Here is a 42,152-nt window from a genome sequence, read left to right on the forward strand (position 1 = left end):
CGATCGCGAGGTTCGCGCCGGGGCCGCTGAACCGTGCGAAGACCGGGGCGGGACGCTCGGCCTGCTGGCCCGTGACCCGCTCGTAGAAGGCGACGAGACCGTCGAGGTCATCGGTGACGATGCGGATGGATGCGAAGGACACGGGGGCTCCTGCGGTGACGCTGACGGGATGGAAGCCCCCAGTGTGGTCGGGGGTCGCGACACCGTCCTGTCGGTGTTTCGCGGAAGCGCTCGGATGCGTGTCAGTCGTCGACGACGGACCGGAGTCGCCCGTACTGGATCGCCAGGTCCTCGGCGCGGAGCGCGCGCGCCGGAGGCCGTTCGTCCGTCACGGTGACCGAGAGCATCCGATCACCTCGGAACGCCCGCACGCCTGCTCGGAGTCGGCACCAGGCGACGAGGTACCACTGCCCGTCCTTCTCGATCGACCCGAGCGGCTCGACGTCCCGCGTCGACTCCGCACCGCCGGCGTCCTGGTAGCGCAGCTGCACGACACGGTCCGCACGGAGCGCCTCGGCGAACTCGAGTGGCACGACCGGGGTCTCGTCGCCCTCCAGGAAGTGCACTCGCGACGCGAAGGCGTTCGCGCGGGCAGCATCACCGTCCGGCATGACCGCGAGCATCTTCCGGGCGGCGGTCCGAGCGGACTGCCGGAACGGACTGTGCCGGAGCGATCCGAGCCCGATCAACACCGCGAGCGCCTCGTCCGGCGTGAACCCGGCTGGGCCGAGCGTCGCCGATGCGTCGATGACGTACCCGCCGGTCCGCCCGGGCTCCGCCCAGATCGGCACCCCGGACTGTTGCAGTGCGGCGAGGTCCCGCTCGATGGTCCGCACCGACACCTCGAAGCGTTCCGCGAGACGACGGGCACTCCGGGGACGCGGTGACACGGCCCGGAGTTCCTCCACGAGGCCGTAGAGACGATCGGTCCGGTTCACCGACCCATCATCCGACACGTCGAGGCTTCGGTACCGTGCGTGCGTCGCTCAGCTGCTTCCATCGCGTCGCACTGCCGGTCGGGGTGCGACTAGCTCTGCTTCCAGCCGAACTGCGCGCCGATGACGATGATGGCCACAGCCACGATCGGAGTGGTGATCCACACAGCCCACTTGAAGATCCGTCGGCCGCGTTCACTGTCGGGCAGCCACTTGCCGTCGTCGGTCCTCATGGTCATGACGCTACGCGAGACAGACTCGTCCTGATCCACGGAGCGGTCGCCGAGCAGGAGCGCGACTCGTCCGCTCACCCATCGGCTGTCGAGAGGCTGCTCGGACTGCAGCCCGGTGGGATGGACCGCGTTGTCGGGTAGACGTCGCCTAGCTGTCGGGCCGCTGTCGTGCGTCCGGGGAGCGGTTGCTCCTACTGTGGCAAACATGAGCCAGACGCGAATCGTCGAACTTCGGACGCAGCGAGGGTGGACTCAGCAACGATTGGCGGAAGCCAGCGGAGTGACCATCCGAACTCTTCAACGCCTCGAAGCAGGCAACGACGTCAGCCTCGACACACTGTCTCGTCTGGGGCAGGCGCTCGGAGTGCCCGTGCGGGATCTGTTCGTCCATGCCCCGGAAACCGACTTCGGCAGAACGGCTTCCGCGGTGAGTCGGGATGAGGTACGCCGCTTTTCTACGGCAGCGCGGGGCGCGTGGCGCTCCATCGCTCGCGGCGTGGCATTGTTCGTCGTTTCCCCCATCCCGGTCGTCCTGCTCATCGCCGGAGCAGACGAGGGCGTCATCCCCGCGAGCGCGGAAGTCGCGATCGCAGCTGGTCTCGGTCTGCTCCTGCTGGTCACCGCAGTCGGCGCGCTCCAGCTACTGCAGGCGTCAACCGCCCTGGCACCGTTCCGGTTCGTCCGACAGAAGCAGGTGCCTGCCGGAGGCGACGCAGCAGGCTGGGCGGAGCGCATCGCGAGAACGCAGCGTGAACACAGAGCGGTGACCGTCAGATTCGCAGTGGGGCTTTGGATCTCGTCACCCCTGCCACTCATCATCGTGGCCTTGTCTGACCCCTCGACCTTCCCTGGGATCTGGACGGCTGCCGCGACGACCTTCCTTCTCGTCATCATCGCCTGTGGCGTTTTCGCCGTACTTCGAACCGCATGGCCCTCGTACGTCGCCGGGAAACTGACGACCGGCGTCGAAGGCGACACCGTCCGGTAGCCGATCGGCCATCGAGACGGCCGATTGCCCGCGCCAGCCGCGTCGTCGCCGAAGACCGCCCTCGCTTGGGAGTCCATCGATTCGCCTCTCCGACGATCGGTCAGGAAAGGGTGGCGCACCTCGATCGCGGGGTAGCTGCGAACCCTTCATCACGCAAGGATCGATAGGTGTCACCCACGAAGCTCCGCTTGGCCGCCACCCTTGCCGCCACGCTGCTCGGAGCACTGCTGCTCTCTGGCTGCACCGGTGGCGATGGCGACGATGCCGCTTCCGAGGACTACGCCGCGTGGATGAGTCAGAGCTCCGCGCAGCTGAAGAGCATCAGCACGGGGAATGAAGGCGGAGCCGGCGGCCGTCTCACAGTCGAGGACGGCGGTGAGAAAGCCCAAGCGAAGGTGTTCCTTGAGTACGACTTTGCCGGCCCGTACGACGTCGTCGCAGCTTGCCGCTCGTCGAAGCCCGTGCACCTCGTCACCAGCGGCTTCACCACGAGCGGGGGCGCATCGGACGTACAGAGCGTCTTGGCGAGGGCCGACATCGCCTGTGGGGGCACGTCTCGTATCCACATCGATGTTCCAGAAGATCAATCCGGCATCGCGCTCGACGCTTCAACGCTTGATCGTTCCGGGCAGGCCCTGTTCAACACCCACATCGTCGCGCGCCAGGAGGGGTAGAAGTACCGGGCGTCCCGGTAGCCGATCGGCTACCGGTCGATGCGTGCGAGCCAGTCGCGGATCAGGGCGGCGGTGATCCCAGGTTGCTCGAGGTGCACGTTGTGTCCAGCACCGTCGAGGACGACAAAGCTCCCTCGCGGGTAGTGGTCCCGGAGCGCGAGCCCGTCCTCGTAGCCGACGACGTCGTCCTGCCGACCGAACAGGTGCAGCGCCGGCGCGGTGAACGGTTCCGGGTGGCGCTCCTCCGGCACGGCATTCAACGCGTAGTCGGCGGCGATACGGTCCATCACAGCAGGGTCGGCGCCACGGAGGCCGGGCAGAACGTACCGCTCGAACGCTGTGAACGCGGCGGCGTCCTGGACGACGCTGACTTCCTCGAACGCTTCTCGCGCGTCGCCGGCGGCTTCGAGGACGGACGGTTCGCTGTGCAGCACGGTGCGCTCGGGGACGGCGCGGTCTGCGTGTGCCGGATGCACGACACCCGCCAGGGTCGCCACGCCGAGGACGTGGTCTCGGCGTTCGTGGGCGACGTGTCGGGCGATCATGCCGCCGAAGGAGTTCCCGATGACGGCGAAGGGCTCGTCGCCGAGGTGGTCGTCGATCTCGGCGAGTACCTCGTCGGCCACGTCGACCGCGCTCTTCGCGGTCGCGGTCACCGCGGCGGCTTCAGCCCACGGCAGGTCGAGGAACACCAGCCGCCAAGGCAGACCCTGCACCGCGTCCGCCAGCGGCAGCATGATGCGGTGGTCCACTCCGAAGCCGTGAAGGGCGACAAGCGGACGACCAGAACCAAGAACTCGCGCGATCACCCAGCAAGCCTACGAGTAGCCCGCACCGACAGTTGATCGGCTATCGATACGAGTCGTCACCCTTCGTGCTTCGGGCTTTCGCGAGCCCTTCCACGACCCAGCAGCCGACGCCGATCGCGATCAGGACGATGACGATCCACACCGGTATCGGTTGATCAGTCGCCGCAGTGCCGGCGAACAGTCTGCTTCCGAGCAGCACGAGGAACAGGCCCACCCCGCCGACGAGTGCAGCTCGCACCTTCGAGCGGCCTGCACCTTCTGCTCGGGGAAGGCCGAGGGAGTTGAATCTGCGCCGCACGCCCCGGAGCAAACGGCTCGCCCGTTGCTCAAAGACCCGTGGCCGCCGGGACCGATGGACAAGGAGCTACGGCGAGCGAAGGTCGGCCCGTGCAAGCGGCGTCCCAACAGCCGATCGATGTACGGACGCGCGAGCGCATCGCGACCTCCTCATGAATCGTCGTCGCGCTCCGCGCGAAGTGCACGCCGGCCAGCGAGCCGCTGGACAATGGCTCCCGGAGAACGAGAACGCCCCGCCGGCCGAAGCCAGCGGGGCGCCCCTCACGAGTCACACCAGACTCAGAAGTCCCAGTCCTCGTCCTCCGTCACGACGGCCTTGCCGATGACGTAGGACGAGCCCGACCCCGAGAAGAAGTCGTGGTTCTCGTCCGCGTTCGGGGACAGCGCCGACAGGATCGCCGGGTTCACGTCCGTCGTCTCCTTGGGGAACATCGGCTCGTAGCCCAGGTTCATCAGCGCCTTGTTGGCGTTGTAGTGCAGGAACTTCTTGACGTCCTCGGTCAGCCCGACACCGTCGTAGAGGTCCTGCGTGTACTGCACCTCGTTCTCGTAGAGCTCGAAGAGCAGGTTGAACGTGTAGTCCTTGATCTCCTGCTTGCGCTCCTCGGAAGCGCCCTCGAGGCCCTTCTGGAACTTGTACCCGATGTAGTACCCGTGCACGGCCTCGTCGCGGATGATCAGGCGGATCAGGTCGGCGGTGTTGGTGAGCTTTGCCCGGCTGGACCAGTACATCGGCAGGTAGAAGCCGGAGTAGAACAGGAACGACTCGAGCAGCGTCGAGGCGACCTTGCGCTTCAGGGGGTCGTCGCCGGTGTAGTAGTCGAGGACGATCTGGGCCTTCTTCTGCAGGTTCACGTTCTCGGTGGACCAGCGGAAGGCGTCGTCGATCTCGGGCGTCGAGGCGAGCGTCGAGAAGATCGACGAGTAGCTCTTCGCGTGCACCGACTCCATGAACGCGATGTTCGTGTAGACGGCCTCTTCGTGCGGGGTGATCGCGTCGGGGATCAGGCTGATCGCGCCGACGGTGCCCTGGATGGTGTCGAGCAGCGTCAGGCCGGTGAAGACCCGCATGGTGAGCTGCTGCTCCTCCGGCGTGAGCGTGTTCCACGACTGCACGTCGTTCGACAGCGGCACCTTCTCGGGCAGCCAGAAGTTGTTGACCAGCCGGTTCCAGACCTCGACGTCCTTGTCGTCCTGGATGCGGTTCCAGTTGATGGCACTGACCGCGCTGATCAGCGGGATGGACTTGCCCGTGGCGTGGACCGGGTCGGTGAGGGTCATGGCTTTCTTCCGGGTGGTGGTGGACGGAACGATCAGATGGACTGGAGGCGCGGGGCGGGGCCCGCCCCGCGCCTCCAGGAAGAGAGCAACAGTCCTACAGCATGCAGCTGACGCAGCCCTCGACCTCGGTGCCCTCGAGGGCGAGCTGGCGCAGACGGATGTAGTAGATCGTCTTGATGCCCTTGCGCCATGCGTAGATCTGGGCCTTGTTGATGTCGCGCGTGGTCGCGGTGTCCTTGAAGAACAGCGTGAGCGACAGACCCTGGTCGACGTGCTGGGTGGCAGCCGCGTAGGTGTCGATGATCTTCTCGGGGCCGATCTCGTACGCGTCCTGGTAGTAGTCCAGGTTGTCGTTCGTCATGAACGGCGCCGGGTAGTAGACGCGGCCGAGCTTGCCTTCCTTGCGGATCTCGATCTTCGACGCGATCGGGTGGATCGACGACGTCGAGTGGTTGATGTACGAGATCGAACCGGTCGGCGGGACGGCCTGCAGGTTCTGGTTGTAGATGCCGTGCTCCTGGATGGACGCCTTCAGCGCCTTCCAGTCGTCCTGCGTCGGGATCGCGATGTCCGCGTCGGCGAACAGCGATGCGACGCGGGCGGTCGCCGGCACCCAGGCCTGCTCGGTGTACTTGTCGAAGAACTCACCCGACGCGTACTTCGAGTCGCGGAAGCCGTCGAAGGTCTCCCCCGTCTCGATCGCGATGTTGTTCGAGGCACGCAGGGCGTGGAACAGCACCGTGTAGAAGTAGATGTTCGTGAAGTCGATGCCCTCTTCGGAGCCGTAGAAGACGCGCTCACGAGCAAGGTAGCCGTGCAGGTTCATCTGGCCGAGGCCGATGGCGTGCGACTTGTCGTTGCCGTCCTCGACCGAGCGCACCGACGAGATGTGCGACATCTGCGACACCGAGGTGAGGCCGCGGATCGCGGTCTCGATGGTCTTGCCGAAGTCCGGCGAGTCCATCGTCAGCGCGATGTTCAGCGACCCGAGGTTGCAGGAGATGTCCTTGCCGATCTCCTTGTAGGACAGGTCCTCGTTGAAGGTGGTCGGGGTGTTGACCTGCAGGATCTCCGAGCACAGGTTGGACATGTTGATCCGACCCTTGATCGGGTTGGCCTTGTTCACCGTGTCCTCGAACACGATGTACGGGTAGCCCGACTCGAATTGGATCTCGGCGATGGTCGTGAAGAAGTCACGCGCCTTGATCTTCGTCTTCTTGATGCGCGAGTCGTCGACCATCGCGCGGTAGTTCTCGGAGATCGGGACGTCACCGAAGGGCATCCCGTAGACCTTCTCGACGTCGTACGGCGAGAACAGGTACATGTCCTCGTTGTTCTTCGCGAGCTCGAACGTGATGTCCGGCACGACGACACCGAGCGACAGCGTCTTGATGCGGATCTTCTCGTCGGCGTTCTCGCGCTTGGTGTCGAGGAACTTCATGATGTCGGGGTGGTGCGCCGACAGGTACACGGCTCCGGCACCCTGACGCGCACCGAGCTGGTTCGCGTACGAGAAGGAGTCTTCCAGCAGCTTCATCACGGGGATGATGCCCGAGGACTGGTTCTCGATCTGCTTGATCGGGGCGCCGGCCTCGCGGATGTTCGACAGGAGCAGGGCCACGCCGCCGCCGCGCTTCGAGAGCTGCAGCGAGGAGTTGATGCCGCGCGAGATCGACTCCATGTTGTCCTCGATGCGGAGGAGGAAGCAGGAGACGAGCTCGCCGCGCTGGGCCTTCGCGGTGTTGAGGAACGTCGGGGTCGCGGGCTGGAAGCGGCCGGCGATGATCTCCTCGACGAGGTCGATCGCGAGCTGCTCGTTGCCCTGCGCCAGACCGAGGGCGGTCATCACGACGCGGTCCTCGAAGCGCTCGAGGTAGCGCTTGCCGTCGAACGTCTTGAGCGTGTAGCTCGTGTAGTACTTGAACGCACCGAGGAAGGTCTGGAACCGGAACTTCTTCGAGTACGCCAGATCGTTGAGCTGCTGGATGAACTCGAGCGAGTACTGCTCGATCGTCGCGGCTTCGTAGTACTCGTTCTCGACCAGGTAGTCGAGCCGCTCCTTCAGGTTGTGGAAGAAGACGGTGTTCTGGTTGACGTGCTGCAGGAAGAACTGCTTGGCAGCCTCACGGTCCTTGTCGAACTGGATGTTCCCGTCCGCGTCGTAGAGGTTGAGCATCGCGTTGAGGGAGTGGTAGTCCATCCCCGTCTGCGGCGACGTCAGATCGACGTCTGCAACTGCTGCGTCCAAAATGCATCCAATCCTGAGTTGACCGCCTGCACGTCGTCAGGCGTTCCGAAGAGTTCGAAGCGGTACAAGAGCGGGACGCCGCACTTCTGCGCGATGACGTCCCCGGCGAGCCCGTAGGCCTCGCCGAAGTTCGTGTTGCCCCCGACGATCACGCCGCGGATGAGCGAGCGGTTGCGTTCGTCGTTGAGGAACTTGATGACCTGCTTCGGCACCGCGCCCTGACCGTTGCCGCCCCCGTAGGTGGGCAGCACGAGCACGTACGGCTCGTCCGCGTGGAGGAACGGGTCGTTCGGGAAGAGCGGGATGCGGTCCGCGTCACGACCGAGCTTCTCGATGAAGCGTGCCGTGTAGCCGGACACACTCGAGAAGTAGACGAGGCGACTCATGTGCGCGCTCCTTGTGAGAGGTGCGGACAGCAGATCGGGGGTGGCCCGTCGGAGGCGAGCAGGGCCTCCAGGCCGGCGGAGGTGCGGGTCCCGGTGACGGGACCCGCACGGCTCACGCGAGTTCGGCGCTGAGCGTCGCGATCTTGTCGGGGCGGAAGCCCGACCAGTGGTCGTCGTCGGTCACGACGACGGGAGCCTGCATGTAACCGAGGCTCTTGACGTGCTCGAGCGCGGCTTCGTCCGCGGAGACGTCGAGGACCTCGTACTGGATGCCCTTGTTGTCGAGCGCGCGGTACGTCGCGGTGCACTGGACGCAGGACGGCTTGGTGTAGACGGTGACGGCCATGATCTCCCCTGGTTCTTGCTGGGTGTTGCGTGCTGTGGAGGGTGGTGCTGATGTCTGTGCGCAGACGAGTCCGGGAAGGGGCCGCTGCGATGCCTCCACACTACATCTAGTGGCTGGCTGCGTCACCGACCACAAGAGGAAGTGTTACAGCCGTGTAGTTCTCCACAAGGCCCTCCACAGTGTGAACAGTTCGGGGAGGCCCGTGATTCCGCCAGTCTGCGGCCGACCACCGACACTTCCCCACACCCGTGGACAGCCTCGATCCACATGTGTGGAATCGACGCGACGGCGTGTCGCGGAGGTGGTGTTCGGGGCGGTCTCTCCACAGCACCCCCGGACGGGTGACGGCGCCGTCCGTCCGGTCCGTACACTCGTCTCGTGAGCGCCTACGGACCCCTGCTGAAGACCCCCGGAGTCGGTCGAGTCATCGCAGCGCAGCTCACCGCACGCTTCCCGTTCGGCATGCTGTCGCTCGCCTACCTGCTCCACGTCGAGCACGTCTTCCACTCCTACGGAGCGGCAGGACTCGTGCTCGCGACGACGAGCATCGGCCAGGCCATCGCCGGCCCGCTCACCAGCCGGTGGATGGGCAGCTGGGGCATGCGGCCCGTCCTGATCCTGACGACCGCGGTCGCGCTGGCGAGCATGGTCGTGATCGCGTTCACCACGATGCCGCTGTGGGGGTACGTCGTCGTCGGGTTCCTCGGCGGCCTGGCCGTGCCGCCCGTGCAGCCCGCGGTGCGCACGATCTACCCGAAGATGGTGACGTCGTCGCAGCTCACCCCGCTGTTCTCGCTGGACGCGAGCGCGCAGGAACTCATCTGGGTCGCCGGCCCGGTGATCACCACCTTCGTCGCGACGCAGGTCGGCACCGTGCAGGCGATCGTCGTCGCGATGGTGTTCCTCGTGGTGGGCGGCGTGTGGTTCATCGCCTCCCCCGAGCTCGGCCGGGTCCGCATCCCCCGGTCGAAGCGCGCGTTCGGCGTCGTCCTCAAGCGGCCGTCGGTCATCGTCGCGACCCTGACCGGCCTGCTGCTCATCGGCGCGTGCGCGGCGGTCGAGGCCAGCGTCACGAGCGTCTTCGGCGAGGGCAGCCCGAACGCCGGCATCGTCCTCGCCGTCTTCGCGGTCGGGTCGCTCGCGGGCGGTCTCGCCCTCGGGCACCGACCGATCTCGAGGAACACCCTCTGGGCCCGCATGTCGATCGTGTTCGTCGGGCTCGCGCTCGCGGTCGGGGGCACCGACTTCTGGTGGCTCTGCCTGGCGCTCGTCATCGCCGGCGCCGGCATCGCCCCCGCACTCGCGGTCATGTTCGGATCGGTGTCGGCGACCGTGAAGTTCTCCGACACGGCAGAGGCCTACGGGTGGATGGGCACCGGCCAGCTCATCGGCGCCGCCGGTGGTTCCGCGGTGGCCGGCTTCCTCATCGACGCGAACGGTCCGACCGGCGGCATGACCGTCGGCGCGGTGATGGCGGCGGCCGGTGTGCTGCTGCCCCTCTTCTCGAAGCGCTGGCTGCCGGACCTGCGCGGTCGCGACGCGAGCCCCCTGCCGGACACCGAGCCGGTCACGCTGCCGAGCTGACCCGTACGGGCCACCATCACGATGTCCCGTATGTCGTGTCCCCGGAAGAGGACACTCCGGCAGGAGGTCGCGGCAGGATGGAGCCATGCTGCCTGCGATCCCCCTCCGTGACGGTGCCGCCATCCCCGCGATCGGGTTCGGCGTCTACAAGGTCGATGACACCGAGGCCGAGACGGCCGTCGGGCTGGCGATCGATGCCGGGTACCGCCACGTCGACACGGCCGAGATGTACGGCAACGAGCGGGGCGTCGGGAAGGCGATCCGTGCCTCCCGGCTGGACCGCGACGACGTCTTCGTCACGACGAAGGTGTGGAACGACCACCAGGGACGCGATGCGACCCTGCGGGCCTTCGACGCGAGTCTCGAGCGGCTCGGGCTCGACCACGTCGACCTGTACCTGATCCACTGGCCCGCGGCCGCGAACGACCGCTACGTCGAGACCTGGCGGACGCTGGTCGAACTGCGCGACGCGGGACGGGTGCGCAGCGTCGGGGTGTCGAACTTCCAGGAGTCGCACCTGCGCCGGATCATCGACGAGACCGGCGAGGTGCCCGCCGTCAACCAGGTCGAACGGCACCCGTGGCTGCCGCAGCCCGAGCTCATCCGGTTCCACCAGGAGCACGGCATCGTGACCGGGGCATGGTCGCCCCTCGGACGCGGACGGCTCATCGACGACCCGGTGCTCACCGGCATCGCGGAGTCGCACGGCGTCAGCGTCGCGCAGGTGCTCGTGCGGTGGAACGTGCAGCAGGGGGTCGTGGTGCTGCCGAAGTCGGTGACGCCGTCGCGGATCCGGTCCAACCTCGCCGTCGAGGGGTTCGTGCTGACCGACGACGACCTCGCGGCCATCGCGACGCTCGAGTCCGGGCAGCGGACCGGCTCCCACCCCGACGTCGTGTCGTAGCGGGAACCACCCGCATCAGGCGCGGCAGGGCGCGCTCAGCCCTTCCGGTCCTCCTCGGACTGCCACGGCAGGTTGAGGTCGCCCGGCTCGGGCTCGACGTCGCCGGCGTCGTCCGCACCCCCGGTGCCCGGCGCGGCGATCACCCGCGACGGGTCGATGCCGTCCTGCTCCAGGTCGGCACGATCGCGCTGCTGCGTCTGGGACGCGACGGTCTCCCGCTCGCTCGACGGGCTGTACGCGGTGTCGGCGGCGCGCTGCTCGCGGTCGCTGACGCCCTCGCGGTCGTCGCTGTGCGCGGCGTCGCGCAGCTCGTCGTTGCGGGCGCGGTCGTCGGAGTCGTCGGGGCCGGGGACGGTCGGGATGCTGTCGCTCATGCCTCGCACAGTAGGCGCGGCGCCCGGGTACCGGTTCGGTCACGACACCTCCGGTCCGCTTCCCGCTCCCCTACGCTCGCCACGAGGGGGAACACATGCACCACGTCCGCACGACCACGACCGCCGCGACCGGCACACTGCTCGCTGCCCTGCTGCTGACCGGCTGCACGGCCTTCGGCGGCGACGACCCGCTGCCGACGCCGACCGGCCACGCCGCTCCGAGCGGGACGGCGACGCCCCTCGGCGACGACGACAGCAAGAGCGACACCGACGGCACCGCGGAGACCGTGACGGAGCGCCAGGCGGTCCCGACCGGCACCGTCGTGGCCGAGACCGACGCCGTGTCCGCGTCCGGCGAGACCGCGATCCACGTCCGCGTGCTGGCGAACGACCGCGGAACCTTCGACGCGCACCTCTCCGGGTACCGGACGACGCGACCGCAACCGATGGCGCTGGAGTTCCGGCGTGGGGCGGCGGAGCCCGGCGACGGGTGGGACGGTGCCGCGCTCGACCGGGTCGCCTGGACCGCGGACGAGCAGGCACCGGCGACGGTGAGCCTCGCCGACGCGGGGACGCACCCGGACTGGCTGCGCTCGGTCGTCCTCGTGCCCGCGCAGTCGGTCGACGGGGACGACACCGACCGCCCCTGGGTGGGAACGGTGCTCGCCGTGGGGGCCCTGCGGTGGTCGATCCCGAACCCGTACCCGGACCTGCGCGTCACCACGAGCGTGGCACGTCCCGGTGCGTACGGCTACGCGTTCGACGCGTCGGACCAGGTCCTCGCCGGCACGGACGGGACCCCTGTGCGCTACCGCGTCACGAAGGGCGACGACCGGACGACCGTCCTCGAGCGCTTCGGACTCACGTCGGAGGAACTCGACTGGCTCAACCCCCGGCTCGAGGACAGCTCGCGCGACCGCCTGGTCGAGGGCGTCGACATCAACCTCGACCCCGCGTCGCGCTGAGGGCCGTGCGGGGTCCGTTACGCTCGACCAGCACCCCGCACCACCCAGGAGGTCCCACCGTGACGATCGTCGCCGCAGCAGACGGCTCCGCCCTCGGCAACCCCGGCCCGGCCGGCTGGGCCTGGTACGTCGACGACGACCGCTGGGCCGCCGGTGGCTGGCCGCGGGCCACGAACAACATCGGTGAACTCACGGCGGTGCTGCAGCTGCTCCGCGCCACGAAGGACACCGACGAACCGCTGCACATCCTCTGCGACAGCCAGTACGCCATCAAGGCGTGCACCGAGTGGCTGGCGGGCTGGAAGCGGAAGGGCTGGCGGAAGGCCGACGGCAAGCCGGTCCTGAACGTCGAGATCATCAAGGAGCTCGACGCCGAGCTGCAGGGCCGCGAGGTCACCTTCGAGTGGGTCCGCGGCCACGTCGGCCACGAGATGAACGAGGCCGCGGACGTCCGCGCCCGAGGCGCTGCGACCGCGTACCAGAACCGCACCGAGGTCCCGACCGGCCCGGGGTGGCCGGGTACGGACGTCGACCCGGCACCGGAGCCGGTGCAGGTCGAGCCGCCGGCCACCCTCTTCTAGCGGGCCGACGAGTCCTCGCGAGCACGACGACGGGCCCGGGCGATCGACTCGCCCGGTCCCGTCGTCGTGCGGTCACCACGGCCCGGAGCACGGTCCGGCGCAGCGGACCAGCGGTCACCACGGCCCGGAGCACGGTCCGGCGCAGCCGACCAGCGGTCAGTACGTCCCATCGCGTCGGTCCTGGCGCGTGATCTGCTCGCCGGACGCCGGGTCGACGCCCGACCGGGTCGTGGTCGTGGTGCGCCGCCCGCCGAACGCCACCGCCAGGCTGATGATGAGCAGCACGACGCCGGCGGCCATCAGGATGTAGCCGATCAGCCGCAGGTCGACGCCCGCGAGCTGGATGTCCAGGGCGAACGCGACGATCGCGCCGATGACGATCAGGGCGATGCTCGATCCGATGCGCATGACGGGTCCTTCCGTGGGTGCCCGGACGGAGGTGTCCGGGACTGCGACAGAACCTACCCGGACCGCTGGTGCGTCGTTCCCCCTGAGCCCGCTCCCGTCAGTCGACGTCGACCTCGGCCCACCCGTCGAACCGCCCGATCTCGGTGACCCGCACGACCGCCTCGCCGGTCTCGTCCGACGCGTCGAGGTCGATCGTGGCGGAGAACCCGAAGTCCTTGTCGCCCTCGGGGTCGGCGAAGATCTGCCGCGCCCGCCAGGTCCGACCGGGGCCGTTCTCGTCGAGCACCAGGTACTGCATCGACCGGGCGTCGCCGTCGGTCCCGATGGCGTCGTGCTCCTCGTAGTACTCCTCGAGGACGTTGTCCCAGGCGGAGCGGTCGAACCCACTCGTCGCGTCGAGCTCACCGAGCCCCGCCGGGTCGTCGGCAGCGGCGAGCAGCACCCGCTGGAACAGGGCGTTCCGCACGAGCACGCGGAACGCCCGCGGGTTGCCGGTGAGCCGGGCGGGCTGCGGCGGCGCGATCTCCTGGTGCTCGGCCTCGGCGAGCGCCACGTCACCGTTGACCAGCGCCTCCCACTCGTCGACGAGCGACGAGTCGGTCTGCCGGACCACCTCGCCGAGCCACTCGATCAGGTCGTCGAGCTCGGGGGTCCGCTGCTCCTCGGAGATGGTCTGGCGCATGGTCCGGTACGCGTCGGACAGGTAGCGGAGCACGAGCCCCTCGGAGCGGGTGAGCTGGTAGAAGCGCACCAAGTCCCCGAAGGTCATCGCCCGCTCGTAGACGTCGCGGACGACCGACTTCGGTGAGAGCCGGAAGTCGAGCACCCACGGCTGCTCGGCGGCGTACGCCTCGTAGGCGGCGGTGAGCAGCTCGTCCAGCGGCTTGGGCCAGGTGACCTCCTCGAGCAGCTCCATCCGCTCCTCGTACTCGATCCCCTCCTGCTTCATCCGGGCGACGGCCTCGCCGCGCTCCTTGAACTGCTGCTGCGCGAGGACGGCACGGGGGTCGTCGAGGGTCGCCTCCACGATGGACACCATGTCCAGCGCGTACGTGGGTGACTCCGGGTCGAGCAGCTCGAACGCGGCGAGCGCGAACGGCGACAGCGGCTGGTTGAGGGCGAAGTTGACGGGCAGGTCGACCGTCATCCGGTAGTGCCCGTCGACCTTCTCGATCACGCGGGCTTTGATGAGCGTCCGGGCGATGGACAGCGCCCGCCGGGCCATGGCGAGCTGCCGGGCCCGCGGCTCGTGGTTGTCGAACACGAGCGAGCGCACCGCGGCGAAGGAGTCCCCACCCCGCGCGACGACGGCGAGCACCATCGCGTGGGTGATCCGCATCCGCGAGGTCATCGGCTCCGGCTCGGCCGCGATGAGCCGGTCGAACGAAGCCGGCCCCCACGACACGAAGCCCTCGGGCGCCTTCTTCTTCTTGACCTTGTTCTTCTTCTTCGGGTCGTCCCCCGCCTTGGCGACCGCCCGGGCGTTCTCGATCTCGTGCTCGGGCGCCTCGGCGACGACGTCACCCTCGGTGTCGTACCCGGCCCGCCCGGCACGGCCGGCGATCTGGTGGAACTCGCGGGCGGACAGCTGCCGCATCCGCGACCCGTCGAACTTCGTCAGGCCGGTCAGCAGGACGGACCGGATGGGCACGTTGATGCCGACCCCGAGGGTGTCGGTGCCGCAGATCACCGGCAGCAGCCCGCGCTGGGCGAGCTGCTCGACGAGCCGTCGGTACTTCGGCAGCATCCCGGCGTGGTGCACACCGATCCCGGCGCGGATCAGGCGCGACAGGGTCTGCCCGAACCCGGCGCTGAACCGGAACCCGGCGATCGCCTCGGCGATCTCGTCCCGCCGTTCACGCGAGGCGACCTTCACCGACATGAGCGCCTGCGCCCGCTCGAGCGCCGCCGCCTGGGCGAAGTGGACGATGTAGACGGGCGCCTTGCCCTCCTCGAGCAGCCGTTCGACGGTCTCCTGCACGGGGGTGAGCACGTACTCGTACGACAGCGGCACGGGTCGCGAGACCCCGGTCACCCGGGCGGTCGGTCGTCCGGTGCGGCGGGACAGGTCGTCGGCGATGGTGGTGACGTCGCCGAGCGTCGCGGACATGAGCAGGAACTGCGCCCGCTCGAGCACGAGGAGCGGGACCTGCCACGCCCACCCGCGGTCGGCGTCACCGTAGAAGTGGAACTCGTCCATCACCACGACGTCGACCTCGGCGTCCGGCCCCTGACGGAGCGCGGTGTTGGCGAGGATCTCCGCCGTGCAGCAGATGATCGGGGCGTCGGCGTTGACGCTCGAGTCACCCGTCACCATGCCGACGTTGTGCGCGCCGAACAGGTCGACGAGCTGGAAGAACTTCTCGGACACGAGGGCCTTGATCGGCGCCGTGTAGTAGCTGCGCTTCCCCTCGGCCATGGCCGCGAAGTGCGCACCGGCGGCGACGAGCGACTTGCCGGTGCCCGTCGGGGTGCTGAGGACGACGTTGGCGCCGGAGACCAGCTCGATGAGTGCCTCGTCCTGCGCCGGGTACAGCGGGCGGCCGCCCGCCTCCGCCCAGTCGGCGAAGGCCTGGTAGACCGCGTCGGGGTCGACGGCGCCGTCGACGGCCGCCGGCAGGGCGGCGACGAGCGGCGGGGCGGTGGTGACGTCGGTCATGTCCCCATCCTCCCAGGTGGGTGGTGACCGGGCGACGGACGGGAGGCACGGGGCGCCCCCGCCACGCGCCTCCCGTCCGCCGCCCTGTCCGAATTGGATGCATCCGCATACACTTGCAGCGTGCGCGAACTCGGCTTCCTCTCCTTCGTCCCGAACCACGGCGGCACCGCCGGTGCCGCCACGGCCCTCGAGGACGGGCTCCGCCTGTTCGAGACGGCCGAGGCCCTCGGCTACGGCACCGGCTGGGTGCGCGGCCGCCACTTCGAGCCGTACCTGACCAGCCCGATGACCTTCTTCGCCGCCGCCGCACAACGCACGAGCACCATCGGCTTCGGGACCGCCGTGCTCGGCATGCGGTACGAGGACCCCGTGCGCCTCGCCGAGGACGCCAGCACGGTCGACCTGCTCAGCGGCGGTCGGGTGCAGCTCGGCATCAGCACGGGCATCGCCGGGTACGGACCGATCCTCGACCCGGTGTTCGGCACGTCCGAGCGCAGCTTCCGCGACGAGGCCGAGGCCCGCGCGTCCCGGCTGCTCGAGGTGCTGCAGGGCGAGCCGCTCGGCACGGCCGGCTCGGGGTACGAGAGCATCCCGGCCGGAGCCGAGCTGCGCCTGCAGCCGCTGTCCCCGGGCCTGCGGGACCGCGTCTGGTGGGGCGGCGGCAGCCTCGGCACGGCCGTGCGGACCGCCGAGAAGGGCCTGCTGCTGCACTGCTCGACGCTCAACACCGAGGACACCGGTGCCCCGTTCGCCGAGGCGCAGGCCGACCAGATCACCGCGTACCGTGAGCGCTTCGCCGAGCTGCACCCGGACCGCGCCTCGAAGGTGGCGGTCGGGCGCATCGTCGTCCCGCTGCTCGACGACCACGACCGGCGGATCCACGAGGAGTTCCTCACGGGCTACGCGAGCGGCATGGACGACGAGGGCCGGCCGCTCAGCGGTCCACCGTTCCGCTTCAGCGCGGTGCTCTCCGGCGGCGTCGACGAGATCGTCGACGCCCTGGCGGCCGACCCCGCGGTGCAGGCGACCGACGAGCTCGTGGTCACCCTGCCGGCGAACGGCGACGCCGCCGCGCACGAACGCATCCTGCGGATCGTCGCCGAGGAGATCGCACCGCGGCTGCACTGAACGGCAGGCATCCGGCCGGGGCTCGACGCAGGCGTGGTGAGGACCCGGAGCCCCAGGCCGGATGACCATCTCGTCCCTGATCCGCACGGGATGGCGCGCCCACTCTTTCACTTCCTGAAGGACTTGTCATCCTGACGCACCCCTGAAATGACCGATCGTCACGGTTTGTACGCGAAGCGCACCCACTCCCGCGCGCACGACAGACCGGTCAGACGGTCGTCGACGGGGCCGTCCCGGACCGATCGCGAATGGTCCTGCGCAGGACCATCCCGGCCCGGACGACGAATGCGCCCCCGCGCGGACGCGGGGACGCATTCTGGACGCACCGGGATCGAAGGGGGTCCGCGACCGGATCAGGAGGCCACTTCGCTCACACGACGATCCCTCGGTGGTGCGCGCGCCGACGGTAACCAGCCGTCAGGCGCACATACATGCTACTGAATGGATCGGCGCCTGCGCGGAAACCGGATCACTCCAGTTCGAGGGTGACCGAGCCGGCGGTGTCGGAGACCGATGCGCCGACGTGCAGTCCGAAGGTGCCGGGCTCGTACCGCCAGGCACCGTCCCAGTGTGCGAACGCCCGGGCCGGCACCTCGATCGAGACCTCGGTCGACTCCCCCGCGCCGAGCCGGACGGGAGCGAACCCGACGAGCCAGCGCACCGGGCGGTCGATCGTCGACTCCTCGCGGGAGGCGTAGACCTGCACGACGTGCTTGCCCGCTCGGTCGCCGGTGTTCGCGACGGTGGCGGTGACGATCACGGCGTCCCCCTCGGTCACGGTCGGTGACGCCGAGACGCCGTCGATCGTCCAGGTGGTGTAGCCGAGGCCGTGCCCGAACGGGTAGGCGGGCTCGGTACCGGCGCGGAGCCAGGCCCGGTAGCCCACGTGCACACCCTCGTCGTACGCGACCTTGCCGTCCACCGGGGTGACGTTCGCGACGGGGACGTCCTCGAGCGCGGCCGGCCAGGTGGTGGGCAGACGCCCGCCCGGCTCCACCGCACCGGTGAGCACGTCGGCCAGGGCGTTGCCGTACTCCTGGCCGCCGAACCAGGTGAGCAGCACCGCGGCGACGTCGTCCCGCCAGGGCATCTCGACCGGTGAGCCCGAGTTGACCACCACGACGGTGTTCGGGTTGGCGGCAGCGACGGCGCGCACCAGGTCGTCCTGGTGGCCGGGCAGCGCCAGGCTCGAGCGGTCGTAGCCCTCGGACTCCACCTTGCTGTTCGTGCCGACCACGACGATCGCCACGTCGGCGTCGCGTGCGGTGGCCACCGCGGCCTCGATGAGCGCGGCCGGATCGGCGTCGCTCGGCTCCGTGCCGAACTGGTAGGCGAGGACCCCGCCGAGCGCCTCGTCCTGCACGATGTCGTACTCGATGCGCACCGCGACCCGCTGCCCGGCCTCGACGGACACCGGCACCGAGCGCGCCGGCGGGTTGAGGAACGCGGCGCCGAGCTGGTCGCCCTCGTACGGCACGGTCTCGTCGAGCAGGAGCTCGTCGTCGATCCACAGGCGGGAGTGCCCGGCGGCACCGATGCCGATCCGGACCGTGCCGGTCGACTCGGCGGTGTACGTCGTGGTGATGTCGAGCCGGTCGGCCTCGCGCGTCGGGGCGTCGCCGCCGAACCAGAACAGCGCGGTGGCACGGCGGTCCTCGACGTACAGCTCCTCGCCGTCCTTGACGAACGCGACGCGGGCGCCGGGCGCACCGGTCGCCGGGTTCGTGATGCTCGACAGCGGGAACTCGGCGATGCCCTCCTGCACGACCGCGCCGATGGCGTGGTTCACCGTCGCGCCCGGGAACGCGGCGCGGATGCCCTCGATCGGGGTGACCACGTGCTCGGGGACGACCGTCGCCGAGCCGCCGCCCTGCGACCGGGCCTGGTCGGCGTTGTGCCCGACGAGCGCGATGCGTGACACCGCGGCGGCGTCGAGCGGCAGCACGCCCGTGTTGCGGACGAGCACGGTGCCCTCGGCCTCGGCCTCGCGCACGAAGGCGACGCCGTCCTCGACGTGCACGGGCTGCGCGGCGACGGGTTCGAAGCCCTCGAGCGCGCCGACGCGGGCGGCCAGGGTCAGGATGCGGCGGACCTTGCGGTCGATCGCCTCCATCGGCACCTCGCCCGACTCGACCGCGGACAGCAGCGGCCCCTCGCTCCACCACGGGTTCGGCCCGGGCATCGCGACGTCCTGCGACGCCGTGGCCGACTCGACCGATCGGACGCCGGTCCAGTCGGACACGACGATCCCGTCGAAGCCCCACTCCGAGTTCAACGGCGTCTCGAGCAGCTCGTTCTCGGACGCGGTGACGCCGTTGATCGCGTTGTAGGACGACATGATCGCCCAGGCGTGCGCCTCGGTGACGGCCTTCTCGAACGCGAGCAGGTACAGCTCGCGGAGCGCACGGTCGGACACCTCGGTCGACGCCGTGAAGCGGTCGGTCTCGTAGTCGTTCGCGATGTAGTGCTTCGGGGTCGCGGCGACGCCGTTCTCCTGCACGCCGGCGACGTACGACGCGGCGAGGTCACCGGTCAGCACCGGGTCCTCGCTGAACGCCTCGAAGTGCCGGCCGCCGAGGGGCGACCGGTGCAGGTTGATCGTCGGGCCGAGCACGACGTCGACGCCCTTGCGCCGCGCCTCGACGGCGGCGGCTGCGCCGTACCGCTTCGCGATCGCACGGTCCCAGCTCGCGGACAGGGCAGTGGCGGACGGCAGGTTGAGCGACGGGTCGCGCTCGTCCCAGACCTCACCGCGCACACCCGACGGGCCGTCGGACATCAGGATGCGGCGGAGTCCGATCTTCGCGATCGGCCAGGTCGTCCAGAAGTCGCGCCCGGTCAGCAGCTGCACCTTCTCCTCGGTGCTCAGCTGTCCGAGGAGCGCGTCGATGCGCTCGCTCAGCGGCGACGCGGCGGAGGCACGGTCCGTCTCGGCCGAGTCGGTCTCATCCACGGTGGTCACGATGGTCGGTCCCTTCGTTGTGCGACGGGCGCCGGGGAGTGACCTCCGCGCGCCATCGTCGGCGGCTGCCGCCAGCGTAGCAGCCAAAACCTATCAGTGGTCGGTTTTCTGGTGGTCGCCCGGGCGGTACGCTCGCGCCATGGCACGACGGGGTTCGTACGCGAAGGGGATCGCGAAGCGCGAGGAGATCCTCACGGTCGCGCTCGACCTCGTCGCGCAGCAGGGCTTCCGCCGGACGAGCATCAAGGACATCGCCGATGCCGTCGGGCTCACCCAGGCCGGACTGCTCCACTACTTCGACTCGAAGGACGACCTCTGGGTCGAGATCCTCCGCCGCCGCGACGAGGTCGACCTCGCGCACGACTGGGGCACCTCGGCCGACGACCCCGGCTCGTTCCTGGCGGCCATCGTGCGGCACAACACCGAGGTCCCCGGCCTGGTGCAGATGTTCGTGAACCTGTCGGCAGCGGCCGCCACCGACCCCGAGCACCCGGCGCACGAGTACTTCCGCGAGCGCTACGAGCGGACCCGCGGCGACTTCGCGCGGGACTTCCGCGCCATGCAGGAGGACGGGCGACTGCGCACCGACGTCGACCCCGAGCGACTGGCGAGCGTGCTGCTCGCGATCTCCGACGGCATGCAGATCCAGTGGCTGTACGACCCCTCCCGCGACATGGCCGAGCACGTCGAGCTCGTCGCGGGCCTGGCGGTCGCCCAGGCCGTCACCCCCGCCAGGACCTGAGCGCCCGCCTCGGCCCGAGCACCCGTCCGACCCGACAGGCCGCCTCGGCCTGGGCGTCCGCGTCGACCCGACCCGTCGCGCCGCCCGGACAGGTACCGCCAGTGCCTGGTCCCACCCGGGTACCGCGCGGCAGGATGGGACCCGGCCGACCACGGCCGACCGACGACGATGTGGAGTGACGCAATGACGCGTGTAGTGGTGACCGGAGGCAGCGGCAAGCTCGGACGGGCGGTCGTGCGGGACCTCGACGAGCACGGCTACGACGTGGTCCTGCTCGACCGGGTGCCCTCCCCCGACAAGCCGGAGCGGGTGCCGTTCGTCCGCGTCGACCTGAGCGACTACGGCCAGGTGCTCGGCGCGCTCACCGGCATCGACGACCGCTACGACGCGGTGGACGCCGTGGTGCACCTCGCTGCCGTGCCCGCGCCCGGCCAGGTACCGGACGTCGCACTCATCACGAACAACGTGACCGCGTCGATCAACGTCTTCCACGCTGCCCGCGTGGCGAGGATCAAGAACGTGGTGTGGGCGTCGAGCGAGACCCTGCTCGGCATCCCCATGGGCGAGCACCACCCGCCCTACCTGCCCGTCGACGAGGAGTTCCCCGTCCGACCGCAGTCGTCCTACTCGCTCGGCAAGGCGGTCGAGGAGGAGATGGCACGCCACTTCACGCGCTGGGACCCGGAGCTGAAGATGATCGGGCTGCGGTTCTCGAACGTCATGGACGAGACCGACTACCCGGCCTTCCCGTGGGACGCCTCCCCCGAGGCGAAGACCTTCAACCTGTGGTCGTACATCGACTCGCGTGACGGCGCCCAGGCCGTGCGGAAGTCGCTCGAGGCGGAGCTGACCGGCTTCGAGGCGTTCGTCATCGCGAGCCCGGACACCGTGATGGACACCCCGACGATCGAGCTGGTCGAGCGCTTCGTGCCGGACATCGAGCGCCGCACGGACATCGACGGCACGAGTTCGCTGCTGTCGTCGGAGAAGGCCCGTGAGCTCCTCGGCTACGCCCCCGAGCACACGTGGCGGAACCACCGCGCCAGCTGACCGTCCTTCCGCAGAACGCAACGTCGGCGGTTCCTCGCAGCGTCATCGCGCTGCGACGAATCGCCACTGTTGCGTTTTGCGGGCACGCGCGCGCGGGCGAGCGTGCGGTGACAGCCGGGAGGCGCGGGTCGCCCTCAGGACGTCGGTGCGAGCAGCAGGCCGTCCAGCACCAGGTCGCGGACCCGCGGCAGCAGGTCGGCCGTCAGCGCCGCCTCGTCGACGCCGGTGATCTGGGCGATGGCCCCGATGATCGCGGCGACCGAGAGCTCCCGGTCGCACGCGCCCACGAACGCGGCGAGCGCCGTGTCCGCGTCCACACGCCGACCGAAGCCGCCACCCTGCACGAGCGTCATCACCGTCGGGTCGTCGTTGCCGGGCCAGTAGTGCCGCTCCTCGGTGACGTCGCCCGCGACCCGCAGGTGTGCGGCGGCGAGCGCGGTGTCGTCGTGCTCGGCGAGCCACTCGGCAGCGTCGAGCACCCGGGCCACGGTCGCACCGAGCCCGGCGGGGTTCGAGCCGAGCGTCTCGGGGACGCGCTCGAAGCGGCGGAGGTGGGCCGTGCCTCCCGACCGTGCCCGCCGGACCACGACGTACCCGAAGCCGACGCCGGTGACGCGCCGCGCGGCGAAGTCGTCGAGCCAGGCGTCGACGAGCGTGTCGAAGCCTGCCGTGCCGGGCTTCGTCCCGCCGTCGCGGATCCAGGTCTCGGCGTAGGCGGGCGGGTCCTCGCGCTCCCGCTCGACGACCCACGCGTCGACGTCGTCCGTGGTGTCGAACCAGGAGCGGACGCGGTCGAGCCCGTCGACGCCCCAGTGGTACTCCCAGTTGCCGAGCAGCTGCGCGGTCCCGCCGGGCTCGAGGTGGTCGACGAGCCCGCGGAGGACCGTCTCGACGAGCGCGTCCCCGACCATGCCGCCGTCGCGGTACTCGTACGAGGGGACGTCGTCGCGCCGCGGGGTGATGACGAAGGGCGGGTTCGAGACGATGCGGTCGAACCGCTCCCCCGCGACGGGCTCGTACAGCGAGCCCAGGCGGAAGTCGATGCCGTCGATGCCGTTGAGCTGCGCGTTGAACCGGGCGATGTCGAGCGCGCGACGGGAGATGTCGGTGGCGACCACCTGATCCGCGAAGCGCCTGGCGTGCATGGCCTGGATGCCGCAGCCGGTGCCGAGGTCGAGCACGCGCCGCACGGGCACGGGGACCTGCAGACCGGAGAGGGTCGTCGTGGCGCCGCCGATGCCGAGCACGTGCTCCTCGCCCAGGGCGGTGCCGAGCGCGAGCTCGCCGAGGTCCGACACGATCCACCAGCTGCCGGCGCCGAGGTCGTCGACGAAGGCGTACGGGCGCAGGTCGACCGTCGGGTGCACCCGCACGTGGTCGGCGTCGGGAGCGCCGGCGTCGTCGGTGTCGTCGTCCGTCCGGAGCAGCCCCGCGGCGAGCACCGCGTCGAGGCCGGCAGCGGGGAACGCTCGCTCCGCGTCGGCCCGGTCGACCGGCAGCCCGAGCACGAACAGCGTCGCGAGGGTCGACAGCGGCGTGGTCTCCCGCGCGGCCAGTGCGCGCAGCGCCGCCACCCGCGACCCGCGGTGCAGCGACGCCGCGGCCTCGGTCCCCCAGAGCCCGTCGATGCGCTCTACGGTGAAGCCGGCGGCGGTGAGGTCGGCGGCGAGCGCCGACGTCACCACGGGGTCGGTGGTGATCGTGGGGAGGACGTGCGCTGCGGTGGTGTGGGGGCGGGTCATGCGGGGACCTCCTCGCGCATGATGGCGGCCGGCACCGGCCACGCGGCGACCAGGTCGAGGAGCCCGGGGAACCGCTGCTGCACGTCCTCGACGCGGACACGGCTCGAGCGGGTCAGGCCCTCCTGGTGCTGCTCGAGCAGCCCGGCCTCGCGCAGGACGCGGAAGTGGTGCGTCAGCGTGGACTTCGGCCGGTCGACCCCGACCCACCCGCAGCTGCGGACCCCGCCGGCCGCGTCGACCAGGTAGCGGTGCAGGATCGCCAGGCGGATCGGGTCGCTCAGGGCGTCGAGCACCACCGGGAGGTCCATCTCGGCGACGGTCGGCTGCGGCAGGCGCTCGGCAGCGGTGACGGGGTCCACGGGCGCGGGCATGGCACCGACGGTAGCACCGACGACCCTGTAGTACGACTTGCGTCGTACTGATCGGGTGCGGTACGAATGCAGTCGTACAAGCGACCGCCGTCGGGGGTCGCCCCGAACGGAAGGAGCAGCGGATGGCACAGTCAGCCCGCTCGGTCGCCGGGTTCTGGATCATCGCGGCGATGCTGCTCGCCTCGGTCGCGTCGTCGGCGGTCCCGTCCCCGATCTACCCGGTCTACGCGGCGGAGTGGCACCTGACGCCGCTCATGCTCACGGGCGTCTTCGCGATCTACGTGGCCGGCCTCCTCGTGAGCCTGCTCGTCGCGGGACGGCTGTCCGACCACGTCGGGCGGAAACCGGTCCTCGTCGTCGGCGGGCTCGGTGTCGCCGTCTCGCTCGGCCTGTTCGCCGTCGCTGACGGCGTCGGCGCGCTGATCGTCGACCGCATCGTGCAGGGCGTGTCCGTCGGCCTGCTCATCGGCGCACTCGGTGCCGCGCTCATCGACAACTCCCTCGAGCGCCACCCGGCCCTCGCCGGCGTGCTGAACGGCGTGGTCCCGCCGATCGCCCTCGCCACCGGTGCGCTGTCGAGCGGCGCACTCGTCGAGTGGGGCCCGGCACCGGAACAGCTCGTGTACCTGGTGTTCGGCGGGCTGCTGGTCCTGATGGTCCTCGCACTGGTCGTCGTCCCCGAGCGGGTCGTCCGTCGCCCGGGTGCGCTGCGCTCCCTCCGGCCCACGATCTCGGTCCCGCGGAGCTCGCGTCGGTTGTTCCGCAGCGTCGCCGGGTCCCTCATCGCCAGCTGGGCCCTCGGCGGGCTGTTCCTGTCGCTCGTGCCGTCCGCCCTCGGTGCCGTCTTCGGCATCACGAACCACTTCGCCGCCGGCGCGCTCATCGCCGTCGTCACCGGCGTCGGAGCACTGACGGGCCTCGCCATCCAGCGGACGGACATGCGTCGGGCCGTCCTGCTCGGACTCGTGGCGCTCGTGGCCGGACCGGTCGTCACCGTCGCCTTCGTCGTCGCGCACTCGCTGCCCGGACTCGTCGTCGGCAGCGCGATCGCCGGGGTCGGCTTCGGCGCCGGGTTCCAGGCACCGCTCCGGATGCTCCTCGCGACCGCAGCGCCCACCCACCGTGCGGGGCTCCTGTCGACGATCTACGTCGTGAGCTACCTGGCCTTCGGTGTGCCGGCGGTCGTCGGTGGGCTGCTCGAACCCGCGGTCGGCCTCGTGCCGGTCATCGCCGGGTACGGTGCCTTCATCGTCCTCGCCGCGGTCGTCGCCCTCGTGCTGCAGGTCACCTCGAAGGAGGCCGCGGCCGTCGAGGACCGTGCCGCCGACGCCGTCGAGCGCACCGCCACCGGCTCGGTCCTCGTGGCGTCCGCCGAGTAGGCCCGCCGCCGGTCGCGGTGCCGCATCCGGGCCGGGCGCGCGGGCGTAGGCCCGCCGCCGGTCGCGGAGCCGCATCCGGGCCGGGCGCGCGGGCGTAGGCCCGCCGCCGGTCGCGGAGCCGCATCCGGGCCGGGCGTGCGGGCCGGTTCAGTGCCCGGGTCGTGCCCGGTTCGGCCGCGGAGCAGCACGGACCCCGGTGCTCCGGTGCGCGTCCTCGTGCGCGGCGTCGACGTCGGCCTTGCCGCGGTCCGCCGCCTTCCGCAGCCACTGCGGACCGTGCGCCTTCGCCCAGTCCCAGAAGCGGTGCAGCTGGGCACGGAGCCACGTGATGATCCGGTGGAAGAAGTGGAACTCGCTGGCCAGGATCGTCAGGCCGATGAACACCACCAGCCACCCCGGACCGGGCAGCGGCACGAGGATCAGCCCGATGACCACGACGAGCCCCCCGACGATCCCGACGAGCACCTTGTAGAACAGGTGCACCCCCGGCCGCGCGTGGATCCACGCGCGCATGCGGCGGAACCAGCGGAAGCGCTGGTGGTCGTCGCCGTCGGTCCCGGGCGCCTCGATGTCGGCACGCACGACCGCGTCGGGTCGCTCGTGGGTGTCGTCCATGCCGGAACCGTAGGGCGCGCGGCTGGGAAACGGCGGCGGAACCGGTGCACGCGACGTGAGCGGCGGGACGGGCGTGCGCCGCGCCTCCCGTCCGTCGACCAGCCGGCCGGGAGGCACGTCACGCGTGCGCGACGCAGGTCGCGGCCCACGGGACGGCGGCCAGGCGGGCCTCCGGGATCGGCTCACCACCGACCGCGCACCGCCCGTAGGTGCCCGCGTCCAGCCGCGCGAGCGCGGCGTCCACCTGCCGGATCCGGTCTCGGGCGCTGTCCCGCACCGCGCCGAGCGAGCCCCGCTCCCACGCGAGGGTCGCGCCCTCCGGGTCGTGCTCGTCGTCGGAGTTCGCGTCCTGCCGGGCATCGCTGACGTCGCGCATGCTCCGCTCGACGTCGGCGAGCAGGCGCTCGTTGCGCTGCCGCTCGGCCGTCAGGGCGCTGCGGGGGTCGTTCATGGCGACGACCGTAGTCCCAGCACGCAGGACGAGCGGAATGCCCCCGCAGCAGCATGCGTTCGCATCGGCATGACCAAGATCGGGTTCCTGTCCTTCGGGCACTGGCGCGACGTGCCGGGCTCGCGCGTCCGCAGCGGCCGTGAGTCGCTCCTGCAGGCGATCGACCTCGCCGTCGCCGCCGAGGAGGCCGGGGTCGACGGCGCGTACTTCCGCGTGCACCACTTCGCCCCGCAGCAGGCCGCGCCGTTCCCGCTGCTCGCGGCGATCGCCGCCCGGACCAACCGGATCGAGATCGGCACCGGCGTGATCGACATGCGCTACGAGAACCCGCTGTACATGGCCGAGGAGGCTGCGGCGGCGGACCTGATCTCCGGCGGTCGGCTGCAGCTCGGCGTCTCGCGGGGATCACCCGAGACCGCCCTCGCGGGTTACCAGCAGTTCGGGTACGTACCCGAGGCGCACGACCAGAACGGCGGCGACATGGCGCGGGCGCACACCGACGTGTTCCGCCGCGCGATCGCCGGCGAACCCATGGCACACGCGAACCCGCAGATGACCGGGTCTGCCGGTTCGCTCGCGATCACCCCGCTCTCGGACACGTTGCCCGACCGCATCTGGTGGGGTGCCGGCACCCGGGCCACCGCCGAGTGGACGGCCGAGCAGGGCATGAACCTCATGTCGTCGACCCTGCTCACCGAGGACACCGGCGTCCCGTTCGACGAGCTGCAGGCCGAGCAGATCGCCCGCTTCCGCTCGACGTGGGCGGAGATGGGCTGGGAGCGCGAGCCGCGCGTCTCGGTGTCCCGCAGCATCATCCCGATCACCGACGACGAGTCGCGGCACTACTTCGGCGTGCGGGCGCAGGTCGAGGGACAGGACCAGGTCGGGCACCTCGACGGCGGGCTCGCCCGGTTCGGCCGCTCGTACATCGGTGAACCGGAGCAGCTCGTGGCCGAGCTCGCCGCGGATGCCGCTATCCGTGCCGCCGACACCGTGCTCGTCACCGTGCCGAACCAGTTGGGAGTTGCTTATTGTGTACGGATGCTCGCAGCAGCCGTGGCGATCTTGCGCGAGGTCGACTCCACAGTCCTCGCGTAGCTGAACGCTCCTTGTCGCAATACGCAGACTGACGAGGACCTACTAGGACGGGCTGAAATCGCTGCAGGCCCCTGCTCGGCGCGCATCGTCAGTTCCCCTAGAGGAGGGCTAGAGGTCCCCGAGTACCAGACCCGCGTCGTTGGCGAGCGTCGGCTGAACGCTCAGTACAGTGATCGCATGAGCGATACCGAACCTTCTCTCACCTTCCTGCTCGACTGGCAGGCTGCCGAACTCGCCGCGGTCGAGCACATGAAGGCGCTCGGCTTCGTCGACGCTCAGAAGACACAGTCCGGCGCTGACGGCGGCATCGATGTGGAAAGCAGCGAAGCCGCAGCCCAGGTCAAGTTCTACGCGAGTTCGATCGGTCGCCCGGACATCCAGAGGCTTCGCGGTGCGGCGCATGAGTACCGCATCTCGGTGTTCTACTCGACCGGCGGGTACACGCGAGAGGCCGTGCAGTATGCGGACCAGGCGGCCGTCGCGCTCTTCGCGATGGACCCCTACGGTCAGGTAGAGGCAGCATCCGAGTTCGCGGTCGTTCTCGCGGACTCGACTCTCGTTCAGGAGCGCAGAGAGCGCTTCGAGGAACTGAAGGCCGTCCGATACCGGTTCGCCGCTGACTCGCTTGACCGCGATGCTCAGCTCTACGCGCAGTTCGGTCGACTGGCTTCGATGGGGCAGGAGGAGGGTGCGGTGTTCACCCACGCCGCTGCAGCGTTCGAGAGCTACGCGCGAGCCTTCCGGACTGCTGCCCTGGCGAAGGACTTCGCCGCAGCCGACGAAGCGTTCGATGAGGCCAACAAGCGGATCCGGCTGCTGCGGTGGATCACGGGGAACGACCTACGCGATGAGTACGGGAGCCTGGAGGACGCCGTTTCCATCGGCTGGGAGTGGGAGGTCACGCCTGGATCGGATCATCTGCTCCAGCGCGTCTCCATGGGCGCGTTCAACCTTCGCGAACTCGTGGTCGAGTCCTTCGAAGGGTGGGAAAGCCTGCTTCCAGAAGACATCAGCACGCACAACTTGGCGGATATTGAGATGGGCAAGTACGCCGGAATGCTGTTGAGCGCATCCTATGATCCAGCCCTACTCACGCCAGACCTGTTGCGGCGGCTCAAGGAAGCGGTGAGGGCTGGAGTACAGCGAACTCACGGGACTGCTGCTATGGCGTTTCGTGCTCTCTTCGACGCGAACGCTCGGCTCGGCCTCGGCCGTCCGAGTTCGCTCCTTGCGCGTTCTCTCCGCGTGGATGCCCTCGTGAATCGGCTCTACCAGCAGCTCGACGCGAGCTGAAGTCGGTCTCGAGCGGTACCATCCGATTGCGAGAAGCCCCTCGCCATTTTCGGGGCTTGCGGCATCCGCCTGGCTCGTGCAGGATCGGGCCTATGCATCTTGCACGAGTGAAACTCAAGAACTTCCGCTGTTACCAGCAGGAGATCGCCATCGATGTTGGCGACTTCACCGCGCTCATGGGCCGCAATGATGCTGGCAAATCTTCGGTACTGGACGCGTTGGCAATATTCTTTGGGCGCTCTAAAGCGGATCGTGATGATGCATCCAAAGGGGGTGACCCGGAAGCAATGACAATTACCTGCGAATTCGATTCCCTGCCTGACTCGCTGGTACTCGACGCAACGAACGAGACAACTCTCGCAAAGGAGCACCTCCTCAACGCTGACCAGCGCCTTGAGATTGTCCATGTTTACAACGGCACCCTGAAGTCGCCCTCAAAGAAGGTCTTCCTTCGAGCGAATCATCCGACCAACGAGAATGCGTCAGACCTGCTGTCTTTGAAGATAGCAGACCTCAGGAAACGAGCTGTGGCAGTTGGTGCATCGCTCGAAGGAGTAAATCAAACCGTCAGCGCCGAACTTAGAGAGGCAATCCGCGTTGCGGTGGGTGAACTCAACCTTGAGGAGCGGGCCTTGCCCGTAAGCGAAGAGGGAACGAAGATCATCTGGTCAAAGATCGAATCCGCGTTGCCCTCCTTTTTTCTCTTCGGGGCGGATAGGCCGAGCACCGATCAGGATGCAGAAGCGCAAGATCCCATGAAAGCGGCGGTTGAGGTGGCCGTCGCCTCCCAGCGCGACGCTCTCGACGCAATTGCTTCGACCGTGACTGAAGAGCTCCACAAGCTGATCGATGCAACGGTCGAGCGGATCACTTCAATGTCACCTTCAATCGCGAATGGTTTGAACGCGCGAATAAACGATGAGTTGAAATGGGAGTCGGTATTCAAGGTCACCTTGCATGGAGTGAATGGTGTGCCGCTGAATAAGCGCGGAAGCGGCGTGCGCCGCACCGTGCTGCTGGGCTTCCTGCAGGCGACTGCCGAACTCAAGAGTGCGGGCTCCAACATCATCTACGCGATCGAGGAGCCGGAAACCGGGCAGCACCCGGATATGCAGAGAGCTCTTCTCAACGCCATCCGCGACATATCCGAGCGTCAGGGCTTCCAAGTCCTTCTCACTACTCACACTCCTACGCTCGGTCGTCTTGTCTCGCAGGAGTCGCTCCGCTTCATCGAGGTGAGCGCCGAAGGCGAGCGTACGATTGCCGAAAGTGGCGTCGCAACGATGCGAAAGGTCACGGAAGCCTTAGGAATCTTGCCGGATCATGGGGTTGGTGCTTTCGTCGGCGTGGAAGGGAAACATGACATCAATTTTCTCCGAATCATTTCCCGAATTCTGTCGCAAACAGAGGCCGACATTCCGAACCTGGAACTGTGGGAGGAAGAGGGGCGCGTCATCTTCGTGCCGGCCGGTGGCACTAATGGCGCCCTCTGGGTGTCTCGACTACAAGGGCTTGGTGTTCACGAGTTCCATATCTTCGACCGCGACTACGCTCCGCCGGCAAATCCGCACTACAAGGATGTGGCTGATCAGCACAACGAAATGCCGAAGGTTGAAGCCGTTCACACCTCGCGCAAGGAACTCGAGAACTATCTGCACCTCGATGCCGTTCGAGAGGCTCGGCCTGCTCTGAACATCGATCCTGTGGGCCAATGGGAGTCCGTTCCGAAAGCGTGTGCGAAATCCATCTTCCTCGAAACCGCTGACGAAACAATCTGGGACGCTCTCGACCGAGGTTCCCAGAAGAGCAAGGCGAACAGTGCCAAATCCTGGCTCAACACCGACGCAGTGGAGCGGATGACGCCCGCGAGGCTTAGCGCCGTGGATGCGGAAGACGACATCCGGACTTGGCTTCGCCGAATTGCCTCGTATGTCGAACGGTGAGGTAGGCATCGAAGACGGGATGATTTCTCCGGCGAGCGAAGCGACTTTAAATTAAACGCGATCGAAATTCCGCGAACGGTGCCGAACCAGCTCGGCGTCGACTTCAACGCCCGGCTGCTCGCGGCGACGAGGGCCGTGATGGACGAGGTGGACGCGACGCCGGTCCCGGCACTCCCCGTCTGAGTCAGGCGCGGGGTTCCGGCCAGAGCAGGCGGAAGCGCTCGCACAGCACCGGCATGTCCGGCGCGAAACCCCTCGGGTTCTCGGAGTGCTCGCGCCAGTAGCGTTCGTGTTCAGCACGCCAGTACGCGAGCGTGCGGTCGCCCTCACCCTCGGCTCGGGCATGCTCGGCGTCGACCTCGTCGAAGGGCACGACGTGCAGGTCCGTCGTCTCGATGACCGCGCGCGGCTCCCCCTCGCCGTCGAGGACCACAGCGAGCTCGCCCACCTCGGGGAGCGGATCACCGGTGGCCTCGTGGTCCCACACCGACGACGCCGTGCCGTCCTTGACCCCGCGGAGCACCAGGTCGAGCAGGTCGTCGGCCTGCTCCGGCGTCGCGCCGAACGCCCACGCCGGCGGCACCTCCTCCGGCAGGACGGGCGACTCCGCCCGGCGGGCCTCCCAGAAGGTGGACAGCGACGTCGATGCGGTGGTCACCCGTCGACTGTAGCGCAGGGGTGGGGGCCGGTCCCCCTTGTTGCCGACACCCGCTGTGGGACTGTGGACGGGCGCGGCGTCCCCGTAGCGTCGGGGTGCACCATCCACCGCACCCTCGAGGAGCACCCCGTGACGCTGCCGGCCGCCGGCTGGTTCCCGGACCCCCAGGACGCCCACCGCCTCCGCTGGTGGGACGGTCACGCGTGGGGTGGGGCGACGCGGGTGCTCCCGGACCGACCGGAGCCCGTCGTCCCGGTGGCCATCGCCCCGGTCGGGCCGTCGTTCTCGGTGGAGGGCGGCACCGTCGGGACCCGCTCGTGGGCGTCGGCCAGCTCCGTGCAGCGCGTCGGCGTCGCGGCCGTCGCAGCGGTCGTGCTCGCGGTCGCGTCGGTCGTCTGGAACCCGGTCGGCATCGCGAGCACGGCGGCGCTGGTCGCCGGTGTCGTCGGGGTCGTGCGCCCCGGAGCGACCGGCGGGTGGCGCGTGCTCGCGCGGAGTGCGGCGGCGAGCGCCCTCGTGGTCGCGGTGGCGACGGCAGCGGTCGCGGCCTCCGCGCAGTTCCACCTGTTCTGACGCTGCCGGCACCCGTGCCCGTCGCGCGTCGCCCGTCGCACGTCGCGCGGCGCCCGTCACTCGTCGCCCGTCGCTCGTCGGGCCCTTCGGTGGAGCAGAAGACGTCGAGTGCCCCGTGGCCACCCGACGTCTTCTGCTCCACCGACAACGGCCGATCCGCGGCCCGACCCGCGACCCGCGACTCGGCGCGCCCGACCACGACCCACCCCGCGCCCGACCGGCGGCCCGGCGGCCCGGCGCGGCTGCGCTACCGCCGCGCCCTCGGGTGCGCCGTCTGGTAGACGTCCCGCAGCATGTCCGCCGTGACGAGCGTGTAGATCTGCGTCGTCGCGACGCTCGCGTGCCCGAGCAGCTCCTGCACGACGCGCACGTCGGCCCCGCCCTCGAGCAGGTGCGTCGCGAACGAGTGCCGGAACGTGTGCGGTGACACGTGCGCCGCCAACCCGGCTCGCTCCGCCGCGGCTTGGATCACGAGCCACGCGCTCTGCCGCGAGAGCCGTGCACCCCGAGCGCCGAGGAAGAGCGCCGGGGTCGACGCACCCCGCGCCGCGAACACCGGCCGCGCCCGCACCAGGTACGCGTCGACCGCCGCCCGCGCGAAGCTCCCGAGGGGCACGATGCGCTGCTTGTTGCCCTTGCCGGTCACCTTCACGACCGCGAGCCCGTCGCCGTCGGCGCCCTCGTCGTCGGGGTCTGACAGCGTGGTGACGTCGTCCACCGACAACCCGACCGCCTCGGAGATGCGCGCACCCGTGGCGTAGAGCAGCTCGAGGAGCGCCCGGTCCCGCAGCTGCACCGGGTCGTCGTCCGCCGTCCCCGCCGCCCCGAGCAGCCGCTCCATGTCGTGCACCGAGATCGCCTTCGGCAGCCGCGAGGGTGCCTTCGGCGGGCGGACGGCCGTGCCCGGGTCGAGCGGCAACCAGCCCTCAGCTGCGGCGAAGGCGGTGAAGGACCGCACCGAGCTGAGCATGCGTGCGACGGATCGTGGTGCGAGCGGCCCCTCCGACCGGGTCGTCAGGTGCGTGACGAACCCGGCGACGTCCGCACGGGCCAGCCGTGCCACGTCCTCGACGGCTGCTGCTCCCCCGGCGCGGTCTGCCCCGTCGGAGACGACCGTCGGCGCCGCGGCGAGCCACTCCGCGAACACGGCGAGGTCCCGTCGGTACGCCGCGACCGTGTGCTGCGACAACCCGCGCTCGACGGCGACGTGCCGGAGGTAGGTGTCGGTGGCACGGTCGAGCGGGGTCACCCGAGCAGACTAGTCGCGCGCGTGCGACCGACCGGCGGCTCCAGGCGTCGCCCGGCGCCCCGCTGCTCAGCCTGCTGCGCGTCGCTCGATCGTCTCGACCGCGAGCGTCGCCGCCACCAGCGCCGAGTTGTGCAGCCGTCCGTCGAGGATCGCGTCCACCAGCTCCTCGCGCGGCACCCAGCGCGTCACGATGTCGGCCTCCTCGGCCTCACGCTCGAAGGCGCTCTCGGTGGGTCGCACCCCGCGGGCGCGGAAGATCTCGATGAACTCGTCGCTCCCGCCGGAGGACGTGTTGTACCGGACGAGGGGCTCCCACGTGTCGGCCTGCAGGTCCGCCTCCTCGCCGAGCTCGCGCTGCGCGGCCGTCAGGTGGTCTTCGCCCTCGTGGTCGAGCAGCCCGGCGGGCAGCTCCCAGTCGCGCAGCTGCACCGGGTGCCGGTACTGCTGGATCACGAGCACCCGCCCCTCGTCGTCCTCGGCGTACACCGCGACGGCGCCGGTGTGGTCGATGTACTCGCGGACCATGTCGTGCCCGTTGTAGTCGACGGTGTCGCGGCGGACGTTCCAGACCGCGCCTTCGTACACGACGGTGGAGTCGGTGACCTCGTACGAGGCCTGTTCGTCAGCGATGGGTGCGTCAGCGTCGGTCATCGCCCCATCCAAGCACGCCCGCCCCGCGGAACCAGGTTCCGGACACGACACCGCGTTCTTCCGTGGTTCCGTGTCCGGAACCTGGTTCCGTACGCGCGTACCGGCGCCGCGGACCGGCACCGCAACGGACGGGAGGCGCGGTGCCAGCTGGCACCGCGCCTCCCGTCCGTCACCGGGTCGCGTCAGGCGACGACCTCGGCCTGCTCGTCGGCCGGGTCGAAGAGGCTCGACGCCTCGTGCCGCGCGATGGCCGCGTCCACGAGCCCCGCGAAGAGCGGGTGCGCGTCCGTCGGCCGCGAGCGCAGCTCCGGGTGCGCCTGCGTGGCGATGTAGAACGGGTGCACGTCCCGCGGCAGCTCCACGTACTCGACGAGGGTGCCGTCGGGCGAGGTGCCCGAGAACACCAGGCCGGCGTCCGCGATCTGCTGGCGGTAGGTGTTGTTCACCTCGTAGCGGTGACGGTGGCGCTCGCTCGCCTCCGGGGCTCCGTACAGCGACTCGGCGAGCGAGCCCTGCGTGAAGTGCGCCGGGTACAGGCCCAGACGCATCGTGCCGCCCATGTCGCCACCGGCGATGATGTCCACCTGCTCGGCCATCGTCGCGATGACCGGCGTCGAGGTCTCCGGGTCGAACTCCGTGCTCGACGCGTCGGTGAGGCCGGCCTCGTGCCGGGCGTACTCGATGACCATGCACTGCAGGCCGAGGCACAGGCCGAGCGTCGGGATGCCCTGCTCACGCGCGAACCGCAACGCACCGAGCTTGCCCTCGATGCCCCGGACGCCGAAGCCGCCGGGCACGCAGATGCCGTCCACGTCGCCGAGCTGCTTCGCGGCACCCTCGGGCGTGGTGCAGTCGTCGGACACGACCCACTTCAGCTTCACCTTGGCGCTGTGGGCGAAGCCGCCGGCACGCAGGGCCTCGGTGACCGAGAGGTACGCGTCGGGGAGGTCGATGTACTTGCCGACGAGGGCGATCGTGACCTCCTTCTTCGGCTCGTGCACGGCGTCGAGGACCGGGTTCCACGCCGACCAGTCGACGTCGTGCGCGTCGAGCTTGAGCGCGTCGATGATCACCTGGTCGAGGCCCTGGTCGTGCAGCAGCGTCGGGAGGTCGTAGATCGACGGCACGTCCACCGCGTTCACCACGGCGTCCTCGTCGACGTCGCACATGAGGGCGATCTTGCGCTTGTTCGAGTCCGACACCGGTCGGTCGCTCCGCAGCACGAGCGCGTCGGGCTGGATGCCGATCGAGCGCAGGGCGGCGACCGAGTGCTGGGTCGGCTTGGTCTTCTGCTCACCGGACGCGCTCATGAACGGCACGAGCGAGACGTGCACGAAGAACACGTTGTTGCGGCCGAGCTCGTGGCGCACCTGGCGTGCCGACTCGATGAACGGCTGCGACTCGATGTCACCGACCGTGCCGCCGACCTCGGTGATGATGACGTCGGGCTGCGGGTCGTTCTCGGCCTGCTCGCGCATCCGACGCTTGATCTCGTCGGTGATGTGCGGGATGACCTGGACGGTGTCGCCGAGGTACTCGCCGCGACGCTCCTTGGCGATGACCGTCGAGTAGACCTGCCCGGTCGTGACGTTCGCCGACTGCGACAGGTTGATGTCGAGGAAGCGCTCGTAGTGCCCGATGTCGAGGTCCGTCTCGGCGCCGTCGTCGGTCACGAAGACCTCGCCGTGCTGGAACGGGTTCATGGTGCCCGGGTCCACGTTGAGGTACGGGTCGAGCTTCTGCATGACGACCTTGAGGCCGCGCGCCGTGAGCAGGTTGCCGAGGCTGGCCGCCGTCAGGCCCTTGCCGAGGGACGAGACGACCCCGCCGGTCACGAAGATCTGCTTCGTCACCTTCGGGGTCTGGTTGCTGTCGTTCGCCGTGCTGTTCTGGGTACCGCCGCTGAGAGTGTCCGCCACGGGATTCCATCGTACGTCAGAACTGCCGGGAGGCGCGACCACCGTTCGCCTCGAGCGTCGCGCCCGGCAGGCGGCCGGAGCCGCGGCCGCCACGTGCCGTGTTCGGCGGCCCGGTCGCGTCGGTGACCCGGTCGCGTCGGTGACCCGGTCGCGTCGGTGACCCGGTCGCGTCGGTGACCCGGTCGTGCCGGCCACCCGGTCCCGCCGGCCACCCGGTCGCGCCGGCCACCCGGTCGCGTCGGTGACCCGGTCGTGCCGGCGACCCGGTCGCGCCGGCCACCCGGTCGCGCCGGCGGCCCGGTCGCGCCGGCGGCATGACCACCGAGACGGGCCCGTCCGCGCGAAGCGCCTCGTGCCGCGCGAGACGCCGCCGGCTCCGGCGGCGTCTCGCTGACGAGGCGGCGTCTCGCTGACGACGCGGCGTCTCGCTGACGACGCGGCGTCTCGCTGACGAGGCGGCGTCTCGCTGACGAGGCGGCGTCTCGTACGGACGACGTCGTCTCGGTGCGACCGTGCTCCGGCACGGGAGCGGCGTCCCGAGCGGACGCCATCGTCTCGAGCCGACCCGGCGACGGCGCGAGCCGACGACGGAGCGTGGGTCGGGCCTCCCGTCCGGCCGGGCGCCCTACGCGCGCTGGCCGGCGACGTCGAGGAGTTCGCGCGCGTGCTCCATGCCGCTCGCACTGTCGCCGAGGCCGGAGAGCAGACGCGCCATCTCCTGCAGGCGGTCCTCACCCTCCAGCCGGCGCACACTCGACGAGGTCACGGCACCGCTGGCGTCCTTGACCACGTTCAGGTGGTTGTTCGCGAACGCGGCGACCTGCGCCAGGTGCGTGACGACGATGACCTGCGTCCGCTCGGCGAGCTTCGCGAGCCGACGACCGATCTCGATCGCCGCTGCGCCTCCGACGCCCGCGTCCACTTCGTCGAACACGAACGTGGGGACGGTCGTGGTGCCGGCCATCACGACCTCGATCGCGAGCATCACGCGCGAGAGCTCGCCGCCGGACGCACCCTTGCCGATCGGCCGCGGGTCGGTGCCCGAGTGCGGCTGGAGCAGGATCGCCACCTGGTCGCGGCCGTGCCGGCGGTACTCGCCGCCGTCGGTCACCTCGACCACCAGGGTCGCGCCGGCCATCGCGAGGGTCTTCAGCTCTGCGGTGACGCGCTTCGCCAGGTCGGCCGCGGCCTTCGTCCGAGCAGTGGTCAGGGTCGCTGCTGCCCGCTCGAGCGCCTGTTCGTCCTGCTCGACGGCTGCCTGCAGCGCGACGATGCGGTCGTCGTCGCCGTCGAGCTCGAGCAGACGGTCGCTCGCACGCTGCCCGTAGGCGATGACGTCGTCGACGGTGTCGCCGTACTTCCGCGTGAGGTTCGCCAGCAGCGCCCGGCGCTCGTTGACGAGCTCGAGGTCGTGGCCCGCGTCGGGCTCGAGCGCACCGAGGTAGCTCGACAGGCTCGCGGAGGCCTCGGACGCCTGGATGCCGAGCTCGGTGAGCTGCTCGAGCACGGGCTGCAGTGCGGTGTCCGACCCGGCCACGCGCTCGACGGCACGGCGGGCAGCCTCGACCAGGCCGACCACGTCGGCGACGCCGTCGAGCGACTCGCTCGACAGGGCCTCGTGCGCGGTGCCCGCGGCGAGCCGGAGCTCCTCGAGGTTGCCGAGCCGGTCGGCGCGCTCGGCGAGCTCGACGTCCTCGCCGGGCTGGGGATCGGCGGCCTCGATCTCGTCCGAGGCCGCACGGATGCGCTCGGCCTCGGCGACGCGGTCGTCCCGGTCCCGCACGAGCGTCTCGAGCTCAGCGGTGTGCGCCTGCCACGTGTCGTAGGCCGAGACGTAGGCGTCGAGGGCCCGCTGCACGGTCTTCCCGCCGAACCCGTCGAGTGCCGCTCGCTGCGCCGTGGCCGACGTCAACCGGATCTGGTCCGACTGCCCGTGCACGGTCACCAGCTGGTCCGCGAGTTCGCCGAGCACCGCGACCGGCGCACTGCGACCGCCGACCGTGGCACGGCTGCGCCCCTCGGCCGAGACGGTCCGCGTGAGGATGAGCTCGCCGTCCTCGACGGTGCCACCGGCGTCCTCGACCCGCTCGGCGACGGCGGCGTGCTCCGGCACGTGCCAGCGCCCCTCGACGACGGCGCTGGACGCACCACGGCGGACCGACCCGGCGTCGGCACGCGCACCGAGCAGCAGCCCGAGGGCCGTGACGATCATCGTCTTGCCCGCGCCGGTCTCGCCCGTGACGACGGTGAACCCCGGACCGAGCTCGAGCGTGGTCTCGCCGATGACGCCGAGGTCGGAGATGACGATCTCCTCGATCATGCGTCGTCCTCGCCCGCTGGCCCGCGCCATCCCGCGACCGGCAGCTGGAACTTGGCGACCAGGCGGTCGGTGAACGGGGCGTCCTTCAGACGTGCCACCCGCACCGGGTCCTGCGAACGGCGGACCTCGACGCGCGCACCCGGTGGCAGGTCGTGGGTCCGGCGTCCGTCGCACCACAGCACCCCGACACCGCTCGTGCGACGCAGGACCTCGATCGCGAGCGTGCAGTCCGGGCCGACGACGATCGGGCGGGCGAACAGGGCGTGGGCGCTCAGCGGCACCATGAGCAGGGCGTCGACGTCGGGCCAGACGATCGGGCCGCCGCCGGAGAACGAGTACGCGGTCGACCCGGTCGGCGTGGCGACCACGACACCGTCGCAGCCGAAGGACGACAGCGGGCGGCCGTCGACCTCGGTGACGACCTCGAGCATGCGCTCACGGGAGGCCTTCTCGATGGTCGCCTCGTTCAGCGCCCACGACGAGTAGACGACCTGCTGACCGACGACCACGTCGACCTGCAGGGTGACGCGCTCCTCGACCTTGTAGTCGCCGCTCAGTGCCCGTTCGACCGTGGCGCGCAGGCCGTCCCGCTCGCTCTCGGCGAGGAAGCCCACGTGGCCGAGGTTCACGCCGACGATCGGCGCACCCGTCCCGCGGACGAGCTCCGCCGCGCGCAGGATCGTGCCGTCGCCGCCGAGCACGATGACGATCTCGAGCTGGTCGGCCTGCACGTCGACGCCGAGGATGTCGACCTGCCCGACCGACGCCTCGGCCCGCCGGACGTCGGCGTACTCGTCGAACGGCATCACCGGGGTGAGCCCAGCGGCGTGCAGGAGGTCGCAGACCTCGACCGCAGCGTCGATGGAGTCCTGCCTCCCCGTGTGGGAGACGAGCAGGATGTGCCGTTCGTCGCTCATGCAGACCCTTCGGTGAGTTCGGTGGCCCGACCGATCCACGCTGTCGGGTTCCCCCATTCTGTCGGATGGCCACCGACACGACGCTGGAAGTGCGCGAGGTACTCGCGGTTGCCGTGCGTGCCGACGATCGGTGACGCCGCGAGCCCGACCGTCCCGAGACCCGCGTCCCACGCCGACCAGAGCACGTTCATCAGCGCGTCGTTGCGGAGCGCCGCGTCGCGGACGATGCCCTCACGCACGCCGGTGCGGCCGACCTCGAACTGCGGCTTGACGAGCAGGACGAACTCGTCCGCCGGCACCGCCTCGGCGAGCACCGGCAGGACGATGCGCAGCGAGATGAAGGAGAGGTCCCCCACCACCAGGCTGGTGTCCGGCGCGGCGGGGTCGAGCGACCCGTACTCCTCCGCGGTCAGGTTGCGGGCGTTGCATCCCTCGACGACACGGACGCGCTCGTCGATGGCCAGCACGGGGTCGAGTTGGCCGTGCCCCACGTCGAGCGCGACCACGCGGGCGGCGCCGTGGTGCAGCAGGACCTGCGTGAAGCCACCCGTGCTCGCGCCCACGTCGAGCACCACACGGTCGCGCGGGTCGACGTCGAAGACCTCGAGCGCGCGCACGAGCTTCCGTGCCGCACGCGAGACCCACTCGTCCTCGGTGTCGACCACGAGCTCGGCATCTGGTGGGACCGGGGCGGACGGCTTGACGACCGCGGTGCCGCCCACGGTCACGCGCCCGGCCTGGACGAGCTTCGCGGCGGCCGTCCGCGACTTCACGAGCCCGCGCGCGGCGAGCAGCGCGTCGAGCCGGACCGCCGGGGCCTCGCCACGCTCAGCCACGGGTGCCACCGTCAGCGCGTCCGCTCCCCCACACCTGGCCGGCGCCGGCGGCACGGCCCGAGCTGTGCCCCGTCGTCGCGGTCTGGCCGCTCTCGAGCCGGGTACGGAGGTCGTCGTGCAAGGCGGCGAAGGCGTCGGCACGCTCGGGCAACGGGAGCGCCTCCGCCGCGGCCGTGCGTGCGGCGAAGTCGTCCGGCTGCGGCTCGGCCGGCTGCTGCTCGGCCGGCTGCTGCTCGGCCGGCTGCTGGTCGGCCGGCTGCGGGTCGGCCGGCTGCGGCTGCTCGGCGTCGGGCCGCTGCTCCTCTGGCACGTCGGTCAGGCTACTCGCCGCCGTACAGCTTCGGGTCCACGTCGAGCCCGTAGATGGCGAGCCCGGACTCCCAGATGAGCGCCGAACCCGCGCGGAGCAGGTCGATCGGCGTCCCGCTGTCGAGGACCCGGACGACGTGCCCGTGCATCGCCACCGTCGCGTCGCCGACGCTGACGTAGCGCGTACCGTCGGCGTCCTGCCGACGCACGGTCACCGGGTACGGCTCGGACAGCCCGCGCAGGTCCTGCAGCACGTAGGTGGGACGCGAGCGCTGGTCTGCCGCGAGCACCTGCTTCGCCTGGTCGATCCCGGTCAGCACGAGGACGCTCGGGATGCCGGCGTCGTTCGCACCCTTGATGTCGGTGTCGAGCCGGTCGCCGATGAACAGCGGGTGCTCACCGCCGAACCGGGCGATCGCCGCGTCGAAGATCGGACGCTCGGGCTTGCCCGCCACCACCGGCATCCGACCGACGGCCTGGTGCACGGCGGACACGAGCGTGCCGTTGCCGGGGGCGATGCCGCGCTCGACCGGGATCGACCAGTCCATGTTCGTGGCGACCCACGGGACGTCCGGGTCGGCCAGGGCGAACGATGCCTCGGCGAGGTGCGTCCACCCGAGGTCCGGCGAGAACCCCTGGATCACGGCGGCCGGTGCGTCCTCGGCGCTCGTCGTCACCGTGAACCCGGCTTCCTCGACGATGCTCGTCAGCCCGAGCCCACCCGTGACCAGCACGGTCGAACCGGCCGGCACGAGGGTCTCGAGCAGGCGGACACCGGCCTGCGACGAGGTGACCACGTCGTCGGCGGACACCTCGAGGCCGTAGCCCTCGAGGTGCTGTGCGACGTCCGCGGGACGCCGCGAGGCGTTGTTCGTGATGTACCCCACCCGCGCGTGCAACGACGCACGGGTCAGCGCCTCGACGGCGTGCGGGATCGCGTTGCGGCCCCGGTAGACGACGCCGTCGAGGTCGGTGAGGACGACGTCCACACCGTCCGTCGGCGGCCTCGGGGTCTCAGTCGGCTGCGGAGCCGTCGACGTCGCGGGGGTTGTCGTCGTCGATCTCGCCGAGGTCGTCGTCGGGCTCGTCGGTGTCGAGCTGGTCGGTGTCGTCGAGGGCCCCGTCGCCGAGGTCACCGGCGCCGTCCCCGGACGCTCCGGGCTCGACGACGTCGTGCTGCGCGGCGTCGTGCTCGTCGTGTCCTTCGACTTCTTCCTCGACCACATCAACAGTCTCCCATGCGTTCTCGTCAGCGATCTCGGCCAGCGCAGCGGCGGCACGGTCGACCCGCGCCCACCACTCGTCGGCTTCGTCCTGGCGGCCGAGCTCCTCGAGCGTGGCCGCGTAAGCACTGTAGAGCGCCGGGGACCAGCTGTAGGCCGTCGTCGGGTCCAGCTGTGGGATCTCGAGTTCCCCCAGCGCCGCAGTCGGGTTGCCGAGGTCGAGCCGAGCGCCGGACATGGCGATCGCGAGCTCCACCTGCACCGCGGCGTCCAGCGCAGCACGATCGACGGAGCGTCCGAGCTCGAGCGCGCGCTCGGGACGTCCCAGGCCGCGCTCGCAGTCGACCATCATCGGCAGCTGGTCGTTCTTGCCGGAGATCCGCCGGTAGGTCCGCAACTCCCGCAGCGCCGTCGCGAAGTCGCCCGTGCGGTACGCGGTGATCGCGGCGGTCTCGCGGACCACGGCCACGCGACCGGCGCGACGCGCTGCGCTCAGGGCGTGCTGGTTCGCCGTCTCGGGGTCGTCGTCGACGAGGAGCGCCGCCATGACGAGGTGCTTCGCCACCCAGTCGGCGTTGTCCTTGCTGAGGGTCTTGAGCTCCGCGCGGGCGGCCGGGTCGAGGTCGCGCGCCGAGACGCTCTCGTCGATCTCGGGGTCGTCGTGCCGCGGGCGGATCGACTTGGTGCCGTACGGGTCGCGGTCCTCCCAGTCGTCGCGGGCCGACTCACCGAACCGCGCACCGGCATGCCGCGAGCCGTCACCGAACCGGGGCCGCTCCGAGCGGTCGTCACGCCGCGGCCGGTCGTCACCACCACGGAACGGAGGCCGACGGTCACCATCGCGCTGCGGCCGACGGTCCTCGCCACCGCGGAACGGACGGCGCTCACCATCGCCCTGCGGCCGACGGTCCTCACCACCACGGAACGGAGGCCGACGGTCACCATCACGCTGCGGCCGACGGTCGTCACCACCACGGAACGGACGGCGCTCACCATCGCCCTGCGGCCGACGGTCCTCACCACCACGGAACGGAGGCCGACGGTCACCATC

Annotated in this window: 39 protein-coding genes and 1 pseudogene (1 of these 40 running past the window's edge); 14 read left to right on the forward strand and 26 right to left on the reverse strand. The window is 70.1% G+C overall.

Going from position 1 to position 42,152, the window contains the following annotated elements; genetic code table 11:
* The 3 genes from QUG93_RS14755 to QUG93_RS14765 all read right to left on the reverse strand — a co-directional run.
* Positions 1 to 142, reverse strand: partial view of a VOC family protein gene (locus QUG93_RS14755; RefSeq protein ID WP_289475127.1) — the 5' end (the start) only. 257 nt of this gene lie to the left of the window's left edge; the window shows 142 of its 399 coding nt (coding positions 1–142); the start codon lies at positions 140 to 142; its stop codon lies off the left edge, out of view.
* A gap of 100 nt (positions 143 to 242) precedes the next feature.
* Entirely contained in the window at positions 243 to 938 is a 696-nt protein-coding gene (locus tag QUG93_RS14760; protein WP_289475130.1) for a helix-turn-helix transcriptional regulator, read from the reverse strand.
* An 89-nt stretch (positions 939 to 1,027) separates the two neighbouring features.
* On the reverse strand, positions 1,028 to 1,174 hold the full coding sequence (locus tag QUG93_RS14765) for a hypothetical protein (protein ID WP_289475132.1): 147 nt from the start codon (positions 1,172 to 1,174) through the stop codon (positions 1,028 to 1,030).
* A gap of 199 nt (positions 1,175 to 1,373) precedes the next feature.
* Between QUG93_RS14765 and QUG93_RS14770 the strand changes: the two genes are divergently transcribed.
* Positions 1,374 to 2,156, forward strand: coding sequence for a helix-turn-helix domain-containing protein (locus tag QUG93_RS14770; RefSeq protein WP_289475135.1), 783 nt, complete (start codon positions 1,374 to 1,376; stop codon positions 2,154 to 2,156).
* A gap of 167 nt (positions 2,157 to 2,323) precedes the next feature.
* The gene (locus QUG93_RS14775; RefSeq protein WP_289475136.1) at positions 2,324 to 2,830 is read left to right on the forward strand and encodes a hypothetical protein; all 507 of its coding nucleotides are present in this window, start codon (positions 2,324 to 2,326) and stop codon (positions 2,828 to 2,830) included.
* 29 nt (positions 2,831 to 2,859) lie between these two features.
* Here QUG93_RS14775 and QUG93_RS14780 read toward each other — a convergent pair whose 3' ends face one another.
* From QUG93_RS14780 to nrdH, 5 genes are all read right to left on the reverse strand, one after another.
* Complete coding sequence (locus QUG93_RS14780) at positions 2,860 to 3,639, reverse strand: alpha/beta fold hydrolase (RefSeq protein ID WP_289475139.1); 780 nt, start codon at positions 3,637 to 3,639, stop codon at positions 2,860 to 2,862.
* Between the two features lie 576 nt (positions 3,640 to 4,215).
* Complete coding sequence (gene nrdF, locus QUG93_RS14785) at positions 4,216 to 5,217, reverse strand: class 1b ribonucleoside-diphosphate reductase subunit beta (protein WP_065963154.1); 1,002 nt, start codon at positions 5,215 to 5,217, stop codon at positions 4,216 to 4,218.
* A 94-nt stretch (positions 5,218 to 5,311) separates the two neighbouring features.
* Positions 5,312 to 7,417, reverse strand: coding sequence for a class 1b ribonucleoside-diphosphate reductase subunit alpha (nrdE, locus tag QUG93_RS14790; protein WP_289475142.1), 2,106 nt, complete (start codon positions 7,415 to 7,417; stop codon positions 5,312 to 5,314).
* Positions 7,418 to 7,434: 17 nt separating this feature from the next.
* Positions 7,435 to 7,851, reverse strand: coding sequence for a class Ib ribonucleoside-diphosphate reductase assembly flavoprotein NrdI (nrdI, locus tag QUG93_RS14795; protein WP_289475144.1), 417 nt, complete (start codon positions 7,849 to 7,851; stop codon positions 7,435 to 7,437).
* Positions 7,852 to 7,963: 112 nt separating this feature from the next.
* Positions 7,964 to 8,197 (reverse strand): glutaredoxin-like protein NrdH, encoded by a 234-nt coding sequence (nrdH, locus tag QUG93_RS14800; RefSeq protein ID WP_058727719.1) that lies wholly within the window; start codon positions 8,195 to 8,197, stop codon positions 7,964 to 7,966.
* A 378-nt stretch (positions 8,198 to 8,575) separates the two neighbouring features.
* Here nrdH and QUG93_RS14805 point away from each other — a divergent pair, with 378 nt between their 5' ends.
* Both QUG93_RS14805 and QUG93_RS14810 read left to right on the forward strand, forming a co-directional pair.
* Positions 8,576 to 9,781: an MFS transporter gene (locus tag QUG93_RS14805; RefSeq protein ID WP_289475145.1), complete on the forward strand. Its 1,206-nt coding sequence runs from the start codon at positions 8,576 to 8,578 to the stop codon at positions 9,779 to 9,781.
* An 85-nt stretch (positions 9,782 to 9,866) separates the two neighbouring features.
* Positions 9,867 to 10,685: an aldo/keto reductase gene (locus tag QUG93_RS14810; RefSeq protein WP_289475148.1), complete on the forward strand. Its 819-nt coding sequence runs from the start codon at positions 9,867 to 9,869 to the stop codon at positions 10,683 to 10,685.
* A gap of 35 nt (positions 10,686 to 10,720) precedes the next feature.
* Here QUG93_RS14810 and QUG93_RS14815 read toward each other — a convergent pair whose 3' ends face one another.
* Positions 10,721 to 11,059: a hypothetical protein gene (locus tag QUG93_RS14815; RefSeq protein WP_289475150.1), complete on the reverse strand. Its 339-nt coding sequence runs from the start codon at positions 11,057 to 11,059 to the stop codon at positions 10,721 to 10,723.
* Positions 11,060 to 11,154: 95 nt separating this feature from the next.
* On the opposite strand from QUG93_RS14815, the gene QUG93_RS14820 reads away from it, so the two are divergent.
* Positions 11,155 to 12,024 carry a hypothetical protein gene (locus QUG93_RS14820; protein ID WP_289475152.1) on the forward strand — a complete coding sequence of 290 codons (870 nt, stop codon included), beginning with the start codon at positions 11,155 to 11,157 and terminating at the stop codon, positions 12,022 to 12,024.
* Positions 12,025 to 12,083: 59 nt separating this feature from the next.
* Complete coding sequence (locus QUG93_RS14825) at positions 12,084 to 12,605, forward strand: ribonuclease H family protein (RefSeq protein WP_289475155.1); 522 nt, start codon at positions 12,084 to 12,086, stop codon at positions 12,603 to 12,605.
* Between the two features lie 156 nt (positions 12,606 to 12,761).
* On the opposite strand, the gene QUG93_RS14830 is transcribed toward QUG93_RS14825, so the two are convergent.
* Both QUG93_RS14830 and QUG93_RS14835 read right to left on the reverse strand, forming a co-directional pair.
* A complete protein-coding gene (locus QUG93_RS14830) occupies positions 12,762 to 13,013 on the reverse strand; it encodes a DUF6458 family protein (protein ID WP_144712630.1) in 252 nt (83 codons plus the stop codon).
* 97 nt (positions 13,014 to 13,110) lie between these two features.
* The gene (locus QUG93_RS14835) at positions 13,111 to 15,672 is read right to left on the reverse strand and encodes a DEAD/DEAH box helicase (RefSeq protein WP_289475164.1); all 2,562 of its coding nucleotides are present in this window, start codon (positions 15,670 to 15,672) and stop codon (positions 13,111 to 13,113) included.
* A gap of 120 nt (positions 15,673 to 15,792) precedes the next feature.
* Between QUG93_RS14835 and QUG93_RS14840 the strand changes: the two genes are divergently transcribed.
* Complete coding sequence (locus QUG93_RS14840) at positions 15,793 to 16,800, forward strand: LLM class flavin-dependent oxidoreductase (protein WP_289475165.1); 1,008 nt, start codon at positions 15,793 to 15,795, stop codon at positions 16,798 to 16,800.
* Positions 16,801 to 17,269: 469 nt separating this feature from the next.
* On the opposite strand, the gene QUG93_RS14845 is transcribed toward QUG93_RS14840, so the two are convergent.
* Positions 17,270 to 19,753: a beta-glucosidase gene (locus tag QUG93_RS14845; protein ID WP_434533119.1), complete on the reverse strand. Its 2,484-nt coding sequence runs from the start codon at positions 19,751 to 19,753 to the stop codon at positions 17,270 to 17,272.
* 148 nt (positions 19,754 to 19,901) lie between these two features.
* Between QUG93_RS14845 and QUG93_RS14850 the strand changes: the two genes are divergently transcribed.
* Complete coding sequence (locus QUG93_RS14850; RefSeq protein ID WP_289475170.1) at positions 19,902 to 20,504, forward strand: TetR/AcrR family transcriptional regulator; 603 nt, start codon at positions 19,902 to 19,904, stop codon at positions 20,502 to 20,504.
* Between the two features lie 183 nt (positions 20,505 to 20,687).
* Positions 20,688 to 21,554, forward strand: coding sequence for an NAD-dependent epimerase/dehydratase family protein (locus QUG93_RS14855; protein ID WP_289475173.1), 867 nt, complete (start codon positions 20,688 to 20,690; stop codon positions 21,552 to 21,554).
* Between the two features lie 134 nt (positions 21,555 to 21,688).
* Here QUG93_RS14855 and QUG93_RS14860 read toward each other — a convergent pair whose 3' ends face one another.
* Together QUG93_RS14860 and QUG93_RS14865 are read right to left on the reverse strand one after the other, a co-directional pair.
* Entirely contained in the window at positions 21,689 to 23,296 is a 1,608-nt protein-coding gene (locus QUG93_RS14860) for a DUF7059 domain-containing protein (RefSeq protein ID WP_289475176.1), read from the reverse strand.
* The gene (locus QUG93_RS14865) at positions 23,293 to 23,667 is read right to left on the reverse strand and encodes an ArsR/SmtB family transcription factor (RefSeq protein ID WP_289475177.1); all 375 of its coding nucleotides are present in this window, start codon (positions 23,665 to 23,667) and stop codon (positions 23,293 to 23,295) included. The genes QUG93_RS14860 and QUG93_RS14865 overlap by 4 nt, the downstream gene beginning before the upstream one ends.
* Positions 23,668 to 23,789: 122 nt before the next feature.
* Between QUG93_RS14865 and QUG93_RS14870 the strand changes: the two genes are divergently transcribed.
* A complete protein-coding gene (locus tag QUG93_RS14870; RefSeq protein ID WP_289475179.1) occupies positions 23,790 to 25,046 on the forward strand; it encodes an MFS transporter in 1,257 nt (418 codons plus the stop codon).
* Between the two features lie 147 nt (positions 25,047 to 25,193).
* Here the strand turns inward: QUG93_RS14870 and QUG93_RS14875 are convergent, their stop codons facing one another.
* Positions 25,194 to 25,661 carry a TIGR02611 family protein gene (locus QUG93_RS14875; protein ID WP_289475181.1) on the reverse strand — a complete coding sequence of 156 codons (468 nt, stop codon included), beginning with the start codon at positions 25,659 to 25,661 and terminating at the stop codon, positions 25,194 to 25,196.
* A gap of 118 nt (positions 25,662 to 25,779) precedes the next feature.
* Positions 25,780 to 26,112 carry a TraR/DksA family transcriptional regulator gene (locus QUG93_RS14880; protein ID WP_289475183.1) on the reverse strand — a complete coding sequence of 111 codons (333 nt, stop codon included), beginning with the start codon at positions 26,110 to 26,112 and terminating at the stop codon, positions 25,780 to 25,782.
* A gap of 69 nt (positions 26,113 to 26,181) precedes the next feature.
* On the opposite strand from QUG93_RS14880, the gene QUG93_RS14885 reads away from it, so the two are divergent.
* The 3 genes from QUG93_RS14885 to QUG93_RS14895 all read left to right on the forward strand — a co-directional run bounded on the left by QUG93_RS14885 (position 26,182) and on the right by QUG93_RS14895 (position 30,446).
* Positions 26,182 to 27,210 (forward strand): LLM class flavin-dependent oxidoreductase, encoded by a 1,029-nt coding sequence (locus QUG93_RS14885; RefSeq protein WP_434533120.1) that lies wholly within the window; start codon positions 26,182 to 26,184, stop codon positions 27,208 to 27,210.
* 177 nt (positions 27,211 to 27,387) lie between these two features.
* Complete coding sequence (locus QUG93_RS14890; protein WP_289475186.1) at positions 27,388 to 28,503, forward strand: restriction endonuclease; 1,116 nt, start codon at positions 27,388 to 27,390, stop codon at positions 28,501 to 28,503.
* A 92-nt stretch (positions 28,504 to 28,595) separates the two neighbouring features.
* Entirely contained in the window at positions 28,596 to 30,446 is a 1,851-nt protein-coding gene (locus QUG93_RS14895) for an ATP-binding protein (RefSeq protein WP_289475189.1), read from the forward strand.
* A 184-nt stretch (positions 30,447 to 30,630) separates the two neighbouring features.
* Here QUG93_RS14895 and QUG93_RS14900 read toward each other — a convergent pair whose 3' ends face one another.
* Positions 30,631 to 31,104 (reverse strand): ASCH domain-containing protein, encoded by a 474-nt coding sequence (locus QUG93_RS14900; RefSeq protein ID WP_289475191.1) that lies wholly within the window; start codon positions 31,102 to 31,104, stop codon positions 30,631 to 30,633.
* 129 nt (positions 31,105 to 31,233) lie between these two features.
* Between QUG93_RS14900 and QUG93_RS14905 the strand changes: the two genes are divergently transcribed.
* On the forward strand, positions 31,234 to 31,677 hold the full coding sequence (locus QUG93_RS14905; RefSeq protein WP_289475193.1) for a DUF2510 domain-containing protein: 444 nt from the start codon (positions 31,234 to 31,236) through the stop codon (positions 31,675 to 31,677).
* Between the two features lie 247 nt (positions 31,678 to 31,924).
* Here the strand turns inward: QUG93_RS14905 and QUG93_RS14910 are convergent, their stop codons facing one another.
* From QUG93_RS14910 to QUG93_RS14950, 9 genes and pseudogenes are all read right to left on the reverse strand, one after another.
* Positions 31,925 to 32,926, reverse strand: coding sequence for a site-specific tyrosine recombinase XerD (locus QUG93_RS14910; protein ID WP_289475196.1), 1,002 nt, complete (start codon positions 32,924 to 32,926; stop codon positions 31,925 to 31,927).
* Positions 32,927 to 32,992: 66 nt separating this feature from the next.
* The gene (locus QUG93_RS14915) at positions 32,993 to 33,577 is read right to left on the reverse strand and encodes an NUDIX domain-containing protein (RefSeq protein WP_289475199.1); all 585 of its coding nucleotides are present in this window, start codon (positions 33,575 to 33,577) and stop codon (positions 32,993 to 32,995) included.
* Between the two features lie 182 nt (positions 33,578 to 33,759).
* Positions 33,760 to 35,496 carry a CTP synthase gene (gene pyrG / locus QUG93_RS14920; RefSeq protein WP_434533121.1) on the reverse strand — a complete coding sequence of 579 codons (1,737 nt, stop codon included), beginning with the start codon at positions 35,494 to 35,496 and terminating at the stop codon, positions 33,760 to 33,762.
* Positions 35,497 to 36,121: 625 nt separating this feature from the next.
* Positions 36,122 to 37,816: a DNA repair protein RecN gene (gene recN, locus QUG93_RS14925; protein ID WP_289475202.1), complete on the reverse strand. Its 1,695-nt coding sequence runs from the start codon at positions 37,814 to 37,816 to the stop codon at positions 36,122 to 36,124.
* On the reverse strand, positions 37,813 to 38,733 hold the full coding sequence (locus QUG93_RS14930; RefSeq protein ID WP_289475205.1) for an NAD kinase: 921 nt from the start codon (positions 38,731 to 38,733) through the stop codon (positions 37,813 to 37,815). Before QUG93_RS14930 ends, recN begins: the two co-directional genes overlap by 4 nt.
* A complete protein-coding gene (locus QUG93_RS14935; protein ID WP_289475208.1) occupies positions 38,730 to 39,569 on the reverse strand; it encodes a TlyA family RNA methyltransferase in 840 nt (279 codons plus the stop codon). Before QUG93_RS14935 ends, QUG93_RS14930 begins: the two co-directional genes overlap by 4 nt.
* Positions 39,562 to 39,879 carry a hypothetical protein gene (locus tag QUG93_RS14940; protein WP_289475211.1) on the reverse strand — a complete coding sequence of 106 codons (318 nt, stop codon included), beginning with the start codon at positions 39,877 to 39,879 and terminating at the stop codon, positions 39,562 to 39,564. The genes QUG93_RS14935 and QUG93_RS14940 overlap by 8 nt, the downstream gene beginning before the upstream one ends.
* Positions 39,880 to 39,889: 10 nt before the next feature.
* Complete coding sequence (locus tag QUG93_RS14945; RefSeq protein ID WP_289475212.1) at positions 39,890 to 40,867, reverse strand: HAD-IIA family hydrolase; 978 nt, start codon at positions 40,865 to 40,867, stop codon at positions 39,890 to 39,892.
* Positions 40,868 to 40,892: 25 nt separating this feature from the next.
* Positions 40,893 to 42,152: pseudogene (locus QUG93_RS14950) on the reverse strand (hypothetical protein); the annotation flags it as partial.

The sequence above is a fragment of the Curtobacterium caseinilyticum genome, assembly GCF_030363035.1.
Classification (GTDB): domain Bacteria; phylum Actinomycetota; class Actinomycetes; order Actinomycetales; family Microbacteriaceae; genus Curtobacterium; species Curtobacterium caseinilyticum.

Bases quoted from the DNA above. Each gene is read 5' to 3' on its own strand.
- QUG93_RS14895 (WP_289475189.1), top strand. From the start codon at position 28,596: ATGCATCTTGCACGAGTGAAACTCAAGAACTTCCGCTGTTACCAGCAG.
- QUG93_RS14865 (WP_289475177.1), bottom strand. From the start codon at position 23,667: ATGCCCGCGCCCGTGGACCCCGTCACCGCTGCCGAGCGCCTGCCGCAG.
- QUG93_RS14850 (WP_289475170.1), top strand. From the start codon at position 19,902: ATGGCACGACGGGGTTCGTACGCGAAGGGGATCGCGAAGCGCGAGGAG.
- QUG93_RS14875 (WP_289475181.1), bottom strand. From the start codon at position 25,661: ATGGACGACACCCACGAGCGACCCGACGCGGTCGTGCGTGCCGACATC.
- QUG93_RS14770 (WP_289475135.1), top strand. From the start codon at position 1,374: ATGAGCCAGACGCGAATCGTCGAACTTCGGACGCAGCGAGGGTGGACT.
- nrdH (WP_058727719.1), bottom strand. From the start codon at position 8,197: ATGGCCGTCACCGTCTACACCAAGCCGTCCTGCGTCCAGTGCACCGCG.
- QUG93_RS14890 (WP_289475186.1), top strand. From the start codon at position 27,388: ATGAGCGATACCGAACCTTCTCTCACCTTCCTGCTCGACTGGCAGGCT.
- QUG93_RS14915 (WP_289475199.1), bottom strand. From the start codon at position 33,577: ATGACCGACGCTGACGCACCCATCGCTGACGAACAGGCCTCGTACGAG.
- QUG93_RS14860 (WP_289475176.1), bottom strand. From the start codon at position 23,296: ATGACCCGCCCCCACACCACCGCAGCGCACGTCCTCCCCACGATCACC.
- nrdF (WP_065963154.1), bottom strand. From the start codon at position 5,217: ATGACCCTCACCGACCCGGTCCACGCCACGGGCAAGTCCATCCCGCTG.
- QUG93_RS14855 (WP_289475173.1), top strand. From the start codon at position 20,688: ATGACGCGTGTAGTGGTGACCGGAGGCAGCGGCAAGCTCGGACGGGCG.
- QUG93_RS14870 (WP_289475179.1), top strand. From the start codon at position 23,790: ATGGCACAGTCAGCCCGCTCGGTCGCCGGGTTCTGGATCATCGCGGCG.
- QUG93_RS14885 (WP_434533120.1), top strand. From the start codon at position 26,182: ATGACCAAGATCGGGTTCCTGTCCTTCGGGCACTGGCGCGACGTGCCG.
- QUG93_RS14930 (WP_289475205.1), bottom strand. From the start codon at position 38,733: ATGAGCGACGAACGGCACATCCTGCTCGTCTCCCACACGGGGAGGCAG.
- QUG93_RS14820 (WP_289475152.1), top strand. From the start codon at position 11,155: ATGCACCACGTCCGCACGACCACGACCGCCGCGACCGGCACACTGCTC.
- QUG93_RS14880 (WP_289475183.1), bottom strand. From the start codon at position 26,112: ATGAACGACCCCCGCAGCGCCCTGACGGCCGAGCGGCAGCGCAACGAG.
- QUG93_RS14765 (WP_289475132.1), bottom strand. From the start codon at position 1,174: ATGACCATGAGGACCGACGACGGCAAGTGGCTGCCCGACAGTGAACGC.
- QUG93_RS14815 (WP_289475150.1), bottom strand. From the start codon at position 11,059: ATGAGCGACAGCATCCCGACCGTCCCCGGCCCCGACGACTCCGACGAC.
- recN (WP_289475202.1), bottom strand. From the start codon at position 37,816: ATGATCGAGGAGATCGTCATCTCCGACCTCGGCGTCATCGGCGAGACC.
- nrdE (WP_289475142.1), bottom strand. From the start codon at position 7,417: ATGGACTACCACTCCCTCAACGCGATGCTCAACCTCTACGACGCGGAC.
- QUG93_RS14830 (WP_144712630.1), bottom strand. From the start codon at position 13,013: ATGCGCATCGGATCGAGCATCGCCCTGATCGTCATCGGCGCGATCGTC.
- QUG93_RS14810 (WP_289475148.1), top strand. From the start codon at position 9,867: ATGCTGCCTGCGATCCCCCTCCGTGACGGTGCCGCCATCCCCGCGATC.
- QUG93_RS14835 (WP_289475164.1), bottom strand. From the start codon at position 15,672: ATGACCGACGTCACCACCGCCCCGCCGCTCGTCGCCGCCCTGCCGGCG.
- nrdI (WP_289475144.1), bottom strand. From the start codon at position 7,851: ATGAGTCGCCTCGTCTACTTCTCGAGTGTGTCCGGCTACACGGCACGC.